This is a genomic window from Nocardioides sp. (genome assembly GCF_030019515.1).
Lineage (GTDB): Bacteria > Actinomycetota > Actinomycetes > Propionibacteriales > Nocardioidaceae > Nocardioides.
Genome location: NZ_JASEEQ010000006.1, coordinates 114,345 through 171,191, shown reverse-complemented (window position 1 = coordinate 171,191; position 56,847 = coordinate 114,345). Strand labels below are relative to the sequence as shown.

Annotated in this window: 51 protein-coding genes and 2 riboswitches (2 of these 53 running past the window's edge); of the genes, 14 read left to right on the top strand and 37 right to left on the bottom strand. The window is 72.8% G+C overall.

What is annotated here, in order from left to right; translation table 11 throughout:
* Window positions 1-83, top strand: partial view of a hypothetical protein gene (locus QMC84_RS10670; protein WP_300374666.1) — the 3' end only. Its footprint begins 262 nt before the window's first position; 83 of the gene's 345 nt are visible here — the last part of the coding sequence; its start codon lies off the left edge, out of view; it ends in the stop codon at window positions 81-83.
* Between the two features lie 8 nt (window positions 84-91).
* On the opposite strand, the gene QMC84_RS10665 is transcribed toward QMC84_RS10670, so the two are convergent.
* The 6 genes from QMC84_RS10665 to QMC84_RS10640 all read right to left on the bottom strand — a co-directional run bounded on the left by QMC84_RS10665 (window position 92) and on the right by QMC84_RS10640 (window position 5,392).
* On the bottom strand, window positions 92-562 hold the full coding sequence (locus tag QMC84_RS10665; RefSeq protein WP_300374664.1) for a hypothetical protein: 471 nt from the start codon (window positions 560-562) through the stop codon (window positions 92-94).
* A gap of 111 nt (window positions 563-673) precedes the next feature.
* Window positions 674-1,702 (bottom strand): ketol-acid reductoisomerase, encoded by a 1,029-nt coding sequence (gene ilvC / locus QMC84_RS10660; RefSeq protein ID WP_300374662.1) that lies wholly within the window; start codon window positions 1,700-1,702, stop codon window positions 674-676.
* A gap of 44 nt (window positions 1,703-1,746) precedes the next feature.
* On the bottom strand, window positions 1,747-2,301 hold the full coding sequence (gene ilvN, locus QMC84_RS10655; RefSeq protein WP_300374660.1) for an acetolactate synthase small subunit: 555 nt from the start codon (window positions 2,299-2,301) through the stop codon (window positions 1,747-1,749).
* Entirely contained in the window at window positions 2,298-4,055 is a 1,758-nt protein-coding gene (locus QMC84_RS10650; protein ID WP_300374658.1) for an acetolactate synthase large subunit, read from the bottom strand. Before QMC84_RS10650 ends, ilvN begins: the two co-directional genes overlap by 4 nt.
* 234 nt (window positions 4,056-4,289) lie before the next feature.
* Window positions 4,290-4,979 carry a VOC family protein gene (locus QMC84_RS10645; RefSeq protein WP_300374656.1) on the bottom strand — a complete coding sequence of 230 codons (690 nt, stop codon included), beginning with the start codon at window positions 4,977-4,979 and terminating at the stop codon, window positions 4,290-4,292.
* Window positions 4,976-5,392 (bottom strand): VOC family protein, encoded by a 417-nt coding sequence (locus QMC84_RS10640; protein ID WP_300374654.1) that lies wholly within the window; start codon window positions 5,390-5,392, stop codon window positions 4,976-4,978. Before QMC84_RS10640 ends, QMC84_RS10645 begins: the two co-directional genes overlap by 4 nt.
* A 151-nt stretch (window positions 5,393-5,543) precedes the next feature.
* Between QMC84_RS10640 and QMC84_RS10635 the strand changes: the two genes are divergently transcribed.
* On the top strand, window positions 5,544-6,257 hold the full coding sequence (locus QMC84_RS10635) for a hypothetical protein (RefSeq protein WP_300374652.1): 714 nt from the start codon (window positions 5,544-5,546) through the stop codon (window positions 6,255-6,257).
* Window positions 6,258-6,409: 152 nt separating this feature from the next.
* Here QMC84_RS10635 and QMC84_RS10630 read toward each other — a convergent pair whose 3' ends face one another.
* Window positions 6,410-7,627, bottom strand: coding sequence for an aminotransferase class V-fold PLP-dependent enzyme (locus QMC84_RS10630; RefSeq protein ID WP_300374650.1), 1,218 nt, complete (start codon window positions 7,625-7,627; stop codon window positions 6,410-6,412).
* Window positions 7,624-9,051 carry a xylulokinase gene (xylB, locus tag QMC84_RS10625; protein ID WP_300374648.1) on the bottom strand — a complete coding sequence of 476 codons (1,428 nt, stop codon included), beginning with the start codon at window positions 9,049-9,051 and terminating at the stop codon, window positions 7,624-7,626. The genes QMC84_RS10630 and xylB overlap by 4 nt, the downstream gene beginning before the upstream one ends.
* Window positions 9,052-9,112: 61 nt before the next feature.
* Here xylB and QMC84_RS10620 point away from each other — a divergent pair, with 61 nt between their 5' ends.
* Window positions 9,113-10,012 carry an aldose 1-epimerase family protein gene (locus QMC84_RS10620; RefSeq protein WP_300374646.1) on the top strand — a complete coding sequence of 300 codons (900 nt, stop codon included), beginning with the start codon at window positions 9,113-9,115 and terminating at the stop codon, window positions 10,010-10,012.
* On the opposite strand, the gene ilvD is transcribed toward QMC84_RS10620, so the two are convergent.
* On the bottom strand, window positions 10,002-11,696 hold the full coding sequence (ilvD, locus tag QMC84_RS10615) for a dihydroxy-acid dehydratase (RefSeq protein ID WP_300374644.1): 1,695 nt from the start codon (window positions 11,694-11,696) through the stop codon (window positions 10,002-10,004). The two genes, QMC84_RS10620 and ilvD, sit on opposite strands and share 11 nt — an antisense overlap.
* An 81-nt stretch (window positions 11,697-11,777) precedes the next feature.
* On the opposite strand from ilvD, the gene QMC84_RS10610 reads away from it, so the two are divergent.
* Window positions 11,778-12,518 carry a beta-phosphoglucomutase family hydrolase gene (locus QMC84_RS10610; protein ID WP_300374873.1) on the top strand — a complete coding sequence of 247 codons (741 nt, stop codon included), beginning with the start codon at window positions 11,778-11,780 and terminating at the stop codon, window positions 12,516-12,518.
* Window positions 12,515-15,094: a glycosyl hydrolase family 65 protein gene (locus tag QMC84_RS10605; RefSeq protein WP_300374642.1), complete on the top strand. Its 2,580-nt coding sequence runs from the start codon at window positions 12,515-12,517 to the stop codon at window positions 15,092-15,094. The genes QMC84_RS10610 and QMC84_RS10605 overlap by 4 nt, the downstream gene beginning before the upstream one ends.
* A gap of 75 nt (window positions 15,095-15,169) precedes the next feature.
* On the opposite strand, the gene QMC84_RS10600 is transcribed toward QMC84_RS10605, so the two are convergent.
* Window positions 15,170-16,258, bottom strand: a complete 1,089-nt coding sequence (locus QMC84_RS10600) for an exo-alpha-sialidase (RefSeq protein ID WP_300374640.1) — start codon at window positions 16,256-16,258, stop codon at window positions 15,170-15,172.
* A 77-nt stretch (window positions 16,259-16,335) separates the two neighbouring features.
* On the opposite strand from QMC84_RS10600, the gene QMC84_RS10595 reads away from it, so the two are divergent.
* The 4 genes from QMC84_RS10595 (at window position 16,336) to QMC84_RS10580 (ending at window position 19,684) form a co-directional block, all read left to right on the top strand.
* The gene (locus QMC84_RS10595) at window positions 16,336-17,214 is read left to right on the top strand and encodes an EamA family transporter (protein WP_300374638.1); all 879 of its coding nucleotides are present in this window, start codon (window positions 16,336-16,338) and stop codon (window positions 17,212-17,214) included.
* A 119-nt stretch (window positions 17,215-17,333) separates the two neighbouring features.
* Window positions 17,334-17,567, top strand: a complete 234-nt coding sequence (locus tag QMC84_RS10590; RefSeq protein WP_300374636.1) for a hypothetical protein — start codon at window positions 17,334-17,336, stop codon at window positions 17,565-17,567.
* 37 nt (window positions 17,568-17,604) lie between these two features.
* Entirely contained in the window at window positions 17,605-18,519 is a 915-nt protein-coding gene (locus QMC84_RS10585) for an alpha/beta hydrolase (RefSeq protein ID WP_300374634.1), read from the top strand.
* Window position 18,520: 1 nt separating this feature from the next.
* The gene (locus tag QMC84_RS10580) at window positions 18,521-19,684 is read left to right on the top strand and encodes a PQQ-dependent sugar dehydrogenase (RefSeq protein WP_300374632.1); all 1,164 of its coding nucleotides are present in this window, start codon (window positions 18,521-18,523) and stop codon (window positions 19,682-19,684) included.
* Here the strand turns inward: QMC84_RS10580 and QMC84_RS10575 are convergent.
* The 8 genes from QMC84_RS10575 to gatC form a co-directional block, all read right to left on the bottom strand.
* Window positions 19,671-20,492, bottom strand: a complete 822-nt coding sequence (locus QMC84_RS10575) for an ECF transporter S component (RefSeq protein WP_300374630.1) — start codon at window positions 20,490-20,492, stop codon at window positions 19,671-19,673. The genes QMC84_RS10580 and QMC84_RS10575 overlap by 14 nt on opposite strands.
* Window positions 20,489-22,081, bottom strand: a complete 1,593-nt coding sequence (locus tag QMC84_RS10570; protein ID WP_300374627.1) for an ABC transporter ATP-binding protein — start codon at window positions 22,079-22,081, stop codon at window positions 20,489-20,491. The genes QMC84_RS10575 and QMC84_RS10570 overlap by 4 nt, the downstream gene beginning before the upstream one ends.
* On the bottom strand, window positions 22,078-23,202 hold the full coding sequence (locus QMC84_RS10565; protein ID WP_300374625.1) for an energy-coupling factor transporter transmembrane component T: 1,125 nt from the start codon (window positions 23,200-23,202) through the stop codon (window positions 22,078-22,080). Before QMC84_RS10565 ends, QMC84_RS10570 begins: the two co-directional genes overlap by 4 nt.
* On the bottom strand, window positions 23,199-24,092 hold the full coding sequence (locus QMC84_RS10560) for a hypothetical protein (RefSeq protein WP_300374623.1): 894 nt from the start codon (window positions 24,090-24,092) through the stop codon (window positions 23,199-23,201). The genes QMC84_RS10565 and QMC84_RS10560 overlap by 4 nt, the downstream gene beginning before the upstream one ends.
* A 1-nt stretch (window position 24,093) precedes the next feature.
* Complete coding sequence (locus QMC84_RS10555) at window positions 24,094-25,737, bottom strand: hypothetical protein (RefSeq protein ID WP_300374621.1); 1,644 nt, start codon at window positions 25,735-25,737, stop codon at window positions 24,094-24,096.
* 80 nt (window positions 25,738-25,817) lie between these two features.
* Window positions 25,818-25,954, bottom strand: a riboswitch (cobalamin riboswitch).
* A gap of 266 nt (window positions 25,955-26,220) precedes the next feature.
* Window positions 26,221-27,729 (bottom strand): Asp-tRNA(Asn)/Glu-tRNA(Gln) amidotransferase subunit GatB, encoded by a 1,509-nt coding sequence (gatB, locus tag QMC84_RS10550; protein ID WP_300374619.1) that lies wholly within the window; start codon window positions 27,727-27,729, stop codon window positions 26,221-26,223.
* The gene (gene gatA, locus QMC84_RS10545; RefSeq protein ID WP_300374617.1) at window positions 27,726-29,246 is read right to left on the bottom strand and encodes an Asp-tRNA(Asn)/Glu-tRNA(Gln) amidotransferase subunit GatA; all 1,521 of its coding nucleotides are present in this window, start codon (window positions 29,244-29,246) and stop codon (window positions 27,726-27,728) included. Before gatA ends, gatB begins: the two co-directional genes overlap by 4 nt.
* Complete coding sequence (gatC, locus tag QMC84_RS10540) at window positions 29,246-29,545, bottom strand: Asp-tRNA(Asn)/Glu-tRNA(Gln) amidotransferase subunit GatC (protein WP_300374615.1); 300 nt, start codon at window positions 29,543-29,545, stop codon at window positions 29,246-29,248. Before gatC ends, gatA begins: the two co-directional genes overlap by 1 nt.
* 58 nt (window positions 29,546-29,603) lie before the next feature.
* Window positions 29,604-29,717: riboswitch (SAM riboswitch) on the top strand.
* Window positions 29,718-29,753: 36 nt separating this feature from the next.
* Between gatC and QMC84_RS10535 the strand changes: the two genes are divergently transcribed.
* Window positions 29,754-31,145 carry an aminotransferase class V-fold PLP-dependent enzyme gene (locus QMC84_RS10535; RefSeq protein WP_300374613.1) on the top strand — a complete coding sequence of 464 codons (1,392 nt, stop codon included), beginning with the start codon at window positions 29,754-29,756 and terminating at the stop codon, window positions 31,143-31,145.
* Between the two features lie 93 nt (window positions 31,146-31,238).
* Here QMC84_RS10535 and QMC84_RS10530 read toward each other — a convergent pair whose 3' ends face one another.
* Entirely contained in the window at window positions 31,239-31,541 is a 303-nt protein-coding gene (locus QMC84_RS10530; protein ID WP_300374611.1) for a hypothetical protein, read from the bottom strand.
* Window positions 31,542-31,673: 132 nt separating this feature from the next.
* The gene (gene ligA, locus QMC84_RS10525; protein ID WP_300374609.1) at window positions 31,674-33,800 is read right to left on the bottom strand and encodes an NAD-dependent DNA ligase LigA; all 2,127 of its coding nucleotides are present in this window, start codon (window positions 33,798-33,800) and stop codon (window positions 31,674-31,676) included.
* Between the two features lie 193 nt (window positions 33,801-33,993).
* Here ligA and QMC84_RS10520 point away from each other — a divergent pair, with 193 nt between their 5' ends.
* Together QMC84_RS10520 and QMC84_RS10515 are read left to right on the top strand one after the other, a co-directional pair.
* On the top strand, window positions 33,994-34,641 hold the full coding sequence (locus tag QMC84_RS10520) for a TetR/AcrR family transcriptional regulator (RefSeq protein ID WP_300374607.1): 648 nt from the start codon (window positions 33,994-33,996) through the stop codon (window positions 34,639-34,641).
* A complete protein-coding gene (locus tag QMC84_RS10515; RefSeq protein WP_300374605.1) occupies window positions 34,641-36,233 on the top strand; it encodes an MFS transporter in 1,593 nt (530 codons plus the stop codon). The genes QMC84_RS10520 and QMC84_RS10515 overlap by 1 nt, the downstream gene beginning before the upstream one ends.
* Window positions 36,234-36,335: 102 nt before the next feature.
* Here QMC84_RS10515 and QMC84_RS10510 read toward each other — a convergent pair whose 3' ends face one another.
* The 11 genes from QMC84_RS10510 to QMC84_RS10460 form a co-directional block, all read right to left on the bottom strand.
* Window positions 36,336-36,872 (bottom strand): type 1 glutamine amidotransferase domain-containing protein, encoded by a 537-nt coding sequence (locus QMC84_RS10510; RefSeq protein ID WP_300374603.1) that lies wholly within the window; start codon window positions 36,870-36,872, stop codon window positions 36,336-36,338.
* 50 nt (window positions 36,873-36,922) lie between these two features.
* Window positions 36,923-37,942 carry a methionine synthase gene (locus QMC84_RS10505; RefSeq protein WP_300374601.1) on the bottom strand — a complete coding sequence of 340 codons (1,020 nt, stop codon included), beginning with the start codon at window positions 37,940-37,942 and terminating at the stop codon, window positions 36,923-36,925.
* Window positions 37,939-39,039, bottom strand: coding sequence for a tRNA 2-thiouridine(34) synthase MnmA (gene mnmA / locus QMC84_RS10500; RefSeq protein WP_300374599.1), 1,101 nt, complete (start codon window positions 39,037-39,039; stop codon window positions 37,939-37,941). The genes QMC84_RS10505 and mnmA overlap by 4 nt, the downstream gene beginning before the upstream one ends.
* A 7-nt stretch (window positions 39,040-39,046) precedes the next feature.
* On the bottom strand, window positions 39,047-40,243 hold the full coding sequence (locus QMC84_RS10495; RefSeq protein ID WP_300374597.1) for a cysteine desulfurase family protein: 1,197 nt from the start codon (window positions 40,241-40,243) through the stop codon (window positions 39,047-39,049).
* Window positions 40,244-40,315: 72 nt separating this feature from the next.
* Window positions 40,316-41,113 (bottom strand): DeoR/GlpR family DNA-binding transcription regulator, encoded by a 798-nt coding sequence (locus tag QMC84_RS10490; protein ID WP_300374595.1) that lies wholly within the window; start codon window positions 41,111-41,113, stop codon window positions 40,316-40,318.
* Window positions 41,110-42,045 (bottom strand): PfkB family carbohydrate kinase, encoded by a 936-nt coding sequence (locus QMC84_RS10485; protein ID WP_300374593.1) that lies wholly within the window; start codon window positions 42,043-42,045, stop codon window positions 41,110-41,112. The genes QMC84_RS10490 and QMC84_RS10485 overlap by 4 nt, the downstream gene beginning before the upstream one ends.
* Complete coding sequence (locus QMC84_RS10480) at window positions 42,042-42,986, bottom strand: carbohydrate kinase family protein (protein ID WP_300374591.1); 945 nt, start codon at window positions 42,984-42,986, stop codon at window positions 42,042-42,044. The genes QMC84_RS10485 and QMC84_RS10480 overlap by 4 nt, the downstream gene beginning before the upstream one ends.
* Window positions 42,983-43,963 (bottom strand): hypothetical protein, encoded by a 981-nt coding sequence (locus QMC84_RS10475; RefSeq protein WP_300374589.1) that lies wholly within the window; start codon window positions 43,961-43,963, stop codon window positions 42,983-42,985. Before QMC84_RS10475 ends, QMC84_RS10480 begins: the two co-directional genes overlap by 4 nt.
* 23 nt (window positions 43,964-43,986) lie before the next feature.
* Window positions 43,987-44,808 (bottom strand): carbohydrate ABC transporter permease, encoded by an 822-nt coding sequence (locus QMC84_RS10470; protein WP_300374587.1) that lies wholly within the window; start codon window positions 44,806-44,808, stop codon window positions 43,987-43,989.
* A complete protein-coding gene (locus tag QMC84_RS10465; RefSeq protein ID WP_300374585.1) occupies window positions 44,805-45,716 on the bottom strand; it encodes a sugar ABC transporter permease in 912 nt (303 codons plus the stop codon). The genes QMC84_RS10470 and QMC84_RS10465 overlap by 4 nt, the downstream gene beginning before the upstream one ends.
* Window positions 45,713-47,077, bottom strand: coding sequence for an ABC transporter substrate-binding protein (locus QMC84_RS10460; protein ID WP_300374583.1), 1,365 nt, complete (start codon window positions 47,075-47,077; stop codon window positions 45,713-45,715). Before QMC84_RS10460 ends, QMC84_RS10465 begins: the two co-directional genes overlap by 4 nt.
* Window positions 47,078-47,311: 234 nt before the next feature.
* Between QMC84_RS10460 and QMC84_RS10455 the strand changes: the two genes are divergently transcribed.
* Together QMC84_RS10455 and QMC84_RS10450 are read left to right on the top strand one after the other, a co-directional pair.
* Window positions 47,312-48,202, top strand: a complete 891-nt coding sequence (locus QMC84_RS10455) for an SIS domain-containing protein (protein WP_300374581.1) — start codon at window positions 47,312-47,314, stop codon at window positions 48,200-48,202.
* A gap of 11 nt (window positions 48,203-48,213) precedes the next feature.
* The gene (locus QMC84_RS10450) at window positions 48,214-49,062 is read left to right on the top strand and encodes a class II fructose-bisphosphate aldolase (protein WP_300374579.1); all 849 of its coding nucleotides are present in this window, start codon (window positions 48,214-48,216) and stop codon (window positions 49,060-49,062) included.
* An 18-nt stretch (window positions 49,063-49,080) separates the two neighbouring features.
* On the opposite strand, the gene QMC84_RS10445 is transcribed toward QMC84_RS10450, so the two are convergent.
* The 6 genes from QMC84_RS10445 to QMC84_RS10420 all read right to left on the bottom strand — a co-directional run.
* Entirely contained in the window at window positions 49,081-50,064 is a 984-nt protein-coding gene (locus tag QMC84_RS10445; protein WP_300374577.1) for an endonuclease/exonuclease/phosphatase family protein, read from the bottom strand.
* 43 nt (window positions 50,065-50,107) lie between these two features.
* The gene (gene proB, locus QMC84_RS10440) at window positions 50,108-51,223 is read right to left on the bottom strand and encodes a glutamate 5-kinase (protein WP_300374575.1); all 1,116 of its coding nucleotides are present in this window, start codon (window positions 51,221-51,223) and stop codon (window positions 50,108-50,110) included.
* A gap of 53 nt (window positions 51,224-51,276) precedes the next feature.
* Window positions 51,277-52,827, bottom strand: coding sequence for a GTPase ObgE (gene obgE / locus QMC84_RS10435; protein WP_300374573.1), 1,551 nt, complete (start codon window positions 52,825-52,827; stop codon window positions 51,277-51,279).
* Between the two features lie 98 nt (window positions 52,828-52,925).
* Entirely contained in the window at window positions 52,926-53,180 is a 255-nt protein-coding gene (gene rpmA, locus QMC84_RS10430; RefSeq protein WP_300374571.1) for a 50S ribosomal protein L27, read from the bottom strand.
* A 31-nt stretch (window positions 53,181-53,211) separates the two neighbouring features.
* Window positions 53,212-53,520 carry a 50S ribosomal protein L21 gene (rplU, locus tag QMC84_RS10425; protein ID WP_300374569.1) on the bottom strand — a complete coding sequence of 103 codons (309 nt, stop codon included), beginning with the start codon at window positions 53,518-53,520 and terminating at the stop codon, window positions 53,212-53,214.
* Window positions 53,521-53,685: 165 nt separating this feature from the next.
* Window positions 53,686-56,847, bottom strand: partial view of a ribonuclease E/G gene (locus QMC84_RS10420; protein WP_300374567.1) — the 3' portion only. The gene runs 39 nt beyond the window's last position; only the last 3,162 of its 3,201 coding nucleotides appear in the window; the start codon falls outside the window, past its right edge; it ends in the stop codon at window positions 53,686-53,688.

The window sequence follows — 56,847 nt, the reverse complement described above, 5'->3', positions numbered from 1 at the left end:
AGAGCGAGCGCGCGCGCACTCCTCTGGTGCTGAGCGAGGAGAGCGCGGCGCGCCTGCGCTCGGCACTGCCGGAGCCGACCTGAGCGAGCGGTCAGGCCAGGCCCGTCTCCACGGCCTCGCGCATCCGGACGCCGAACACCGTCGCCCCCCGCGGCAGACCGACGCTGCACAGGCCGAAGGCGCCCTCGACGGTGGCGACCAGCGGGAAGGGGAACGCGGGGTGCGCCAGGGCGATCTCGACGCGGACGAGCCGGCTCTTCTCGACCACGAGCGCCCCCTCGTCGGCCTGGAGCGCGCCACCCGGCCACGCCACCAGGATCGAGTCGGGCACCACCACGACCAGGCACTCGCGCCGCGGGCCCGGGCGCAGGACCTGGCTCGGGAAGGCCGCCAGCACGGCCCCCGCGGCCCGCACCACCTCGTCCACAGGGCGGCTCACCCGTCGGTAGACCCGCAGCCCCGCCTCGATCAGCTGCGCGTCGTGCGCGGCCACGGCCGCGTCGACCAACGCCCTGCCGACCACGTCGGCAGGGTCGAAGGCCTCGCCCCCCGAGGGTGCCACGCCTGCGAATCTACCATATCCAAATGGTCATCTATATATGAACCAGATACCGACAAATGACGTTGGCCCGCCCGAGAGTCTCGGGCGGGCCAACGTGCAGTTTCACGCGGGTCAGCGGGTGGCGGTGCCCTCGGTGTAGTCCGAGTCGTGCGACTTCACCCAGGCCATCAGCTTGCGCAGCTCGCGGCCGGTCTGCTCGATCGGGTGCTGCTCGCCCTTCTTGCGCAGCTCGTTGAACTCCGGCGAGCCGGCGTCCATGTCGTCGATGAAGCGCTTGGCGAAGGAGCCGTTCTTGATGTCGGCGAGGACGGCCTCCATGTTCTTCTTCACCTCGGGGGTGATCACGCGGGGGCCCGAGACGTAGTCGCCGTACTCGGCGGTGTCGGAGACCGACCAGCGCTGCTTGGCGATGCCGCCCTCGTACATCAGGTCGACGATCAGCTTGAGCTCGTGGAGGCACTCGAAGTAGGCGACCTCCGGCTGGTAGCCGGCCTCGGTGAGGACCTCGAAGCCGTACATGACCAGCTGCGAGGCGCCGCCGCAGAGCACGGCCTGCTCACCGAACAGGTCGGTCTCGGTCTCCTCGGTGAAGGTGGTCTTGATGCCGCCGGCGCGCAGGCCGCCGATCGCCTTCGCGTACGACAGCGCCAGGTCCCAGGTGCTGCCGGACGGGTCCTTCTCGACCGCGACGAGGACCGGGACGCCCCGGCCGTCGACGTACTCGCGGCGCACCAGGTGGCCGGGGCCCTTGGGAGCGACCATGAAGACGTTCACGCCCTCGGGCGGGGTGATGTAGCCGAACCGGATGTTGAAGCCGTGCCCGAACACGAGGGTGTCGCCCTCGGTGATGTTCGGCTCGATCTCCTCGGCGTACAGCTTCCGCTGGTGCTGGTCGGGGGCGAGGATGACGATGACGTCCGCCTCCTCCGCGGCCTCGGCGGGCGTGAGGACCCGCAGGCCCTCGGCCTCGGCCTTGGCGCGGCTCTTCGAGTCCGGCTGCAGGCCGACGCGGACGTCGACGCCCGAGTCACGCAGCGACAGCGCGTGGGCGTGGCCCTGGCTGCCGTAGCCGATGACCGCCACGTTCTTGCCCTGGATCAGGGCCAGGTCGGCGTCGTCGTCGTAGAACATCTCAGCCACGGGGGCTTCTCCTTCTTGTCGGTCCTTCGTAGGGGTGTGGTGCTTCAGCCCGCCGCGGGCGGAGCCGGGATCGGGACCGGGCGCAGGGTGCGCTCGGAGATGGAACGGGAGCCGCGCCCGATCGCGACCATGCCGGACTGCACGAGCTCGCGGATGCCGAACGGCTCGAGCACCCGGAGCAGGTCCGAGAGCTTGTCGGCGTTGCCGACCGCCTGGATCGTGATCGCGTCCGGGGCCACGTCGACCACCTTGGCGCGGAACAACTGGACGGCGTCGAGGACCTGGCTGCGGGCCTCCACGTCGGCCTTGACCTTGACCAGCAGCAGCTCGCGCTTGACCGAGGCGGCGCCGTCGAGCTCGACGATCTTGATCACCTCGACCAGCTTGTTCAGCTGCTTGGTGACCTGCTCGAGCGGTGAGCCCTCGACGTTGACCACGATGGTCATCCGGGAGACCTCGGGGTGCTCGGTCGGTCCGACCGCGAGCGAGTCGATGTTGAAGCCGCGCCGGCTGAACAGGCCCGCGATCCGGGCCAGCACGCCGGGCTTGTTCTCGACCAGGACGGACAGGGTGTGGCGGGTGTCCGCGGATGCGCTCATGGACGGAGCTCCAGATCTGCGTCGTCGTCGAACTTCGGGGCCAGGTCGCGGGCGTACTTGATCTCGTCGTTGCTGGTGCCGGCCGCGACCATCGGCCACACCATCGCGTCGCGGTGCACCCGGAAGTCCACCACGACCGGGACGTCGTCGATCTCCATCGCCTTGTGGATCGTGGCGTCCACGTCGTCGGGGCTCTCGCAGGCCAGGCCCACGCAGCCGTAGGCGTCGGCCAGCTTGACGAAGTCAGGGATCCGCTTGGAGTGCAGGTCGGTGTTGGAGTAGCGCTCGTTGTAGAACAGGGTCTGCCACTGCCGGACCATGCCGAGCGACTCGTTGTTGATGATCGCGACCTTGATCGGGATGTCGTTGATCGCGCAGGTCGCGAGCTCCTGGTTGGTCATCTGGAAGCACCCGTCGCCGTCGATCGACCAGACGGTGGCGTCGGGCCGGCCGACCTTGGCACCCATCGCGGCCGGCACCGAGAAGCCCATGGTGCCCAGGCCGCCGGAGTTGATCCAGGTGTTCGGGTTCTCGTAGCCGACGAAGTGGGCGGCCCACATCTGGTGCTGGCCGACCCCGGCGCAGTAGATGGCCTCCGGGCCGGCGATCGCGCCGAGCCGCTCGAGGACGTACTGGGGGGCCAGGCCGCCGTCCGCCGGGGTGTCGTACCCGAGCGGGTACTTCTTCTTCACCCCGGCCAGGAAGTCCACCCAGGCCTCGTAGTCGCCGGTGTGGCCGGCGTCGGCCTCGGCCTTGAGGGCGACGACCAGGTCGCTGATCACCTCGCGGCAGTCACCCACGATCGGGACGTCGACCGCACGGTTCTTGCCGATCTCGGCCGGGTCGATGTCGGCGTGGATGACCCGGGCGCCGGGGGCGAACGAGTCGAGCTTGCCGGTGACGCGGTCGTCGAAGCGGGCGCCGAGGCTGATGATCAGGTCGCTGCGCTGCAGGCCGGCCACGGCCGCGACGGTGCCGTGCATGCCGGGCATGCCCAGGTGCTGGGGGTGGCTGTCGGGGAACGCACCGCGGGCCATCAGGGTCGTGACGACCGGGATGCCGGTGAGCTCGGCGAGCACGCGCAGCTCGCGGAACGCACCCGCGCGGATGGTGCCGCCGCCGACGTAGAGCACCGGGCGGCGCGACTCCAGGATCAGCCTGGCGGCCTCGCGGATCTGCTTGGAGTGCGGCCGGGTGACGGGGCGGTACCCGGGGAGCGCGAGCTCGGTCGGCCAGACGAAGTCGGTCATCGACTGGAGCGCGGACTTGGCGACGTCGACGAGCACCGGGCCCGGCCGCCCGGTCGAGGCGATGTGGAACGCCTCGGCGATCGTGCGCGGGATCTCGGCCGGATCGGTGACCAGGAAGTTGTGCTTGGTGACCGGCATCGTGATGCCGCGGATGTCGGCCTCCTGGAAGGCATCGGTGCCGATCTGGGCGGCCCCGACCTGGCCGGTGACGGCCACCATCGGCACGGAGTCCATGTGCGCGTCGGCGAGCGGGGTGACGAGGTTGGTCGCGCCCGGCCCCGAGGTGGCCATGCAGACCCCGACCCGGCCGGTGGCCACGGCGTACCCCTGGGCGGCGTGGCCGGCCCCCTGCTCGTGGCGGACCAGGATGTGCCGGATCGAGGAGTCCATCAGCGGGTCGTACGCCGGGAGGATCGCGCCCCCCGGGATGCCGAAGATGTGCTCGGTGCCCACTGCCTCCAGCGACCTGACCAGGCTCTGGGCCCCTGTCATCTGCTCGCTCATCGTTGTGTTCCCGTCTCGCTACCTGGTGCCGTGCCCTGCCCAACAAAAAACCCCTCGGCCCGGGTGGGCGGCGAGGGGTGACGTGTGCGCTGCTGTCGAGTCGACTCAGCCCACACGTCGCGTGCGTACCAGAATGCCGTTGCGCATGGCCCCACGCTAGCGGCACCGGCCTCCCGCCCGCATCCGAGTGTGACACGCGTCCCAGCATGCGGGACAGCGGTCTCACTCCCCGGTTCATTCTTGGCCGGCCGGCTCCCGCCCATCGGCGGTGCAGACGCAGACCTTGTTGCCGTGGGGGTCGGCGAGCACCCAGAACGCCGGCACCTCGTCCTCGCTGACCAGCGTGCCGCCGGCCTCGACGGCCGCGACCACCCGCTCCTCGGCCACGTCGCGCGGCACCACGATGTCGAGGTGGAAGCGCTGCTGGACCTCGCCGGTCGCGCCGGGAGCCTCCTGGAACCACAGGGTGTTGTTGCGCCCGCCGGGGTCCCTGATCTCCGGCCAGTCCTGGTTGTCCTGGTAGCCGAGCACGGCCCGCCAGAACGGCTTGACCGCCGCGGCGTCCGGGACGTCGAGAGCGAGCTCGAGGGTGGAGACGTCGCGGGGCGCCGCCTCGATGCCGAGCTCGGCGGCGATCTCGGAGATCCGCCGGGCCAGGTCGACGTCGCGGCTGGTGACGCCGTGCACGTCGTGGCTCTGGAGGTCGACGTCGACCTGGGGGTAGGTCAGCACCACGTCGGGGTGGTGGTTGGCCGCCTCGGCCGCCTCGGTGATCCGGGTGACCAGCTCGAGCCCCTTGGTGAAGCTGCCGGTCCTGAACCGGGCGTGCAGCTTCATCAGGAAGAACCGCCAGTCGTCGAGGCCCTCGGCCTGCACCTGGGGGAACCTCAGCACCTGCTTCGGGTCGCTCGTGCTGTCGGTCATGGGAGCACCACCTCTCCGATCGGTCCGGGGTTGAAGGCGATCTCCCAGCGGTATCCGTCGGGGTCGCCGAAGTAACCGGTGTAGCCGCCCCAGTCGCGCTCGACCGCGTCGTGCACCGGGTCGGCGCCGGCCGCCCGCGCGGTCGCCAGCACGGCGTCGACCTCTTCGCGGGTGGCGACGTTGTGGGAGAGCGTCAGCGGGGCGACACCCGGTCCGCGAGTGATCGGGCCGACCTCCTGCTCGAAGGCGGTGTCGACCCAGAGCGAGAACACGACGTGCTCGCCGACCTGGAGCATCAGCACCTCGCCGGGGACGTCCAGCGCGGCGGTCCAGCCGAGGCCGTCGACGTAGAACCTGCGGCTCGCGTCCAGGTCGCGCGTGGCCAACGTGATGAAGCTGATCCTCTGGTCCACCCGGCCACCATGGCACAGCCCGCGGACGAAGCGTCCAGGTCGCGGCATCCCGACTGGTGAGACGGGAGCCATCCGGGGGCGCGGCAGCGTCGAACCTCCGGAGCAAGCACCCACCCACACGCTTCCTCGGGAGCGAGACAGGGAGAGCCCCATGAGACTCACCACCGGGAAGAAGGTCGCGGTCGCGGCCAGCGCGCTCATCACCACCGCCGGCATCGTCGGCGCCTCGGTCGTCGCCTCGGACGCGGCACCATCTGCTGCCGACGGCGGTACGACGACGCACGGCCGGCTCATCCCGCTGAACAACAGCGGGGTCACCGGTGACGCGCACGTCGTCGTGGACGGCCGCCGGCTCGCGGTCGACCTGGACGCACGGCACCTCCTCAAGGGGATGCCGCACGCGGAGCACATCCACTTCGGCGCCCAGGCCCGTCAGGAGTGCCCGAGCGTGCGCGACGACGACAACGCCGACCACCGGCTCAGCACCGCCGAGGGCCAGCCGGCCTACGGTCCGGTCAAGGTGTCGCTGACCACCAAGGGCGACACCTCGCCGAAGAGCACGCTGGCCGTCCAGCGCTACCCGCTGGCGAAGAAGGGCCAGATCCACTACAACCGCGACGGCATCGAGGTCTCCAAGCGAGTGGCCCGCGCGATCCGGCACGGCAAGGCGGTGCTCGTGATCCACGGCATCGACTACAACGGCAACGGCAAGTACGACTTCGGCGCCGGCCGCAGCGAGCTCGACCCGTCGCTGCCCGCCGAGGCCACCGACCCGGTGACCTGCGGCGTGCTCCAGGTCGTCGAGCCCGCGGCCCCGACGACCAGCCCGGAGAGCCCGACGCCCTCGCTCCCGCTCAAGCACTGAGCAGCGAGTCGGGCCGGCTCCACCGCCGCGGGACCGGCTGCGTGGAGTGCGAGCGGCCCGGCTGTCGGTTTCCCCGGGTACCCGGGGAAACCTGCACTGTTCGGCCGAAACTTCGGCCGAACAGTGCAGGCTTTGCCCGAACAGTCCGGCCCTCAGGCCTCGAGGACCTCGCGCACGGCCTCGAGGCCGGCCCGCACCTCGGCGAACGACGTGGACAAGGGCGACAGCCCGATACGCAGCCCGTGCGGGTCGCGGTAGTCGGGGATCACGTCGCGCTCCCACAGGGCCGCGGTGACCTCGCGCATCCGCGGGTGGTTGAGCGTCACGTGGCCGCCCCGCCGGTCCGGGTCGCGCGGCGAGGCGAGCACGACCCCGAGCGGGCCGGGCAGCGCGTCGGCGACCTCGACGGCGTACGACGTGAGCGCCACCGACTTGGCGCGCACCGCGTCCATGCCGGCCTCCTCGACGAGGCCGAGCATGTCCTGGATGGCCAGCATCCCGACGATGGGAGGGGTGCCGGAGAGGAACCGGCGCACGCCGGCCGCCGGGGCGTAGGACGGCCCCATGAGGAACGGGTCCGCGGCGCCCATCCACCCCTGGATCGGCTGGGTCAGCTCCTCGAGGTGCCGCTGCGCGACGTAGGCGAAGGCCGGCGAGCCGGGGCCGCCGTTGAGGTACTTGTAGGTGCAGCCGACCGCCAGGTCCGCGCCGGCCTCGTCGAGCGCGATCGGCACCGAGGCCACGGAATGGCACAGGTCCCACAGCACCAGCGCGCCGGCGTCCTGGGCGATCCGGGTCAGCTCCGGCAGGTCGGCGAGCCAGGCCGAGCGGTAGGCGACGTGCGAGAGCACCACCAGCGCCGTCGCCGGTCCGACCACGGCCTCCAGCAGCGACGCCGTGACCCCGGCGGCCGGGTCGACCTCGATCCAGCGCAGCGTCAGCCCGCACTCCTGAGCAACCCCGGCCGCGACGTACCGGTCGGTCGGGAAGTTGTCGCGGTCGATCACGATCTCGGTGCGCCCCGGGCGGGCCGCGACCGCCGCGCGCATCAGCTTGTAGAGCAGCACTGTGGTCGAGTCGCCGACGACCGTCTGGCCGGGCGCCGCGCCGAGCACCACCCGGCCCAGGTCGTCGCCGAGCACCTGCGGCAGCTCGAACCACCGCTCGTCCCAGCCGCGGATCAGGCGGCCACCCCACTCCTGCTCCACGAACGCCGCGAGCCGCGGGCCGGTCACCGCCAGCGGCCGGCCCAGCGAGTTGCCGTCGAAGTAGACGAGCGGCTGGTCGGCGCCGACGAAGCGGTCGCGGTACGACGCCAGCGGGTCGACGGCGTCGAGCCGCTCGGCGTGCTGGGTGGCCCGACCGGTCACGGGCGGGTCGCCGTCAGGTCGCGGACCTCGGCGTACCGGGCCCGCACCTGCGGGGTCGGCTCGACCTCGGTGGCGACCACGTCGGCCAGCGGCCACTGCGGCGGCTCCGCGCCGCCCGAGAGCACCCAGGCGGCCTGACGGGCCGCGCCACGGGCGACGTACTCCCCCGGCTGCGGGACCGTGACCGGGAGCCCGAGCACGGCCGAGGCGATCTCGCGGACCGCCCGGGAGCGGGCCGCGCCGCCGACCAGGATGATCCGCTCGACCGGGGTGCCGAGGGCCCGGACGGCGTCCACCGCGTCCGCCAGGCCGCACAACATGCCCTCGACCGCGGCGCGGGCAAGATGCGCCGGGTCAGTGGTCTCCAGCCGCATGCCGTGCAGGGCACCGGTGGCGTCGGGCCGGTTCGGGGTGCGCTCGCCCTCGAGGTAGGGCACCAGCACCATCCCGCCGGCGCCGGCGGGCGCGGACAGCGCGAGCTCGGAGAACTCGTCGTGGTCGACGCCGAGGATCCGCTCGGCGGCCGCGAGCACGCGCGCGGCGTTCATGGTCGCGACCAGCGGCAGGAACCGGCCGGTGGCGTCGGCGAACCCGGCGACGGCGCCGGAGACGTCGCCGACCGGCTGGTCCGCGACCGCGCACGCCACCCCGGACGTGCCGATCGAGACGATCACGTCGCCCGAGACGGCGCCGAGGCCCAGCGCGCTGGCGGCGTTGTCACCGGTGCCGGGGCCGAGCAGCTGGCCGGCGGGCGTCCGGCCGGCGGCCTCCGCGGGGCCGAGCACCCGCGGCAGCACCGCGTCGTGACCCAGGCCGAGCTCGAGCAGGTCGCGGCGGTACTCCCCCAGATTTCCTTGGCCGGTCGTGGGCGACCAGTAGCCGGTGCCGCTCGCGTCGCCGCGGTCGGTGGCGAGGGCGTCGAGGCCCCGCCCGTCCGGTCCGGGGTGGCCGGCGAGCCTCCAGGTGAGCCAGTCGTGGGGCAGGCAGACCGCCGCCGTCCGAGCGGCGTTCTCGGGCTCGTGGCGCGCCAGCCAGCGCAGCTTGGTGACCGTGAACGACGCGACCGGGACCAGCCCGACGGCGTCGACCCAGGCGGCCGGGCCGCCGAGCTCGTCGATCAGGTCGCGCGCGGCCTGCGCGGAGCGGGTGTCGTTCCACAGCAGCGCCGGACGGACGACGGCGCCCCGCTCGTCGAGGCAGACCATGCCGTGCTGCTGCCCGCCGACGGCGATCGCCTCGACGTCGTCGAGCCCGCCGGCGGCCGCCCGCGCCTGCTGGAAGGCGTCCCACCAGGCGTCCGGGTGCACCTCGGTGCCGTCCGGATGGGGGGCGGCGCCGCTGCGGACGAGCTCGCCGCTCTCCGCGTCACAGACGACGATCTTGCAGGACTGGGTGGAGGTGTCTACCCCCGCGACGAGTGCCACGAGCCGAGGGTAGTCGGAGCGCCGTGGGAGCGTGTGCGAAGGGCGGCTCTAGGGTTGACGTGTGCGTGATCCGGCCGGCCAGAACCTCGTCCTCGCCCACGGCCCCTACCGCGCCGAGGTCGTCACCGTCGGCGCCGGCCTCCGGTCGCTGTCGTACGACGGGCGCCCGCTGCTGGCCGGCTACCCGGCGGGTCAGGTGTGCCCGGACTACCGCGGCTGGGTGCTGATGCCGTGGCCGAACCGGGTCGGCGACGGGGCCTACGAGTTCGGCGGCCGGCGGCTCCGGCTGCCGCTGACCGAGCCCGAGCGCGGTAACGCCCTGCACGGCCTCGCGGGCTGGGTGGAGTGGACGCTCGCCCACCACGACGACACGCACGCCTCCCTGCGGCTCGCCCTGGTCCCGCAGGCCGGGTACCCGTTCCCGCTCGACCTGGCGGTCGACTACGAGCTCACCGACACCGGCCTGCGGGTCACCCTCGCGGCCACCAACGCCGGCCCCACGGCCGCGCCGTACGGCACCGGGCACCACCCGTACTTCACCTTCGACCGGCCGGTCGACGAGCTGACCCTGCAGATCCCGGCGACCACGTGGTGCCCGATGGACGAGCGCGGCCTCGCCCGACCGGCGCAGCCGGTGGCCGGGACGGCGTACGACTTCCGCGAGGGCCGGCTCGTCGGCGACGCGGTCATCGACCACCCGTTCGGCGGGCTGACCGACCGCGTCGTGACGATCACCGACCCGGAGGGGCGCGCCGTGACGCTCACCCTCGACGACGGCTTCGGCTGGGTACACGTGTTCACCTCCGACACCCACGACCCGCCGCGCCGCTCGCTGGCGGTCGAGCCGACGACCTGCCCGCCGGACGCGTTCCGCACCGGCGTCGACCTGGTCGTGCTCGAGCCGGGCGAGACCCATCGGGCCTCGTTCACCGTCGCGGGAGGCTGCGTCCTCAGCCGGTGATGGCGCCGTGGGCGGCCGACTGGACGATCTTGGCGTACTTGCCGAGCACGCCCCGGGTGTACTTGGGCGGGTTGGGCTCCCAGCCGACCTTGCGCTGCTCCCACTCCGCCTGATCGCCGATCTCGACCTCGAGCAGCCGATTGGCGACGTCGAGGGTGATCTGGTCGCCGTCGCGCACGAACGCGATCGGCCCGCCGTCGACGGCCTCCGGCGCGATGTGGCCGACGCACAGACCCGTGGTACCGCCCGAGAAGCGGCCGTCGGTGATCAGCAGCACGTCCTTGCCGAGGCCGGCGCCCTTGATCGCGCCGGTGATCGCGAGCATCTCGCGCATCCCGGGCCCGCCCTTGGGTCCCTCGTAGCGGATCACCACGACGTCGCGGGCCTTGATCTCGCCGGCCTCGAGCGCGTCCATCGCGGCGCGCTCGCCGTCGAAGACCCGGGCGGTGCCGGTGAAGACCGAGTCGTCGAAGCCGGCGGTCTTGACCACGGCACCCTCGGGGGCGAGCGAGCCCTTGAGGATCGTGAGGCCGCCGGTCTTGTGGATCGGCCGGTCCAGGCTGCGGATGACCTCGTCGTCGAGGGCCGGCGGCGCGAGGTCCTCGAGGTTCTCGGCGAGGGTCTTGCCGGTGACCGTGAGCGCGTCGCCGTGCATGAGGCCGGCGTCGAGCAGCGCCTTCATCACCACGGGGATGCCGCCGATCTTGTCGACGTCGTTCATGACGTACTTGCCGAACGGCTTCAGGTCGCCCAGGTGCGGGACCTTGTCGCCGACGCGGTTGAAGTCGTCGATGGTGAGGTCGACGTCGGCCTCGCGGGCCATGGCCAGCAGGTGGAGCACGGCGTTGGTCGAGCCGCCGAGCGCCATCACGACGGTGATCGCGTTCTCGAACGCCTCGCGGGTCATGATCTGGCGGGCGGTGATGCCCTGGCGCAGCAGGTCGACCACGGCCTCGCCCGAGCGGTGGGCGAACCCGTCGCGGCGTCGGTCGACGGCCGGCGGGGCCGCCGAGCCGGGCAGGGACATGCCGATCGCCTCGGCGACCGAGGCCATCGTGTTCGCGGTGTACATGCCGCCGCAGGCGCCCTCCCCCGGACAGATCGCGCGCTCGATGCGGTCGACCTCGGCACGGGTGATCTTGCCGGCCAGGCACGCCCCGACGGCCTCGAACGCGTCGATGATCGTCACGTCGTTGCCGTCGACCTGGCCGGGCATCGTGGAGCCGGCGTACAGGAAGACGCTGGCGAGGTCGAGGCGCGCGGCGGCCATCATCATGCCGGGCAGCGACTTGTCGCAGCCGGCGAGCAGCACCGAGCCGTCGAGCCGCTCGGCCATCATCACCGTCTCCACGGAGTCGGCGATCACCTCGCGCGAGACCAGTGAGAAGTGCATGCCCTCGTGGCCCATCGAGATGCCGTCGGAGACCGAGATGGTGCCGAACTCGAGCGGGTAGCCGCCGGCCGCGTGCACACCGTTCTTGACGGCCTTGGCGAGCCGGTCCAGCGACAGGTTGCACGGGGTGATCTCGTTCCAGCTCGAGCCCACGCCGATCTGCGGCTTCGCGAAGTCCTCGTCGCCCATGCCTACCGCCCGCAGCATGCCGCGCGCGGCGGCCTTCTCCAGGCCGTCGGTGACGTCGCGGGAGCGGGGCTTGATGTCGGGGCGGGAGGTGGGCTCGGTCATGCGCCCAGGATATTGGTCGGCACACCTGGGGGCTCGGTGGGCTCGACCACCGAGAAGCCCTAGCCTTTCGGGGTGACTTCGGTGAGCTGGCGCAGGTACGACGCAGTGCTCTTCGACCTGGACGGTGTGGTCACCCCCACCGCCGAGGTCCACATGCGCGCCTGGTCGGACATGTTCAACGCGTTCCTGGCGGCCTACGAGGGTCCGGGCGACGCCTCGCCGTACACCGAGGTCGACTACTTCGCCCAGGTCGACGGCAAGCCGCGGTACGACGGGGTCCGCGACTTCCTGTCCTCGCGGGGCATCGCGCTGCCCGAGGGGACCCCGGACGACCCGCCGTCGGCCGACACCGTGTGCGGGCTCGGCAACCGCAAGAACGACGCGTTCAACGTGGTGCTCGAGCGCGACGGGGTCGCGGCGTACCCGGGCTCGGTGCTGCTGCTGGACCACCTCGAGCAGCTCCGCCTGCCCCTCGGTGTCGTGTCGTCCTCGGCGAACGCCCCCGCGGTCCTGGAGGCGGCCGGCCTCGCCGGCCGGTTCCGCACCGTGATGAGCGGCGCCGTCGCCACCGAGCGCGGCTTGCCCGGCAAGCCCGCGCCCGACACCTTCCTCGCAGCCGCTCAGGACCTGGGCGCAGCGGCCGATCGGACCGTGGTGCTGGAGGATGCGGTGTCGGGGGTGCGCGCGGGTGCAGCCGGGGGCTTCGGGCTGGTGATCGGCGTCGACCGGGGCGCCGGTCCCGAGACGCTGGCCGCGGCCGGCGCCGACACGGTCGTGTCCGACCTGGCCGAGCTGGTGCCGGGCGCGGGTGACCCCGCGTGACGACGCACCACCGCCGGGTGGATCCCGACCCGCTCGACCGGGGCCGGTTCCCCGCCGATCCGTGGGCGCTGGTCGAGACCGGCTACCGCCCCGACGACCTGGGCGTGACCGAGACGCTGTTCGCGGTCGGCAACGGCTACCTCGGCATGCGCGGCAACCCCGAGGAGGGCCGCCCGGCGTACGCCCACGGCACCTTCGTGAACGGGTTCCACGAGACCTGGCCGATCCGGCATGCCGAGTCGGCGTTCGGCTTCGCGCGCACCGGCCAGACGATCGTGAACGCGCCGGACACCAAGGTCCTCAAGATCTACGTCGACGACGAGCCGCTCACGTTCGGGACCGCGGACCTGGAGTACTACGAGCGGCGGCTCGACTTCCGCGACGGCATCCTGCGGCGGCACCTGATCTGGCGCACGCCGTCCGGCAAGCGGGTCCGCATCGACTCCACCCGGATGGTCTCGATGTCGCAGCGGCACCTGGCGGTGATGACCCTCGAGGTCGAGATGCTCAGCGGCGACGCGCCCGTGGTGGTCTCCTCGCAGATCCTGAACCGGCAGGACGGCCTGGACGAGTACCGCGCCGTGCACCCGGTGCCGGGCGACGTGGTCGACCCACGCCGCGCGGCGGCGTTCGGCGAGCGGGTGCTGCTGCCCCGGGCCAGCTACGCCACCGACGACCGGATGGGCCTGGGCTACCAGTGCGCCCACTCGGGGATGACGATCGCGGTCGCCGCCGACCACGTGCTGCGGACGACCGACGTGCACGAGGCGCTGCCGCGGTGCACGGACGACCAGGCCAAGACGGTGATCCGGATCGACGCGACCCAGGGCACCACCATGCGGCTGGAGAAGACGGTCGCCTACCACACCTCCCGGGTCGCGCCGGTCCGCGAGCTCTCCGACCGCTGCGACCGCACGCTCGACCGGGCCCGGCGGCACGGGGTGGAGTACTACCTGGCCGACCAGCGCGCCTGGTTCACCGACTTCTGGGACACCGCCGACGTCGAGATCGCCGGCAGCACCCCCGAGCACCGCGCGGTCCAGCAGGCGATCCGCTTCAACCTGTTCGGCCTCGCCCAGGCCACCGGGCGCATCGACGGGCTCGGCGTACCGGCCAAGGGCGTGACCGGGTCCGGCTACGAGGGCCACTACTTCTGGGACACCGAGATCTACGTGATCCCGTTCCTCAGCTACACCCGGCCCGCGGTGGCGCTCAACGCGCTGCACTTCCGCTCGGTGATGCTGCCGGCGGCCCGGGAGCGGGCCCGCGAGATGGCGCAGAGCGGCGCGATGTACCCGTGGCGCACGATCAACGGCGAGGAGGCCTCGGCGTACTACGCCGCCGGGTCGGCGCAGGTGCACATCGACGCGGACATCGCCTACGCGCTCGTCAAGTACGTCCGGGCGACCGGCGACCACGGCTTCCTGATCCGCGAGGGCATCGACATCCTGGTCGAGACCGCCCGGATGTGGGCCGACCTCGGGTTCTGGCGCAGCAACGGCGGGCCGACGTTCCACATCCACGGCGTCACCGGGCCCGACGAGTACACGACCGTCGTCAACAACAACCTGTTCACGAACGTGATGGCGCGCTTCAACCTCGAGCAGGCCGTGGAGTCGCTGGAGTGGATCCGCGCGCACCACCCCGACGACTACGGGCGCGTGGTCGCGCGGCTGCGCGTGGACCCCGACGAGGTCGCGGAGTGGCGGGCCTGCGCGAAGGGCATGACGATCCCGTACGACGAGGGGCTCGGCATCCACCCGCAGGACGACTACTTCCTCGACCGCGAGGTGTGGGACCTGTCGCGCACCCCGGCCGAGCTGCGTCCGCTGCTGCTGCACTACCACCCGCTGGTGATCTACCGGTTCCAGGTGCTCAAGCAGGCCGACGTCGTGCTGGCGCTGCTGCTGCAGGGCGACCGCTTCACCCTCGAGGAGAAGCGCGCCGACTTCGAGTACTACGACCCGATCACCACCGGCGACTCGACGCTCTCGGCGGTGGTGCAGTCGGTGATCGCCGCAGAGGTCGGCTACCACGAGGCGGCGCTGCACTACTTCCACGAGTCGCTCTACGTCGACCTCGCGAACCTGCACGGCAACACCCTCGACGGGCTGCACATCGCCTCGACCGGCGGCGTGTGGACCGCGCTGGTCTTCGGGTTCGGCGGCATGCGCGACCACGGCGGTCGGCTCAGCTTCGACCCGCGCCTGCCGGCCACCTGGCCGGGGCTGACGTTCCGGATCTGCTGGCACGGCTCGCGGCTCCTCGTCGAGCTCACCGAGGAGCGGATCACGTTCACGGTCGTGGCCGCCGGCGAGGACGAGGTGTCGCTGACGGTGCGCGGCACGGAGTACGTCCTGACCAAGGACGCCCCGCTGGTCGTCGACCTGCCCGACCAGGGCGACCGGATCGACGGGCTGCTCGGCGAGCACCCGATCACCGGCGGCACCCGCGCCGACGGCAGCACGATCACCGCGGGCGTCCCCGACCCGATCCTGCCGCCCGAGGAGAGCGACGCGACCGGCGAGCTGCCGGCGTACGTCGACCCGCCCCCGCCGCTCGCAGCCCAGGGCTGACCCGGGCGCAGCCACGCACCTGGCGTATCTGTCGGAGTTCCGCGCGGGCGGCAGCAGTTCTGTCAGGTACGTCGCTCAGATCGCGGCGGCGCGCACCACCATCACGTCGGGCAGGTTGTCGACCACCGGGCGCCAGGTCCCGCCCTCGTCGGTCGAGCCCCACACCGAGCCGTTGCGGGCACCGAAGTAGAGGCCGGTGCGGTCGTGGCCGTCGACGCACATCGCGTCGCGCATCACCGCGACGTAGAACCTATCCGGCAGGCCGGCGCCGAGCTCCTCCCAGGTCTCGCCGGCATCGGACGAGCGCCACACGCGCGCCTTGCCGCCGGGCGGGTAGCGGCCGTCGCCGCTGCCGTTCGGGAAGACAAAGACCGTGTCCGGCTCGTGGGGGTGCACGACGATCGCGAACCCGAAGTCGGAGGGCAGGCCGTCGCCGATGTAGGTCCAGGTGCCACCGTGGTCGTCCGAGCGGTAGACGCCGCCGTGGTTCTGGAGGAACAGCCGCTCCGGGCGCGAGGGGTGCCGGGTGATCTTGTGGACGCACTGGCCGAACTCCGGGTACTGCTGGCCCTCGGGGAGGAACTCGGCGCGGATGCCCTGGTTGCGCGGCTCCCAGGACCGGCCGCCGTCGTTGGTCTGGTAGACCCCGCCGGTGGAGATGGCCGCGGTCACCGAGAGCGGGTCGGTCGGGTGCGGCAGCACCGTGTGGAAGGCCTGGCCGCCGAAGCCGGCGTTCCACTGCGGCCGGTGGGGGTGGTCCCAGAGCCCCTGCTCGAGGGCGAACGTCTCGCCGCGGTCGGTCGAGCGCCAGACCGCGCCGGGCTCGGTGCCGGCGTACACGACCCCGTCCTCGGGCCCGGGCACCAGCTGCCAGACCCGCTCGACGGTCGTGTCGCTGCCGTCGGGGAAGCGGATCGCACCGCCGGGGGTCTCCTGCCAGCTCGCGCCGAGGTCGTCGGACCGGCGCACCTGCGGGCCCAGCCAGCTCGAGGAGGCGCCGGCGAGCAGCCGGGGCGGATCGGACCGGGTGTCGACCAGGCAGGAGTAGACCTCCTCCATGTCACAGTGCGGCCCGGTGAACTCCCAGTCCGTGCGCGCCTCGTCCGAGGTGCCGAGCCACAGGCCCTTGCGGGTCCCGACCATCAACAGCGTCCGGTCAGCCATGTCCACTTCCTCTCCTGTTCCGACCCCTCGTGAGCCCAGGGTGCACCAACCCGGGGACAACCTTCTAGATTGACCGGGTGATCGACCCGAACTCATCGCGCGGGCCGGTCTCCCCCGTCTCTCCCGTCTGGCTGGTGCTCATCGGCATCCTCTCGGTGCAGTTCGGCGCCGGGGTCGCCAAGAGCCTGTTCGACGAGGTCGCGCCCACGACGATCGTGTGGCTGCGGCTGGTGACCAGCGCGATCGTGCTGCTCGCGCTGGCGCGGCCGGTGCTGCGCGGCCGGTCCCGCTCGGACTGGCTGGTGGTGCTCGGGTTCGGCGCGAGCCTCGGGGTGATGAACTGGGCGATCTACCAGGCGTTCGCGCGGATCCCGCTGGGGGTCGCGGTGACCCTGGAGTTCGTCGGGCCGCTCACGCTCGCGGTGCTCGGGTCCCGCCGGGCCCGCGACCTGGTGTGGGTGCTGCTCGCGGCGACCGGCGTCGCGCTGCTCGGCCTGGGTGGCGGCGACCTGACCCTCGCGGGCGTGCTGTTCGCGCTGCTCGCCGGCGCCATGTGGGCGTCGTACATCCTGCTGAGCGCGCAGACCGGGCGCCGGTGGCCGGGCTTCGACGGGCTCGCCCTGGCGTCGGTGGTCGCGACCGCGCTGCTCACGCCGTTCGCGATCGGCGTCGGCGGGTCGGACCTGCTCGACCCCCGGATCCTGGTGCTCGGCGCGGCCGTCGGCCTGCTCAGCTCCGTGGTGCCCTACAGCTGCGAGCTGGTCGCGCTCCGCTCGCTGCGGCCCTCGGTGTTCTCCGTGCTGATGAGCCTCGAGCCGGCCGCCGCCGCGCTGGCCGGCATCGTGGTGCTCGGCGAGCTGCTCAGCGCCGAGCAGTGGATCGCCCTGGTGTGCGTGGTCGTCGCCTCGGTCGGCGCCACCCGCTCCGCACCGACCGCCGCGCCGGCACCCGACTGATCACGGTGCGATTCCCTCGGCGAGTTCACACAACCGTCATCCGACGTTGACCTCGGCGAATCGCCCGCTGTCTAGCATCGAGCGAACCACCCGCTCGGGAGTGCCTCACGGGAGCCGCCATGAACATCGCCGCACACCTGCTCCAGCCCGCGATCCGCCCCGCGATCGGCCCCGCGATCGGCAAGGCGCGGCGCTGGCCGGTGGAGTCGCAGCTCCGGGCCCGCCGCAACGCCATGGTCGCCGCCACCGCGCTCGCCCAGCAGCGCGCGGAGCGCGACGAGGTCGACGAGTTCCTGGCGGCCCGGCACCAGGCTCCGGTGCCCGCGGCCCGGGGCCGCGCCGCCCACGGCTGAGGGAGCGCCCCGGACCCGACGGTGCACAATCGGGTCCATGTCCGCGACCCCCGCCAGCGCCGTCCCGGGGCCGACCCTCGCGTTCCACCAGGTGCTCTCCGACGACGGGACCCGCCTGCGCGCCTGGACCAACGACCCGGACGGCACCATGACCGGCCCCACGGTCGTGCTGTGCAACGGCCTCGGCACCAGCGCCTGGGCGTGGCCCGCGTTCCTCGACGCCGGCTGCGGCGTCCGCGTCGTCTCGTGGAACCATCGCGGGACCGGCGGGTCCGAGCGCCCGGCCGACCCCGAGCACGTCGGCATCGAGGCGTTCGCCGAGGACGGCCTCTCGGTCATGGACCACTTCGGCATCGACCGCGCGGTGCTGGTCGGCTGGTCGATGGGCGTGAACACGATGTACGAGCTGGCCGTGCGCCACCCCGAGCGGGTCAGCGGCCTGTTCGCGGTCGCGGGGGTGCCGGGCGACACGTTCGCGACGATGCTGCGCCCGCTGCGGGTGCCGCGGTTCGCCGCGAAGGCGCTCGCGGTCAACATCTCGCGGGTCCTCAAGTACGGCGGGCACCTGGTCACCCCGCTGTCCACCCGGCTGCCGGTGGGCCGGCGCACGATCGACGTGCTCAGCCACAGCGGCTTCATGTTCCCCGTCGCCGACCCCGAGCTCGCGCGGCGCGCGATCGCGTCGTTCCTCGAGACGCCGGTCGAGTGGTACTTCCACGTCGCCCTGCACACCTCCAGGCACCCGCGGGTGCCGCTGAGCGGGATCCGGGTGCCGGCAGCGTTCGTCGCCGGCACCTTCGACCTGCTCGCCGGCACGCACGCGATCGCCAGCGCGGCAGCCCGGATCGACGGCGCGACCTACACCGAGCTGCGCGGCAGCCACTTCGTGCAGATGGAGCACCCCGACCGCGTGCACGCCCTGCTCCTGGAGTTCCTGCGTAGGGTCGGGTGACATGCGACGCACCGCGGCGCTGGCCGGGGCCGCCGCCCTCACCGCAGCGCTGCTGACCGCCTGCGGCGGCGACGAGGAGCCTGGCGACCCCGACCCCGGGGACACGGTGACCGCGACCCCGCAGTCGGGCCCGACGACCGAGTCGTCCAAGCCGACCGGCGACAACACCCCGGCGACCGACGACGGCCCCGCCGAGGTCGTCGGCACGATCGCGACCGGGCTCGCCGCGCCCTGGGGCGTGGCGTTCCTGCCGGGCGGCGACGCGGTCGTCACCGAGCGCGACACCCGGCGGGTGCTGCTGCTCGAGGCGCCGTCGTACGACGTGCGGGAGGTCGGCGTCATCGACGCGGCGGTGTCCAACGGCGACACGGGCGGCGAGGCCGGCCTGCTCGGCGTGGCGTCGTCACCGGACTTCGCGCGCGACCGGACCCTGTTCTTCTACCTGAGCACGGCCTCGGACAACCGGATCGTCAAGGCGCGGCTGGAGCGCGGCAGGCTCGGCCCGCTCACCGTGATCCTGGACGGGATCCCGGTCGGAGGGATCCACGACGGCGGGCGGCTGGCGTTCGGGCCGGACGGCTACCTGTACGCCTCGACCGGCGAGACCGGCGAGCGCGACCTCGCGCAGGACCGGAGCACGCTCGCGGGCAAGATCCTGCGGATCACCACCGACGGGGACCCGGCGCCCGGCAACCCGTTCCCGGGCTCGGCGATCTGGTCCTTCGGGCACCGCAACGTCCAGGGCCTGGCGTTCGACGACCACGACCGGCTGTGGGCCTCCGAGTTCGGCGACCAGACCTACGACGAGCTGAACCTGATCCGGCCGGGCCGCAACTACGGCTGGCCGATCGTCGAGGGGCGCGGCGGCCGCGACGGCCTGGTGGACCCGCAGGTCGTGTGGGAGACCGACGTGGCGTCGCCGTCCGGCCTGGCCTGGCTCGACGGGCGGCTCTGGCTCGCGTCGCTGCGCGGCGAGCGGCTGTGGCGGGTCGACGTGCACGGCGACCATGCGAGCCACCCGGTCGACTTCTTCGTCGGCGAGTACGGCCGGATGCGCACCGTGGTGGTCACCCCGGAGGGCCGGCTGTGGGTGACGACCAGCAACCGGGACGGCCGCGGCGACCCCGGGCCGCAGGACGACCGGATCCTGCTCATCGAGCCGTGACGGTGACCGAGCCGGTCACGGTCGCCCGCCGGGCCGCGCGGCGCAGCGTGGTGAGCACCGCCGGGCCGAGCACCACGATCGCGACCGCGTTCGTGACGGCCCGGACGGTGTCCCAGCTGCCGGTCGAGGTCAGCAGCGTGTAGACGACGAACCGGTGCAGGTTGTCCAGGACCGGGGCGCCGGCCACGTAGGACAGCGAGCCGGCGTGGCCCGCGACCTCGATGCCGGTCAGGAACGGCCAGCCGGACAGGTTCATGAACAGCCCGAACAGGTACGCCGCGGCCACGCCGTACGCCGCCAGCATCGCGATCTCGGCCCGGCCGGTCACCCGCCGCGGCAGCAGGCCGGCCCCCATCCCGACCCAGGCCGCGCACAGCATCTGGTACGGCAGCCACGGCCCCACCCCGGCGGTCATCAGCGCCGAGGCGAACAGCGACGTGCAGCCCAGCACGAACCCGAAGCCGGCGCCGAAGACCCGCCCGGCCAGGATCAGCAGGAAGAACGTCAGCTCAACGCCGGCGGTGCCCGGCGAGATCCCGCGGAGGATGGCGTTCACCGCGCTGAGCACGCCCAGCACGGCGAGCACCCGCGGGTCCAGGCCGCCCTCGTTGAGCTCGGCGAGCACCACCGCGAGCACCACGGGCAGCAGCGCGACGAACACGAACGGCGGGTCGACCCGGCTGCCCTCGGGGACCCGCAGCAGCAGCGGCCAGCACAGCATCATCAGTCCCGCGACCGAGGCGACCGCGAGCACGGCGCCCGAGCGCGGCGCGATCCGCACCGCGGGCGCGGCGACCGGCCCGGTCACGAGGCGCTCGCCTGCTCGGCCAGCCGACGGACCACCTCGTCGACCCGCAGCCACGGTGGGCCGAGCACCTTGGTCACCTGCGGCGCGAACGAGGGCGACTCCGCGACCACCCGGCGCACCGGCCCCGACGAGACGACCTCGCCCTCGGCGAGCACGAGCACGTCGTCGGCCACCTGCGCGACGAACTCGACGTCGTGAGTGGCGACCAGGACCGTGCGGTCCTCGGCCGCGAGCCCGCGCAGCACCCGCGCGAGCACCCGCTTGGCGGCGTAGTCCAACCCACGGGTGGGCTCGTCGAGCAGCAGCACCCGGGGTCGCGCGCTGAGCACGATGGCGAGCACCAGCGCGAGTCGCTGGCCCTCGGAGAGGTCGCGCGGGTGCTGGGTCGCGGGGATGCCGGGGACGAGCCGCTCGAGCAGCTGCCGGCAGACCCCGGTGCCGCCGTCGGCGGCGGCACACTCCTCGGCGACCGTCTCGAGGTACAGCAGGTCGGCGGCGTTCTGCGGGACCAGCCCGACCAGCTCGCGCCGCCCGGCGGCGCTCAGCCGCGCCGGGTCGGTGCCGTCGATGCTCACCTGGCCGCCCGAGCGGCGGCCGCTGCCCTGCAGCGCCCAGATCAGCGAGGACTTCCCGGACCCGTTGCGACCCATCAGCGCGGTGACCCGGCCGCCGCCGAGCGCGAGGTCGACGTCGCGCACGGCGACCGTCTCGCCGTGCACGACCGCGAGCCGGCGTACGGCGACGGCCGGCTCCGCCTCGGGCTCCTCGACGTCCGGCAGACTGCCGAGCCGCTGGGCCAGGCCGCGGGCCAGGCGGCGCGCGTCGCGGACGTTCAGCGGCAACGGCCGCCAGCCCGCGGCCCGGCCGAGCTCGACGATCGGCGGCGCCACCGGCGAGGTCACCAGCAGCTCGCCGGGCTTGCCCACGTGGACCCGGCCGGCCCCGGTGAGCAGGCACATCCGGTCCGCGAACGGGACCACCCGCTCCAGGCGGTGCTCGGCCACCAGCACCGAGACGCCGAGGTCGTGGACGAGCCGGGTGAGGGTCGCCAGCACCTCCTCGGCCGCGGTCGGGTCGAGCGCCGAGGTCGGCTCGTCGAGCACCAGGAGCTGCGGGTGCATGGTGAGCACCGAGCCGATCGCGACCCGCTGCTGCTGGCCGCCGGAGAGGGTGCGCAGGTCGCGGCCGCGCAGGTCCGCGATGCCGAGCAGGTCGAGGGTCTCCTCCACCCGGCGGCGCATCGTGTCGGGCGGCAGCCCGAGCTGCTCCATGCCGTAGGCGAGCTCCTCCTCGACCGTGTCGGTGACGAATCCCGCGGCCGGGTTCTGGCCGACGTAGCCGATCCGGTGCGCGCGCTCGCGCGGCGGCGTGCGCACGATGCTCACGCCGTCGAGCAGCACGTCGCCGCTCAGGGTGCCGCCGGTGAAGCGCGGCACCAGCCCGGTGACCACGCCGAGCAGCGTCGACTTGCCGGCGCCGGTCGGCCCGGAGACGAGGACCAGCTCGCCCTCGTCGATGTCCAGGTCCACGCCGGCGAGCACCGGCGGGCCGTCGCCGTAGGCGAAGCGGATGTCGCGCAGCTCGATCACGCCGCCGCCTCCTGCCGCTCGCCGAGGCGCACCGGGGCCGACGCGACGGGGCGGGCCGGCGGTGGTGAGCAGAGGGCGCCGCCGAGCGCGACCGCGGCGGCCAGCAGCGCGGCCGCGCTCACCGGCGGCACCGCATCCAGCGCGGGGTAGGCGACCTCGAGCTGGTGGTGGCCGATCCACCACCCGGCGGCAGCGACGGCGACGCCGGAGGCGGCGACGGCCAGCTCGGGCCGGCGCCACCGGTCCGCGCGGTAGCGGGTGCGCTCGACCCGTCGGCCGGCGCTGACCAGGCCGGCGCCCGCCGTCAGCGCACCGAGCGCGAGCATCGGCAGCGCCAGGTAGCGGGGCGCGGTGGTGTCGAGCACCGCGTAGGTGCCCACGCAGATGCCGCCGAGGCCGACCAGCATCAGCGCTCCCGTGGTACGTCGTTGGGCTCGGGTCAGGCCGGTGGCCCGGCCGTAGCCGCGGGTGTCCATGCCCGCGGCGAGCGCGAGCGACCGCTCGAGGGCGTCCTCGAGCACCGGCACCAGGAACCGGCGCAGCCGGGCGATCCGGGCGGTCTCCCCCGCGCGCAGGCTCTGGGCGGCGCGCACCCGGCGGACGCTGTCGGCGAACTGCGGCAGCACGCTGACCGCGACCACGAGGGCGGTGCCGATCTCGTAGAGGGCGGGCGGCACCGAACGGAGCAGTCGCTTGGGGTTGGCCAGCGAGTTCGCGGCGCCGACGCAGATCACGATGGTGGCCAGCCGGAGCCCGTCGTACGCCGCGGCGAGCAGCGCGTCGGCGTGCACCGGGCCGAGCAGGGTGATCCCGGCGACCCAGTCCGGCAGCGGGATCTCGGGCAGGTCGAGCAGCACGGTCCCGCTGGCCCAGCCACCGAAGACCACCCGGAACGCCACCCGGATCACCACGATCGCGATGCCCAGCCAGACGTAGAGCACGAACGAGCGGGCCCACGGCTGGTCGGAGCGGCGCAGCGAAACCGCGATCGCCGCGACGCCCACGAGCAGCAGCAGGACCAGCGGGTTGGTGGTGAACGACGCCGACACCGCGAGCCCGACCGCCCACAGCCACCAGGCCACGGGGTGCAGGTCGCGGTGCCGGCGCACGTTCGGGCTCACGGCTGTCCGGCTCCCCTGCGCCGGCGGACCAGGGCGGTGCCGCCGGCCGCTCCGAAGAGCAGCACGATCACCGCCGGCGCGACCCAGGTGGGCAGTCCGCCGTCGCCCGGGTCGGCCGGGTCCGAGGTCGCCGCGGTGAGCCCGGGCGACTCGCTAGGGGACCCGGGGGCCTCCGCGGTCGCCGACCCGCTCGTCGTTGCCGACGGCGACTCGGCCGGCTTCCGCTTCCGCTTCCCGGGCTCCGACGTCGTCGCGCTCGGCGACGCCTCCGTGGTGGCCATCGTGGACGCGCCCGCCTGGCCCGATGGCGTCGCGTGCGCCGAGGGTGGCGGTCCGGACGAGCTCGCGTGCCCCGGTCCTTGGGTCGAGCCCTGGGTGGGCGTGGCGCTGGCGGTCGGGTGCGGCGCCGGGCTGGCGCCCGGCGGTGCACTGTCGTCGCTCCCCTGCCAGGAGAACCCGACGTACCCGCCGTCCGGCACGTGCTGGCCGCCCGCGCCGCTGGTGGCGTAGTTCCACCGTCCCGACTTGCCGTCGGACCAGTACAGAGCCCAGTAGGCATCGGCGGGCGGCGTGTTCACGCACGGGTTGTCGGCCGGCTTGCCGGACACCCGGCACACGAAGCCGGGCTGGCGCTGGACGTAGTCCAGCGGGAAGCCGGCCGCGGGGAACAGCTGCGATGCGGTCTGCCCGCCGCCGTCGGCGACACAGGCGGTCTGCACGCCGCCACCGAGCTCGTGGAAGTCCACCACCACGGTGACGCCGTCCGCGGAGGCGCAGCCGGCCGCGCTCGCCGGTGCGGCGGGGAGGCCGGCGTACGCCGCCGCGACCAGCGTGGCCGCGACGGCGATCCGAGCCCCGATCCGGGCCCCGGCCCGAGACAGGGCGCCCATGTCAGCGGGTGACGGTGAAGGAGGTGCGGCCGTTGCGGTTCTTGAACTGGCCCCGGGCCTTCACGGTCGCGGTGCCCACGTGCTTCCGCGGCACGCGGAACGCGACTCGGAGCACGCCGTTGTCGTTGGCCTGGCCGGCCGTCGCCGCGCCGGACCCGCCGTTGTTGCCGGACGGCCACGCGATCGCGACCCGGCCCAGCTCGCCGGGGGCGAGGCCGCGGACCTTGACCACCTGCCGGTCACCCGTCGCGACCCGCTTGCTCCGGAGCGCGACCTTGAGGGTCTTCGCGCCCAGTGCGTGGATCCGGGCGTCGCCGATCTCGCCGTCGGCGTTGGCCACGGTGACGGTGCTCCTGCCGGCCTGCGCGGGGACCCGGACCTTCAGCAGACCCTCGCCGAGCGGGTTCGCCCACCCGATGACCGACTGCTCGCCGAGCATCGCGCAGAGAGCCTCACCGGGCGCCGCGTCGTTCACGCCGACCGCGGTGGTGCCGCCGGCCTTGACGTAGCCGGGCGCGTAGAGGACGTTCGGCGAGCCCGGGCCGGCCTGGGCGGCGACCAGGCCGGTCAGCGCCTGGGTGGTCGCGCGCAGCGACTGGTCGCCGAGCGCGGCGTCCATCGGGCCGCCCTGTGCGGCCTTGCGGGCGGCGTTGTCGTACAGGACGGCGCCGGCGTCGGCGGCGTCGTAGAAGATGCAGTTCGCGACGTTCGTCGCCTGGTGCGCGCGCAGCCAGGCCGCGGCCTCCGCGGCCGCGTCGCTCTCGCCGGAGACCAGCAGCGCGCTCGCCGCACCGCCCGTGCTGTTGGCGTTGACGGTCGAGATGTCGGCGGTCGAGCCGAAGCCACCGTTCGCCTTCTGGCGCGCCACGAGCCACGCGACGGCGTCGGCGACGTGCGCGGCCACGTCCGTGTCGTCGAGCTGGCCCTGGAGCGCCTGGATCGCGAGCGCCGTGGCGTCGACGCTCGGCTTCCCGTCGCCGCCGTCGCACGACTGGTCGGCGGCGCCGACGGCGGCGAAGTCCTGGCGGAAATAGCCCGCGGAGCACTGCTGGGCGAGCAGGAAGTCGGTGACCGCGTCGGTCTTCGCGCTGCCCGCAGCGTCCAGGCCCTCGGCGGCGAAGGCCTGGCCGAGCACGTTCGCGTAGTCGGCGGCGTACTGCGCGCTCGGGTCCCAGTCGTCCTGGATCCGGCCGGCGTTCGCGCCGTCGGCCGACACCCGGCCCTCGAGGTCCGTGACGAGGTCCCGGCCGCCGTACGACGCCGGGTCGTCGCCCGCCGCCTGGGCGAGGACCAGCGCCTTGGCGGTGCCGCCGGCCGAGAGGTTCGTCCCGTACCCGGGCGCGACGTAGGCGTCGATGTGGCCGGCGACGGCGTCGCTGATGTTCTCCACGACCGAGGCAGGGGCGCCGACGGTGTCGAGCGCCAGCCCGGCGTCGATGGTGAGGCCGTAGTCGTCGAAGTCGTACTGCTGGTTGTGGGCGATCCAGCCGGTCGCCTGGAGCTTCCCGACCAGCCAGGTGCCGGCGTCGGCCGCCGGGCCTTCGTCGGCCGCGGCGTGCGCCGGCGACGAGAGCGCCGTCAGCGCGGTGAGTGAGAGTGCCGGGACCGCCAGGGCGGCAGCCGCCCGACGCAAGAGGTGCTGCATGGTGTTCCTTCCCGCTGCGGCAGGCGGGAGGCGGTCGGGTACATCACCCGGGGGCCACCCGCTGCTTTCCTCGACAGCGTGTGATCAGGACGCGTCGCATCAGGTGCTCCGGCTCGCCCCCGACCCTTGACTGGTCGGGAGGCCTACGGTTGCGGGTCAGCGCCGGACTCGGACCGGCTTCCCCCGCTGCGGGCGTGATGAATATGTGGAGTTGTGCGAGCGCAGCATATCCCTCTCCGGCCCCACCCCGATCCGGGGTCCAGCGCCCCCTCCGGGCCCACCGGCGACTCGGCGCAACATGCCCACGCTCTCCACCACCACGGCCGGCGAAGCGGGCAAGACGCGCCGACTCGACCCACCTGAGCGGGCAAGATGCGCCGACTCGCGCCACCCGGGCGGGCAAGACGCGCCGACTCGCGCCGCCTGAGCGGGCAAGACGCGCCGACTCGACCCACCTGAGCGGGCAAGATGCGCCGACTCGCGCTAGTTGAGCTTCTCGAGGATCAGCTCGCGGACCCGGGCGGCGTCGGCCTGGCCGCGCATCTCCTTCATCACCGCGCCGATCAGGGCGCCGGCGGCGGCGACCTTGCCGTCGCGGATCTTGTCGGCCACGTCCGGGTTGGCGGCGATCGCGTTGTCCACGGCCGCGGACAGCGCGCCCTCGTCGGAGACGATCGCCAGGCCGCGGGCGGCCACGATCTCGTCGGGGCTGCCCTCGCCCGCGAGCAGACCGTCGAGGACCTGGCGCGCGAGCTTGTCGTTGAGCTTGCCCTCGTCGACCAGCACCTGGACCCGAGCTACGTCGACCGGCGTGACGCCGAGCTCGCCGACCTCGACGCCGGCCTCGTTGGCGCGGCGCGCCATCTCGCCGAGCCACCACTTGCGGGCGGCCTGGGGCGACGCGCCCGCGGAGATCGTCTCCTCGACGATCAGCAGGGCACCGGCACCGACGGTGTCGCGCATCTCGAGGTCGGAGAACCCCCACTCGGCCTGCAGCCGGGCGCGCTTCTGGGTCGGGTTCTCGGGCAGCGTCGTGCGCAGCTCCTCCACCCAGGCCCGGGTCGGTGCGACCGGCACCAGGTCGGGCTCGGGGAAGTAGCGGTAGTCCTCGGCGTCGGACTTCTCCCGGCCGCTGGTGGTCACGCCGGTGTCCTCGTGCCAGTGCCGGGTCTCCTGGAGGATGGACCGCCCCGCATCCAGGACGCCGGCGTGGCGGGACATCTCGTAGCGGACCGCCCGCTCGACCGACCGCAGCGAGTTGACGTTCTTGGTCTCGGTGCGGGTGCCGAGCGTCCCCGAGCCCTTGGGCGAGAGCGAGAGGTTCACATCGGCGCGGATCGACCCCTGGTCCATGCGCGCGTCGGAGACGCCCAGGGCGATGATCAGGTCGCGCAGCTGGGCGACGTACGCACGGGCCACCAGCGGCGCCTTCTCCCCCGCCCCGACGATCGGCTTGGTGACGATCTCGATCAGCGGGATGCCGGCCCGGTTGTAGTCGACCAGCGAGTGGTCGGCGCCGTGGATGCGACCGGTCGCGCCGCCGACGTGCAGGGACTTGCCGGTGTCCTCCTCCATGTGGGCGCGCTCGATCTCGACCCGGAACGTCTCGCCGTCGCCCTCCTCGGTCGGCACTGTCACGTCCATGTAGCCCTCGAAAGCAATGGGCTCGTCGTACTGCGAGGTCTGGAAGTTCTTCGGCATGTCCGGGTAGAAGTAGTTCTTCCGCGCGAACCGGCACCACTCCGCGATCTCGCAGTTCAGCGCCAGGCCGATCCGGATCGCCGCCTCCACGGCCTTGCCGTTGACCACCGGCATCGCGCCGGGCAGGCCCAGGCAGGTCGGGCAGACCTGGGTGTTCGGCTCGGCGCCGAACTCCGTCGGGCAGCCGCAGAACATCTTCGACCTGGTGTTGAGCTCGACGTGGACCTCCAGGCCCATCGCCGGGTCGTAGGACGCCAGGACGTCGTCGAAGGCGACGAGGGTCTCGGTCACGGACGTGCTCCTTCCAGAGCGGGAGCCTTGTCGAGCAGGGATCCGCCCCACTGGTCGTGCAACAGCGCCTCGAGGGCGGCGCCGACCCGGTAGCAGCGGTCGTCGGCCAGCGCCGGCGCCAGGATCTGGAAGCCCGCGGGCAGCCCGTCCTCGTCGGCGAGGCCGCTGGGCACCGAGATGCCGGGCACGCCGGCGAGGTTGGCCGGGATCGTCGCGAGGTCGTTGAGGTACATCGCGATCGGGTCGTCGAGCTTCTCGCCGAGGCGGAACGCCGTCGTCGGGGCGGTCGGCGAGACCAGGACGTCGGCCTTCGCGAACGCCGCGTCGAAGTCGCGCGAGATCAGCGTGCGCACCTTCTGCGCCTGGCCGTAGTACGCGTCGTAGTAGCCGCTGGACAGCGCGTAGGTGCCGAGGATGATCCGGCGCTTCACCTCGTCACCGAATCCGGCGTCGCGGGTCGCGCGCATCACCTCCTCGGCGCTCGCGTCGGGGCGGCCCTCGGGCCAGACCCGCAGGCCGTAGCGCATCGCGTCGAACTTCGCGAGGTTGCTCGAGGCCTCGGCCGGCAGGATCAGGTAGTAGGTCGCCAGGGCGTGCACGAACGTCGGGCAGGACACCTCGACGACCTCGGCGCCGGCCTTGACCAGCAGGTCGACCGACTCCTGGAACCGTGCCATCACGCCGGGCTGCCAGCCGTCTCCCGAGAGCTCGGTGATCACGCCGACCCGCAGACCGGTGAGGTCACCGGAGGCACCGCGCCGAGCCGCCTCGACCAGCGACGGGAGCGGCTGGTCGACGCTCGTGGAGTCGAGCGGGTCGTGGCCGCCGATCACCTCGTGCAGCAGCGCCGAGTCGAGGACGGTCCGAGTGACCGGGCCGACCTGGTCGAGCGAGTTGGCCAGCGCGACGAGGCCGTAGCGGGACACGCCGCCGTACGTCGGCTTGTGCCCGACCGTGCCGGTGACGGCGCCGGGCTGGCGGATCGAGCCGCCGGTGTCGGTGCCGAGCGCGAGCGGCGCCTCGAACGCCGCGACGGCTGCCGCGGAGCCGCCGCCGGAGCCACCGGGGATCCGGTCGAGGTCCCACGGGTTGTGTGTGGGGCCGTACGCCGAGTGCTCGGTCGAGGAGCCCATCGCGAACTCGTCCATGTTGGTCTTGCCGAGGATCGGCAGCCCGGCCTCACGGAGCCGGCGCACCACGGTCGCGTCGTACGGCGGGACCCAGCCCTCGAGGATCTTGGAGCCGCAGGTGGTCGGCAGGCCCTCGGTGGCGAGCACGTCCTTGACCGCGATCGGGACGCCGTCGAGCGGGGAGAGCGTCCTGCCCTCCGCCCGCCGGGCGTCGGACGCGGCGGCCTGCTCGAGCGCCCCCGCGGCGTCGACGTGGAGGAACGCGTGCACGGCGCCGTCGACCTGGGCGATCCGGTCGATATGAGCCCGGGTGATCTCGACCGAGGTGGTCTCACCGGCGGCGAGCGCGTCGGCGATCTCGGCCGCGGTACGGCGGGTGATCGACATCAGGCCTCCTCCCCCAGGATCCGCGGCACGGAGAAGCGCTGCTGGTCGACGGCCGGCGCGCCGGCGAGGGCCTGCTCCGGGGTCAGGCACGGGGTGTTGACGTCCTCGCGGAACACGTTGGTCAGCGGCAGCGCGTGCGAGGTCGGCGGGACGTCGTCGCCCGCGACGCCGCTGATCGAGGCGACCGACTCGAGGATGACGCTCAGCTGCGGCGCGAGCTGGTCGAGCTCGGCATCGGACAGGTCGATCCGGGCGAGGTTCGCCAGGTGCGCGACCTCGTCTCGAGTGATCTCAGGCATGGTGTCCATCCTAGGAGAGACGCGCCGGCGGGCCGTCGTCGGCCGCTAGGCTCGGGCTCGTCACGAGTACTGGTGCGAAGCCCCGGCTGGCCAGTCGGCAACCCTCCTCCGCGGTGGGGTGCCCCGGGTGAGGACACGGTCGGCTGCGATGGGCAGCCGGCAAGCGCGGACTCGCCCAGCGGGTCCCTGACCCGACGGATGTGCCGACATGCCCAGCATCGACAACCCCAGCACCGACGACCCCAGCACCGACAACCCCACGACCGGCCGCACCGGCTCCCGCACCGACCCTCGCAGCGCAGCGCGACGCCGGCCGCTCGCGGCGCTGGTCGGGGCCGACGAGCAGGTGCCGCTGGTGACCGGCGGAGCAGTCCGCTACGCGAACCTCGACATCGCGGCCAGCGCGCCCGCGCTGCAGTCCGTGGCCGACCGCGTCGCGGAGTTCCTGCCGTACTACTCCAGCGTGCACCGCGGTGCCGGCTACGCGTCGGCGGTCAGCACCGCGGCGTACGAGACGGCTCGCCGCACCATCGGCGCGTTCGTCGGCGCCCGCGACGACGACGTCGTGCAGATCGTCCGCAACACCACCGACGCGCTGAACCTGCTCGCCACCGCCGTCCCCGGCGACGTCGTCCACCTCGACGTCGAGCACCACGCCAACCTGCTGCCGTGGCAGCGCCTGGGCGGGCGCGCCCGCGCGGTCACCGCCCGGGAGTCGGTCGCGGGCACGCTCGCGGCGGTCGAGGCCGAGCTGCACCGCGCGCCCACCGCGCTGCTCGCCGTCACCGGCGCCTCGAACGTGACCGGTGAGATCCTGCCGCTCGCGGACCTGGTCGAGATCGCCCACCGCCACGGCGCGCGGATCGCGGTCGACGGCGCCCAGCTGGTCCCCCACCACCGGGTGCACCTGGAGCGGCTGGGCATCGACTACCTCGCGTTCTCCGGGCACAAGCTCTACGCGCCGTACGGCGCCGGCGTGCTCGTCGGCCGCCGCGACTGGCTCGACGCGGCCCCGCCGTACCTGGCCGGCGGCGGCGCGGTCCGCGCGGTCACCCTGGGCGCGACGTCGTGGGCCGACACCCCGGCCCGGCACGAGGCCGGCACCCCCAACGTGGTCGGCGCGGTCGCCCTGGCCGCGGCCTGCGAGGCGATCGCCGCCCTCCCCGACAGCGAGCTCCGGATCCACGAGGAGCGCCTGCGCGACCGGCTGCTCTGCGCGCTCGGGTTCCTCGAGGTGCCCACCTTGCAGCTGTGGCGCGGCGAGGTCGAGGCGATCGGCGTGGTCACGTTCACGGTGCCGGGTCACACCGCGGAGCTGGTCGCCCAGTACCTCTCCGCCGAGCACGGCGTCGGGGTCCGCGACGGACGGTTCTGCGCCCACCCGCTGCTGGCACGGCTCAACGGCGGCCGGACCGCGGTCCGGGCGAGCCTGGGCCTGGGCTCCACCACCGCGGACGTCGACCGCCTGATCGGCGGGATCGCCCAGCTCGTCGCGGACGGACCGGCCTGGACGTACGACGCCGACGGCCGGCCGTGCCCGGACCCGCGCCCGCTGCCGGCGTGGGTCACCGAGACCGGCGCCGGGGCCGCCTGCGCGTAGTCTCCGCTCGGGCCGTCGGCCACCCGACCGATCGCCCCCTCACGGCGTCCTACCAGTCGACCGCTCGAGGAGCGGTCGATGGCGATGCCCCGGCTAGGGCTGGTACGCGTGGTCGAGCAGGTGCCGGGCCCGCTCGGCGTCGCCCGGGCGGGGGCAGCCGACCAGCAGCCGGTCCGGCGTCTCCTCGACGGCGACGAAGCCGGCGCCCCGCAGGATGCCCATCAGCACGGCCGGGTCGCGGCCCGGCGGGACCGGGAACGACTCGGAGTGCGAGCCGGGCTCGTGCAGCTCGGCCTCGGTGCGGCTGACCTCCAGGCCGAAGCCGCGGAGGAGGGCGAAGGCGGCGATGGTCGCCACCACGATCCCTCCGACCACCATGAACGCGATCACCACCATGACGACCTCCCCTGCCTGAGACCGAACGATCCGATGGCACCGAGCATGGGCCGATGAGACCTACGTCACGAGAGGCGTACGTCCCGACCCCAGGGTCATCTGTCACACGGCCGTCTGTCACAGGGCCGTCTGTCACAGGGCGTCGGGGCCACCGTCGAGCAGCGCCTTGAAGCCGGCCTCGTCGAGGACGGGGACGCCGAGCTGCTCGGCCTTGTCTGCCTTGGACCCGGCGTTGTCGCCGACCACGACGTAGTCGGTCTTCTTCGACACCGAGCCCGCGGCCTTGCCGCCGCGGGCCAGGATCGCCTCCTTGGCCGAGTCGCGGCTGAAGTCGACCAGGGAGCCGGTGACCACGACGGTCAGCCCCTCCAGGGTGCGCGGCGTGGACTCGTCGCGCTCGTCGGCCATGGTGACGCCGGCGCGCTCCCATCTGTCGACGATCTCGACGTGCCACGGCTCCTTGAACCACTCGATGACCGCCTCGGCGATGGTCGGGCCCACGCCCTCGGCGGCGGCGAGCTCGGCCTCGCTGGCGGCGCGGATCGCAGCCATCGATCCGAACTCCTGCGCCAGCGCCCGAGCCGCGGTCGGGCCGACGTGGCGGATCGAGAGGGCGACGAGCACCCGCCACAGCGGGACCTGCTTGGCCTTCGCGAGGTTGTCCAGCAGGCGCTGGCCGTTGGCGGAGAGAACGGGCCGGTCACCCTCGTCCTTCTTCGGCGCACGGGTGAACAGCGGCGCGCGGAGGAGCGCGGCGGCGTCGAGGTCGAACACGTCACCCTCGTTGGCGATCACCTCGGCGTCGAGCAGCGCCGCCGCGGCCTCGTAGCCCATGCCCTCGATGTCGAAGGCGCCGCGTCCGGCGACGTGGAAGACCCGCTCCCGCACCTGGGCGGGACAGAACCGGTGGTTGGGGCAGCGCCGGTCCTTGTCGCCCTCCTTCTGCTCCACGAGCGGGGTGCCGCACGCGGGGCACTCGGTCGGCCCGACCCAGGGCGCGAGCCCCTCGGGACGCAGGGGCAGGACCGGGCCGAGGATCTCGGGGATCACGTCGCCGGCCTTGCGCAGGATCACGGTGTCACCGGGGCGGACGTCCTTGCGCTCGACCTCGTAGAAGTTGTGCAGCGTCGCGTTCTCCACGGTCGAGCCGGCGACCTTGGTCGGCTCCATCACGCCGTACGGCGTGACCCGGCCGGTGCGGCCGACGTTGACCCGGATCTCCAGGAGCTTGGCGTTGACCTCCTCGGGCGGGTACTTGAACGCGATCGCCCAGCGCGGCGCCCGGCTGGTCGAGCCCAGGCGACGCTGGAGCGCCACGTCGTCGACCTTCACCACGACCCCGTCGATCTCGTAGGGGACGAGCGTGTGCCGGTGCTCACCGGCGTGGTCGATGTAGCCCTCGACGTCCTTCAGGGTCGGCACCACCCGCACCTGGTCGCTGGTCGGCAGGCCCCAGGCGGCCAGCGCGTCGTAGGCGTGCGACTGCGCGGTCGGCTCGAAGCCGCGGCGCTCGCCGATCCCGTGGCAGACCATCCCGAGCGCGCGGGAGGCCGTGACCCGGGGGTCCTTCTGGCGCAGCGAGCCGGCGGCGGAGTTGCGGGGGTTGGCGAACGGCGCCCTGCCCGCCTCGAGCAGCGACTCGTTGAGCCGCTCGAACGCCTCGACGGGCAGGAACACCTCGCCGCGCACCTCGATCAGCGCCGGCACCGGGAACTCGTCGGTGCCGGTCAGCCGGTGCGGGACCGAGGCGATCGTCCTCACGTTCGGGGTGACGTCCTCGCCGGTGGTGCCGTCGCCGCGGGTCAGCGCCCGCACCAGGCGACCGTCCTCGTAGAGCAGGTTGATCGCCAGGCCGTCGACCTTGAGCTCGCACAGCAGCGCCGGGTCCTCGATGCCGTCGCGGCACAGGCGGGCGTACCAGGCATGGAGCTCCTCGACCGAGAAGGCGTTGTCGAGGCTCTCCATCCGGCGCAGGTGATCGACGGCCGTGAACTCGGTCGCCACCGCACCACCGACCTTCTGGGTCGGCGAGTCGGGCGTGCGGAGCTCGGGGAACTCCTCCTCGAGCGCCTCGAGGCGCCGCATCCGCCGGTCGAAGTCGGCGTCGTCGATGGTCGGGCTGTCCAGGACGTAGTACCGCCAGCGGGCCTCCTCGACGTCCTCGGCCAGCCGCCGGTGCTCCTCGCGCGCCTGCGACGGGGCGGAGGCGACCTCGCCGGGGGCGGCGTCGACGTCAGGGTCCGCGGGAGGCGTGCTCATGGTCGCATTCTGCCGCGCGGCGCCGACGGCACGGCACACCCCCGCAGGCCACGCTCCGGTCCAGACCACCTCCCCGCCTGCGGAAGCGATCCTCGGAGATATCGGGTTGGAGGGAATGCCACGCCGACCTACGCTGTTCGATGGAACGAAACCGTTTCGTTTCATCCAGGTGAACGACAGCCGAAGGACCGCGATGACCCCGATCGAGCGCCCCCGGGTCGAGGGCGACCGCGAGCAGGAGATCCTCGACGCCACGCTCGAGGTGCTCGCCGACGTCGGCTACGACCGGCTCACGATGGATGCCGTCGCCGCTCGGGCGAAGGCGTCCAAGGCCACGCTGTACCGGCGGTGGAACAACAAGGTCAGCCTGGTGATCGAGGCGCTGCACTCCGCCAAGGGCCCGACCGAGCTCCCCGACACGGGGACCCTGCGCGGCGACCTGCAGGGCGTCTTCTGCGGGATGGGCGGTCTCGTCGACCCCCAGACCGTGGCGACGTTCGCGAGCGTGCTCACCGCGATCGCCCGTGACGCCGACTTCGCCGAGGCCTTCCGCCGCGAGGTGGTCGGCCCGAAGATCGCGGTCTCCCAGGAGATCTGGAGACGCGCCCGCGAGCGGGGGGAGGTCTGCGCCGACGCCGACCTCTCGCTCCTCGAGCCGGCCCTGGCCGGCATCGTCCTGCACCGCGTCTTCGTGATGGGCGAGCAGCCCGACGCGGACCTGATCACCCGGGTGATCGACCAGATCATCCTGCCGGCCGCGGCCTGCGGGTCGGCCCCGACCACGACGAACCCGTCCCCCTCCCCGTCCCACAAGGACTCCCACAAGGAACAGGAAGACTGATGACCGAAGTCACCAGCACCGAGAGCGCGGAGACCACCGCGCCGCCCGGAACGAACCGCCACCTGGGATGGGCCCTCGTGCTCATCTCGGTGGCGCAGCTGATGGTGGTGCTCGACGGCACCATCGTGAACATCGCCCTCCCCTACATCCAGGGTGACCTGGGCATCTCCGACGCGAACCTGCGCTGGGTGGTGACCGGCTACGCCCTCGCCTTCGGCAGCCTGCTGCTGCTGGGCGGCCGTCTCGGCGACCTCTACGGTCGGCGCCGGGTCTTCATGCTCGGCCTGATCGTCTTCGGGATCGCGTCCCTGCTCGGCGGCCTCGCCACCAACGAGCCGCTGCTGCTGGCCGCCCGTGGCCTGCAGGGCCTCGGCGCGGCGCTCGCCTCCCCGGCGGCCCTCGCGCTGATCGCCACCACGTTCCCGGCCGGCCCGGCACGCAACCGCGCCTTCGGCGTGTACGCCGCCATGTCCGGTGTCGGCGCGGCCGTGGGCCTGCTGCTCGGCGGCTGGCTGACCGGCATGGACAGCTTCCTCGGCATGGACGTCGAGGGCTGGCGCCTCACGCTGCTGATCAACGCCCCGATCGGCGTGGCCACGGCGATGCTGGCGCCGCGCTTCCTGCCCGAGTCCGAGATCCACCCCGGCGAGCTCGACCTGCCCGGCGCCGTCACCGGCACCCTCGGCGTGCTCGGCCTCGTCTACGGCATCAGCCGCGCGGGCACCGACGGCTGGGGCGACAGCATCACGGTCGCCACCCTGGTGGCCGGCGTCGCGCTGATCGGGATCTTCCTGACCCTGGAGCGCCGGGTGGAGCACCCGCTGCTCCCGGTGCGGGTGTTCACGAACCGCACCCGGGCGGCCAGCTTCGTCGCGATGTTCTTCGCGCCGGCGGCCATGTTCGCGATGTTCTTCTACCTCAGCCAGTACATCCAGACCGTGATGGGCTACAGCCCGATCAAGGCCGGTGTGGCGTTCCTGCCGTTCGTCTTCGGCCTGATGGCCGCCGCCGGCATCTCCTCGAACCTGATCAACCGGGTGGACCCGCGGTTCCTGGCCGGCGTCGGCACGTTGCTGTCGGCGGGCGCACTGCTCGGGTTCTCCCGGCTCCCGTACGACACGTCGTTCCCGGTGACCGACGTGCAGGGCAGCTACGCCACCGACCTGCTGCCGTTCATCTTGATGATGTCCTTCGGCATGGGACTGGTGTTCGTGCCGCTGACGCTGACGGCGGTGCACCACCTGCGGGTCGAGGACGCGGGGATCGGGTCCGGCGTGCTGAACACGATGCAGCAGGTGGGCGGTGCGCTCGGCCTCTCGCTGCTGGGCACCATCGCCACCCAGACCATGGACGACCGGTCGGTCGACCTGTTCCCGAAGATCGCGCAGGCGGCCGCCGGGCTCGACCCGGCCCAGGCGGGGATCCTCCAGCAGGTCGCCGGCGTCCAGATCTTCACCGAGGGCGCGACCGACGCGTTCCTGCTGGGCGCGGGCCTGATGCTGCTGGCCTCCCTGGTGACGTGGGCGTTCCTCAACGTCAAGCACCAGGAGCTCGCCACCGACGGACCCGAGGCCCCCGTGCACGTGGGCTGACGCGTCCCCTCTCCCAAGGAGTGGCGAAGACGGTGCCCCATCCCCGCAGGTCGGGGGTGGGGCACCGTCGCGTCGAGCGCCTGTCCGGCGGCCGTCAGCAGATCACGAGAGTGCGTCCTGCAGGGCCTTGACGAACGCCGGCAGGTCCTCGGGGCTGCGGCTGGTGATCAGGGTGCCGTCGACGACGACCTCCTCGTCGGTCCAGGTGCCACCCGCGTTGCGGACGTCGTCGGCGAGGCTGGGGTAGCTGGTCAGCCGCCGGCCGCGGGCCAGCCCGGCCGAGACCAGCAGCCACGGGCCGTGGCAGATCACCGCCAGTGGCAGCCGGTCCTCCATCGCCTGCCGGACGATGTCCTGGGCGCGCGGCTCGGTGCGGAGCCGGTCGGCGTTGACGGTGCCGCCGGGAACGACGACGGCGGCCACGGAGCCGACGTCCAGGTCGTCCAGCGTGCCGTCCACCTCGACCTTCCGGGTCGGCGTGGTGTCCCCCTCGACGCCCTGGATCGGGTCGGTGCCGGTGGAGTAGACGCGGACCGTCGCGCCCGCGTCGCGCAGCGCGTCCCGCGGCCCGACGAGCTCGGCCTCCTCGAAGAAGTCGGTCGCGATGATGGCCACGGTCTTGCCGGTCAGGTCGCTCATGACCCGCCGGTACCCGTCCCCGGAGGAGGTGATGCAGCGGTCGCAGCGGCTCAGCCGGACAGGCTGGTCGCGCTGGTGCGCAGCAGCCCGAGGGCGCGGCGTACCCATCCCGGGGTCGCGTCGGCGAACCCGCAGCCGGCGGTGACCACGAGCCGGTCGCCCACCTCGGCGGGGTCGAGGCCGACCATGTCGAGCCAGCGGAGCACCGACTCGGTGACCGCCGCGTCGGTGGGCGGGGTGGGCGGGTCCAGGGCCGGCAGGACGCCGAGCGCCACCGTCCCGCCCGCGTCGAGCACCTCGGCGAGGGCGTCGAGGTCGGCGGCCGTCGCAACGGCCAGGTCGACCGACAGCCCGCGGGCCCCGGCCCCGGTCAGCAACGACGCCGGGGCGTCCGGCGCGCAGGTGTGCACCCACGGCTCGGCACCCGCTGCGGCCACGGCGCCGAGCACCCACCCGAGCGCCTCGGAGGCCTCCGGCGGATGGACGGTGCGGTGCCGGCCGAACCCCGACGCGGTCGGGACCCTCCCGGCGAGGACCGCGGCGATGGCGGGCTCGTCGACCTGCACGACCAGGCGCTGTACGCCGGGCAGCCGGCGACGCACGTCGCGCACGTGGTCGCCGAGGCCCTCGGCCAGCGCCTGGGCGAGCTCGCGGCGGGCGCCGGCGTCGCTGAGGACCTTGTCGCCGCGGGGCTTCTCGACGGTCGCGGCCAGGGTCCACGGCCCGGCGACCTGGATCTTGAAGGAGCCACCCTCCGGGGGCAGCGCCCCCGCGGCCTGCTCCTCCAGCGTGTCCAGGTCCTGCGAGAGCAGACTGCGGGCCCGGCGGTGGTCGACGCCGTCGCCGCCACCCGTCAGCCGCCAGCCGGCGGGCTGGAGGTCGGCGCCGAGCTCGGCGACCACGGCCAGCCCACGACCGGTCAGCGTGGCGGTCGGCCCGCGGCCGGGGACCTCCGGCAGGTGCGGCAGGCCGGCGTCGCCGGCCAGCGCGCCGAGCACGGTGCGGACCGCCTCGTCGTACGCCGCCTGGTCGGCACCCGGGTAGGAGCCGACGCCGGTCGCGAGCGTCATCGCGCCGCCACGCGGTCCGTGGCGGCGATGGTGGCCGAGCCGACGACGCGACTGCCGTCGTACACGACCGCGGCCTGCCCGGGTGCGATGCCGTACGCCGGCTCCAGCAGCTCGATGTCCACCTGGTCGCCGTCGCGGGTGAGGACGGCCCGGTGCTCCTCGCCGTGCGCGCGCAGCTGCACGGTGCCGGCGAGGCGGTCCGGGATGCTGCCGCACCAGCGCGGGCGGGTGCCCCGCAGCCGGTGGACCGCGAGCCGCTCGCGCGGGCCGACGGTGACGGTGCCGGAGACCGGCTCGATGTCGAGCACGAACCGGGGGCTGCCGTCGGCGGCCGGGCGGCCGAGCCGCAGGCCCTTGCGCTGGCCGATCGTGAAGCCATAGGTGCCCTCGTGCCGGCCGAGCACCTCGCCGGTGTCGTCGTCGACGATCGCGCCGCCGTGGTTGGGCGCCCGATCGCCGAGCTTCTCGCGCAGCCAGCCCGCGTTGTCGCCGTCGGCGACGAAGCAGATGTCGTGGCTGTCCGGCTTCGCTGCCACCAGCAGCCCCCGCGCCGCAGCCTCGCGGCGGACGTCGTCCTTGGTGGACCCGCCGAGCGGGAACAGCGAGTGCCGCAGCTGGTCCTGGTCGAGGACGCCGAGCACGTAGGACTGGTCCTTCCCCTGGTCGACCGCCCGGTGCATCTCGACGAGGCCGTCCGCGCCGGTCACCAGCCGCGCGTAGTGGCCGGTCGCGACGGCGTCGAAACCGAGGCCGAGCGCCCGGTCGAGGACGGCGGCGAACTTGATCTTCTCGTTGCAGCGCAGGCACGGGTTGGGCGTGCGGCCGGCGGCGTACTCGGCCAGGAAGTCCTCGACCACGTCCTCGTGGAACCGCTCGGACAGGTCCCAGACGTAGAACGGGATGCCGATCACGTCGGCGGCGCGGCGGGCGTCGTTGCTGTCCTCGATCGTGCAGCAGCCGCGCGCGCCGGAGCGGTAGGACTGCGGGTTGCGCGACAGCGCGAGGTGGATGCCGGTGACGTCGTGCCCCGCCTCGGCCGCACGCGCCGCGGCCACCGCGGAGTCGACGCCGCCGGACATGGCGGCGAGGACCCTCATCGTCCGGTCACCTCCGGGCGGCCCGGGCTCGCTCGACGACCGGTCCGATCGCCTCGACGACCGCGTCGACGTCGGCCTGGGTGGTGGTGTGGCCGAGCGAGAACCGCAGCGAGTGCCGGGCCTGGTCCGCGTCACAGCCCATGGCGAGCAGCACGTGGGAGGGCTGGGGTACGCCGGCCGAGCAGGCCGAGCCCGTCGAGCACTCGATCCCGCGCGCGTCGAGCAGCATCAGCAGCGAGTCGCCCTCGCATCCGGGGAAGCCGAGGTGGGCGTTGCCGGGGAGCCGGTCGGTGCGGGGGGCCAGCGGGGCCCCGTGCAGGTGCGCGTCGGGCACCACCTCGACGACCCGGCGGACCAGCTCGTCGCGCAGCGCGCCGATGCGCGTGGCGTGCTCGGCCTGGTGCTTGACGGCGAGCTCGACGGCCGCGGCGAACCCGGCGATCGCCGGGGTGTCGAGCGTGCCGCTGCGGATGTCGCGCTCCTGGCCGCCGCCGTGGACCAGCGGCTGCACGGACACCTCCCGGCGCACGACGAGCGCGCCCACGCCGTACGGCCCGCCGAGCTTGTGCCCGGTCAGCGTCAGCGCGTCGACCCCGGAGGCCGCGAAGTCGACCGGCACGTGCCCCACGGCCTGCACCGCATCGGTGTGCACCGGGATGCCGTGCTCGGCCGCGAGCGCCACGACGTCGTGGATCGGCTGCAGCGTGCCGACCTCGTTGTTCGCCCACATCACCGAGACGACGGCCACCGAGCCGGGGTCGCGCTCGATCGTGGCGCGCAGTGCCTCGACGTCGAGCCGGGCGCGGTCGTCGACCGGCAGCAGCTCGACCTCGGCCTCCTCGGCGTCGCCCAGCCAGTGCACCGCGTCGAGCACCGCGTGGTGCTCGACCGCGGTCGTCAGCACCCGGATGCGGCGCGGGTCCCCGTCGCGGCGGGACCAGAAGATCCCCTTGACCGCCAGGTTGTCCGCCTCGGTGCCGCCGGAGGTGAACACGACCTCCCCCGGCCGGCAGTTCAGCGCCTGCGCGATCGTCTCGCGCGACTCCTCCACGACCCGGCGCGCGTGCCGTCCGGACGCGTGCAGCGAGCTGGCGTTGCCGACCCCGCGCAGGTGTGCGGTCATCGCCTCCAGCGCCGCGGGGACCATGGGGGTGGTCGCGGCGTGGTCGAGGTAGACGGTCCGGCTCGGGGCAGCTGCAGTCATCGCACCGACCAGCGTACGGCGCCGCACGGCACCCGCGCCGTGCAGCCCGTCGCTACCGCTCGCTGGGTACCGTCAGTCGAGCAGGTCGACCGTCGTCACCTGGAGCCCGGACGCCCGGAGTCGCGCGACGATCTCTGCGTCAGCGGCGGAGTCCGTGATGAGCTCGTCGACGGCCTCGATCCCACAGATGGGCGCGAAGGTGACCTTGCCCAGCTTGCTGGAGTCCGCCACCGCCACCACCTTGCGGGATCGAGCGAGGAGCACCGCGTTCGTGTGCGCCTCCATCTCCTGGTGTGTCGTGAACCCGGCGTCGGGCGAGACGCCGTCGACGCCGAGGAAGGTGACGTCGACGTTCACCCGCTCCAAGGTCGCTTCGGCGAGGGGGCCGACCAGCTCGTAGGACTCGCTGCGCGCAACTCCACCGATCACCACGAGCCGGATGTTCTTGCGCACCACGAGCTCGGACGCGATGTTGAGTGCATTGGTGACGACGGTCAGGTCAGCGTGGTCGAGCAGACTGCGAGCGACCTGCGTCGTCGTGGTGCCGCCGGTGAGCCCGATCGTGCCGCGGTTCTCAGGGACCCGAGTGGACGCGGTGGCAGCGATCGCCCGCTTCTCCTGAAGGTGCCGACTCGATCGGTAGCGCAGCGGCAGCTCGTAGTTCACCGTCTGTGCGACTGCGCCGCCGTGGGTGCGCACCAGCAGCTGCTGCTGCTCCAGCTGTTCGAGGTCGCGCCGGATGGAGGCCGTCGAGACCTTCAGCTCCTCGGCGATCGCCGCAACATCGACGGCTCCGTCTGCCCCCAGGATGGCGAGGATCCGCTCCATGCGCTCTTCGCGGCGCGGGCGTCGCGACGTACTGCTGGTCACGTTCGCACCTCCTCCATCTCAACGAGCGGGACGAGCTCTCGGACCCGCTGCGCCGCCACCACCCCGGCTCCGGGGGTCTCGGCGTTGGCAGCTGCCGCAGCGGTGGCGAGCCGAAGCGCATCCTCCCACGTCGAGTCCGACTGTCGTGCCGTGAGGAGACCGGCGAGGAAGGCGTCGCCGCTGCCCACCGCGAACCGGCCGGTCACGGGCGTCCGGGCCCAGACCGATGGCCCCTCTGGCGTGCTGAGAACGGCGCCCCGCTGTCCTCCTGTGACCACAGCGACCGTCGATCCACCCCACCGGTGTCGCAGCGCACGCGCGAGCTCAGGGAGGTCGTGGTCGTTCCGCACGGCTCCGCGTCCCAACAGCTCCACGGTCTCGGCGGTGTTGAGCTTCACGAGGTCCATCCCGCCGGTCGCGGCAGCCAGCGGCTCCCCGGAAACATCGACGGCGGTGCGGCCGGTAGTGGCCCGGAGCAGGTCGGAGAGCTCGGAGGCGCCCAGGTCGGGCGGGAACGAGCCGCTGACGACCAGCCATCCGCGCCGGCGGGCGGCGGATCCGACCAGGGCGGCGTACTCGTGCCACGCCTGCGCCGAGATGGTCGGACCCGACTCATAGAACTCGGTCAGCTCCACATCAGGGTCATCCTCGGCGATCGACGTGCAGGTCCGGGTCTCGCCGTCCGTCCAGATCCAGCGAGCCGGCACACCGGCCCGTTCGAGGGCGTCCGCCACCCACCGGCCCGCCCCGCCCGCGGCAATCCCGACGACCTGCACCTCGGCACCGAGCGCGTGGGCGACCCGCGCGACGTTGAGTCCCTTGCCGCCCGGAACGGAGACAGCCTCGAGAGGCCTATGGATGGTGCCGGGCCGCAGCCGGAGCACTCGCAGCAGCCGGTCGACCGAGGGGTTGATCGCCGCGACCGTGATCATGGCGCCGGCTTGCGCACGATCGACGCCACCTCGTCCACCGTCGGCTGGGCGCCGACGCCGCCGATGGCGCGGGTGGATAGGGCGCCGCACACGCAGGCCTGCCGGAGCCGCTCGTCGACCGAGAGGCCGGCAAGCAGACCGTGGACATACCCGGCGTCGAACGAGTCGCCGGCTCCAGTCGTGTCGCGCACGTCGACGGCGATCGCCGCTGCCTGGTGCCGCTCGCCGCGGAGCCACGTCTCGGCACCGCGAGCGCCCAGCTTCACCACGAGCTCGGGAACCGTCCGGCCGAGCTCCTCGGCGGCGGCCGCGACCGAGGTCGCCCCCGTGATCGCCAGGGCCTCGGCCTCGTTCGGCAAGAAGACGTCGACGTGCCGCAAGGCCTCGCGCAAGCCGTCCGTCCAACGCTCGTCCGGATCCCAGTTGGTGTCCATCGACACCGTCGACCCGTTGCGTCGCGCCTGCTCCAGTAGGCCCGGCAGTCCCGGCTGCAGGCCCCGTTGGAGGAAGTAGGAGGTCACATGGACGTGCCGGGCGCGAGCCAGGAGATCGGTGTCCACCTGGGCCGCAGTCATCTGCGCCATCGCGCCGAGGTGAGTGAGGATCGCGCGGTCCTCCCCCCGGTTGAGGATCACGGTGAGACCGGTCGCGACCGTGCTGTCGGTGACGATCCCGCTGGTCGCGACACCGAAGTCGCGCAGTTGCTCGCGCACGAACCGTCCGAAGGTGTCCTCACCCACGAGCCCGGCGATCGCGGTCCGCAGCCCGAGACGCGCGCAGCCGGCGGCGAAGATCGCGCCCGAGCTGCCGAGCGTGAGGGTCGAACCCGCGACGAGGCTCTCGACCTGACCGAATCGTGGGGTCAGGTCGCCTCCGGTGAGCACGAGGTCGGGATTGAGCTCTCCAAGCACCAAGACATCCAGCGGCTCAGCCCCACTCATGGCTGCACCGTGATCCGGACGACGCCCACCTGGGAGTGCAGGCCGTCACGGATGGAGCGGTCGCTGCCGGCGTACCACATCTCGTAGCCGTCGCCAGATGCCCGGATGACCGGCGAGGCCACCGACACCGAGTCGAAGTCCCCGGGCGTCCCGACAGCGAACACCGGATTCCCCGGGAGCTTCCGCCAGGTCACCAGGTCGTCGGAGTAGGCGAGGCCGATCCCGCTCGGGTCGTCGAGGCGTCGGGCGTCCCCTGCATACGACAGGCACCACCGGTCGCCGTCCCTGAAGACCTTGGGGGTCGTGACCGTGTGACCGTCCCAGCTGCCTGGCGGCCCGACGTCCAGCACGGGGTCGGCGACCTCACGGAATCGCACTCCGTCGTCGGAGAGCGCCACGTGGATGCGGTAGCCGCCCTCGGTGACCCTGACGTGGAACAGATGCACGGTGCCGTCGTGCACGACGACGAACGGACAGCGGGCCGCGAGTACGGGGCTGTCCGCGTGTCGAGTGAAGGTCACCCCGTCATCGGAGACTGCCAGGCCGATGTACTCATCCGCGGGCTGGCCCGAAGCCGAGCCACGCTCGAGCCGCTCGGCGAACTCGTGAGCGTCGCCCTCGGTGGCGCTGTAGTAGAGCAGCCAACGCTCCCCGAAGTGCACGACCGCCGGGTCGAAGACGCCTCCGGCGTCGAATCCGGAGCCGACGGCCAGGACCGGATTCGCAGGGTGCGGACGCCACTGCCGCGGGCCGGCCGAGTCGTCTGCTGTGGCCGTGAACAGGCCGATCTGCTCATGACCGCCTGTCGAGCCCTCCGCGTAGAGCCAGAGCTCACCATCTCTCTCCACGAGGCTGCAGGGAGCGATGAAGTCCTCGGCCCAGCCGGTGCCGTCCGACCGGATCGCCGGGTTGTGTGGTGGTCGCACCCACCGGCGCTGGTTGGCGACCGGGTCGGCGCCGAACAGGTCACTGAGCACGCGTGATCCTCCATTGTTGATCGTCATTTCACTGAGCCGGCCAGAAGCCCGCGCACCAAGTACCGCTGGCCGAACAGGTAGACCAGAAGCACGGGCACGGTCGCGATGGTCAGGCCGGCCATCAGGACTGGGACGTCCAGCGAGAACCGGCTCCGGAACACGGTCAGGCCGACGACGAGTGTCCGCGAACCCTCGGACTGCAAGAACACGAGCGCGATCAGCAGCTCGTTCCACGCGAAGACGAAGTTCACGATGACCGCGGTGATCAGCGCGGGACGGGAGATCGGGAGGACCACCCGGAGGAAGGACGTCATCGGGCTGCACCCGTCGAGCGCCGCGGCGTCGAGCAACTCGTCAGGGAAGCTCACGAAGAAGTTGCGGAGCAGGTAGATCGTGAACGGCAGCATCAGGCCGATGTAGATGATGATCACCGACGCCCGGTGGTTCACCAGGCCGGCGGAGCTCATCAGCTTGAACTGCGGTACCAGCAACACGATCGGTGGGATCACCATCAGCGGCAGCATTAGCCGGAAGAAGAGCTCCCGTCCGCGGAAGACCATCTTCGCGAGCGCGAACGCAGCCAGGGCACCGAAGCCGGTCGTCACGGCGACCGAAGTCACCGCGATCACCACGCTGTTCCAGAAGAGCTGCCCGAGATTCCGGTCCGAGGCGGCGTCCCCGTACGCACGAAGAGAAGGACGCGAAGGAAGGCCCAGCGAGGAGTCCAGGAAGGCGTCGTTGGTCTTGAGGGAGTTGACGACCATGAAGTAGAGCGGCACCAGGATGACGAACGCCATGACCAGCAGCGGCAGCTGGCGCGCGGTCTGCCCCACCACCCGCCTCACGACTCCATCCTCTCGATGCGACGCCGGACCAGGGACTGCGCCGAGAGCAGGACCGTGGCGAGGACCAGCAGGATCACGGAGACGGCGGCGGCCAGGTTCGGGAGGCCGTCACGGAACGCCTGCTGGTAGATCACGAGCTCGGTGACGTAGGTGCTGCGCGCCGGGCCACCGCCGGTCATCACGTAGACGTAGTTGAAGACCCAGCTGAGCATGTTGATCAGGCTCAGGGTCACGAAGAACTCAATGATGGGCGCCAGGTGCGGGAGCACCACATGACGGAACCGACGCCACCACCCGGCGCGGTCCACCATGGCGGCCTCGATGAGTCCCGGATCCAGGCTGGAGAGCCGGGCCAGGAAGAGAACGACGCCGAAGCCGACCTGCTGCCACACGATCACCACCCACACGGACCAGATGGCGAGCTGGCTACTGCCCAGCCAGTCGTGGACCAGGGGATCGAGACCCAGTGCGCCGAGTGACTGGTTGAGAAGCCCGTGACGCTGGAGGACGTAGGAGAAGATGATCCCGACGACCGGGATCGCCAGGACGTAGGGAACGAAGACGATCGACTGGTAGAACCGCCAGCCCGCGATGCGCTCGTGCAACAGGGTGGCCAGCAGCACCGCCACCACGGTCATCACCGGCACGGCCAGGAACAACCTCAGGTTGTTGAGCAGCGCCCGGCGCAGGATCGGGTCGTCGATGACCGAGCGGAAGTTGTCGAGGCCGTGACCCGTCTCCCCGAGGATGCCCGGCACCGTCACGCTCTCGACCAGCAGCCGCAGCACGGGGTAGCCGAAGACCACGACCAGGACGATCGTCGCCGGAGCGAGGTAGAGGTAGGGCCTCACCACCGCGCCCGACCGGCCGGCACCCGCCCGACGGGGGGTGCCGGCGGTCGCGGTCACGACAGGAGCTGCCACTGCTGGTAGGCCTTGACCTGTGCCGGCTGCTCGCGCCGCCACTTGTCGATCGCCTCCTGCATCGTGCTCACGGCGTTGGCCACCGTTCCTCCCGGCTGGAACAGCTGCTGAACGCCCGGGGTGACACCGTCACGCTCGAATGGGAACGGGTAGTAGTACTGGTACCAGAAGTTCGGCAGGCTGGACTTCCACTCCGCCATCTTCTTGTCCGCCTCGGTGTTCAGCCACGCGGGGTCGAAGCGCTTGTCCGGCGTGATCGCGCCGCAGGCCTCGTACATCGCCTTCATCACCTCGGGCTCGTGGAGGTACTCGAGGAACGTCCCGGCACGGTCCTGGCGCGGCGAGAAGCTGGTGATGGTGAGCACTTGGCTCGGGGCCGGGAAGAAGTCGGCGAGAGCACCAGTCCCGTAGACCGGAGTGCGCATCACGCCGACGGTGTCCGCCCCGAGCTTGCGCTCGAAGCCGACGATCTGCGGCTGAACGGAGTTCGTGATCGCAGCCTCCTGGCTCTCGAACATCTGCTGTCCCTGGTACAGGTCGATCGAGAGGACGTCGTCGTTGAACAGACCGCGGTCGATGAGCTCCTTGAGACGTTCGAGCCACTCCGTGTACTTCGTGCCTGAGTACTCGGCCTCACCGCGGAACACGGCGATCGCGTCGTCGATACTGTCGAAGTTCTGACCGCCCAGGTAGCTGATCAGCCACCCGCCCAGGTAGGCGTCCTTGAAGCCGGCGCCGAGCGGGACCACGCCGGACTTCTTCAGAGCCGTCAGTGCGGTGACGAACTCGTCCCACGTCGCGGGCGGGACCTCCGGGTCGAGGCCGGCCTTGGCGAACATCTGCTTGTTGTACGCCCAGGCCGTGCCGATCTGGTAGAAGGGCATGCCCCACTGCTTGCCGTCCCAGTACGTCTCGCGGCGTGCATCGGTGTCGAGCTGGTCCAGGAACTCGCTGGAGACATGGTCGGACAGCGGCTCGACGTGGCCCATCCAGACATCCTCGAGTGCCTGCGTGCCGCCCCAGAAGAACTGCACGTCCGGCCCCTTCTTGGCCTCCGCCGCGGTCCGGAACGCGGTGTAGAGCGTGTCGCTCTCCTGGAGCACTGCCTGCACCTTGCCGGCGGAGTCGGTCCCCGACGAGTTGTAGGCCTGAACCTGCGCCTCGAAGAACTTCTTGAGTCCTGCGGCTTCCTGCTCGCCCCAGTACCAGACCAGCAGGTCGCCCGAGGCGTTCGCACCTCCGTCGCCATCACTACCGCACGCGGCGAGCAGGCCGGGGAACGAGGCGAGCCCGGCGGTGACACCGAGTGCCCGCAGGAGCTGCCGGCGGTCGAGGCCCGGCGTCAATGGACGCCCGGGAGTCGAGGCACGGGGACCGAACGCTTGCATGGCTGACCTTTCGACGAAGCCGTGAGACCACACCCCACCCGGGGTCGCGTCACTCTGTCCTCGGAGCATGGCACTTGCGCCATACTTGTGCAATGATTCTGCAGGTTTGTGTTCGTTACTGTTAGATTCCTGCACATCCACCCAAACCAGCGGCCGATCATCGTCGGCCCGAACTATCGAAGGGCGTGCACCATGACCGCCGCGCTCGGCTCCCGGACCATCGAGGAGATCCAGACCCAACCGACCTGTTGGCGTCGTACCGCGCAGGTCGCGGGGGCGGCGAAGGGGGCGCTGCCTCGCCCCGGCGAACGCGTGCTCGTCCTGGGTTGCGGGACCTCCTACTTCATCGCGCAGGCGTACGCAGACCTGCGCGAGCAGGCCGGGCAGGGCGAGACCGACGCTCGTGTCGCCGGCGAGCTCGGGGCTCACCACCGGCGATACGACCGAGTGCTGATCATCAGCCGGTCAGGCACGTCTGCGGAGGTTGTGGAAGCGGGTGAGCAGCTGCACGGCGAGGCGCCCATCACCGCGCTGGTCGGAGTCACCGACAGCCCGGTGGCGAAGCTGGCCGACCACGTGGTCGATCTCGAGTTCGCCGACGAGAGCTCGGTGGTCCAGACCCGGTTCGCCACGACCGCGTTGACGACGTTGCGGGTCAGCCTCGGCGAGGAGCTCGACCCGCTGGTGGCACAGGGCGAGCAGGCGCTGCGCAGCGCACTCCCGGCTCCGCCGGCCAAGCAGCTGGTGGTACTGGGCACGGGGTGGGCTGCGAGCGTGGCGCAAGAGGCCGCTCTCAAGTGCCGCGAGTCCGCCGGGGTCTGGGTCGAGGCCTATCCAGCCGGCGAGTACCGGCACGGCCCGATCTCCGTGGCGGACGCGGGAACCCTCGTCTGGGCGATCAGTCCGCTCACCGATGCCCAGCGCGAGGCGGTTCTGGAGACCGGTGCCGCCCTCGAGCAGGGCGGGCTCGATCCGATGGCCGAGCTCGTGCGAATCCAACGTCTCGCCGTCGGCTGGGCCGCCGACCGAGGCCGCGACGCCGACGTGCCCACCAACCTGTCTCGGTCCGTCACCGAGGTCTGACGAGCCGACCGATGCCGCTCACCAGCACCGCGGACCTGGTCGACAGGGCCCGGTCCGACCGACACGCTCTAGGCGCGTTCAACGTGATCACGCTCGAGCACGCGGAGGCGATCGCGACCGCCGCCGAGCAGACCGGTCTGCCCGCGCTCCTCCAAGTCAGCGAGAACGCCGTTGCCTACCACGGCGGCCGCCTGGCGCCGCTGGCTCGCGCCTGCGTCGAGGTGTGCGAGGCCTCCAGAGCCGCTCTCGGACTCCACCTGGACCACGTCACGACCGAGGAGCTCCTCCATCAGGCTCCCGCGGCCGGATTCACCTCGGTGATGTTCGACGCGTCGCGGCTCGACTACCTCGCGAACGTCGCAGCGACCAGGTCGGCAGCCCGGTGGGCACACGATCACGGGCTCTGGTTCGAGGCCGAGCTCGGCGAGGTGGGCGGCAAGGACGGCGCTCATGCACCGGGGGTTCGCACCGATCCCAGCGAGGCCCGGTCGTTCGTCGAGGCGACGGAAGCCGACGGTCTCGCCGTCGCGGTCGGAAGTAGCCATGCGATGGTCCACCAGGACGCCGTCCTCGACCTGGAGCTGATCGAGGAGCTGGCTCGGGCCGTGCCGGTGCCACTGGTCCTCCACGGCTCCTCCGGCGTTCCCTACGGACAGCTCGCCCAGGCCGTGACCGCCGGCATCACCAAGGTGAACGTCGGAACCGCCCTCAACATCGCCTTCACCGGCGCGGTCCGCGAGTGCCTGACCGACGACGCCCTGGTCGATCCGCGGCGATACCTCGCGCTGGCCCGCACTGCGATGACCGAATCGGTCGCGGCGGTACTCACCACGCTGTCGCCCGGAACTGGCGCTGGCTGACCTGGCAGCGCACACCCCTCACCTGCGGGCGACCACCGCGATGACCGCCCGGTGGTCGCTGCCGGGCAGCACGGCGGTGTGCACCGAGACCGCCGCGAGCCGCGGCCCGACGAGCACGTGGTCGATCCGGGTGAGCGGCGGTACGACGAGCCCGAGGACCCGCCAGCGGCCGCCGGCGGGCCAGGTCGGCTGCCAGCCCTCGTCGGCCAGCTCGGCTGCGTCCCGCAGCCCGGCGTCGGCGAGGGCGCGCATCGGGGCGTGGTCGTCGGTGGCGTTGAAGTCGCCGAGCACGAGGTCCGGGTCGTGCTGGCGCACCGTGTCCAGGAGCGCCGCGTGGTCGGAGCGCCACAGCTCCGGCTCGGTCGGCGCCTGCGGGTGCGTCGCGACCACGACCAGGTCCCCCATCGACACGACCCAGCCGTCGTGCCACGTGGCGGTGCGCTCGGCCCGGCCCAGCTCGGTCGCGGCGAAGACCATGGTCCCGTGCCCGCCGCTGCGCGGCTCCCCCGTCCGGTAGGGCAGCAGGTCGCTCAACCCGGCGCGCTCCATGTCGGCCAGATCGGCCGGGGTGATCTCCTCGACGACCAGGAGCCTCACCCCCGCCTCGCTGGCGAGGCGCACCAGCTCGAACGGGTCGCCGTCGCCCTGGGCGATGTTCGCCGTCATCACCGTGAGCCGCTCCGCGCCCGGGGCGGGCGGCGGGTTCACGCCGGTCACCAGCGGGGCGAGCCACCAGCAGTGCAGGACCAGGCCGGCGACGGCCGCCACCGAGACGAGGCCCAGCGCGGCGGACGCCGGCGTACGCCACCGGCGCCGCACCAGCAGCCGGCCGGCGGCCACGAGCAGCGCACCGGCGTACAGCACGGTGCCGAACGGCGTGAACGCCTCCAGCTGGATCCACCACGCGGCCGGCGGCTCGACGGTCCGAGCGAGCGTCAGCAGCGCGGCGGGGACCAGCAGGACGGCCGATGCCACCCAGAAGACGACCGCACGTGCCCGCACGGGTGGAACCTATCTGTCGTCGTCGCCGCCGGCGGGCGGCAGCTCAGAGCAGGACCAGGTCGTCGCGGTGCACGATCTCGCGCTCGTAGCCCGCGCCGAGCTCGCGCTTGAGGTCGTGGGAGGAGCGGCCGAGCAGGTTCGGGAGCTCCTCGGCGTCGAAGTTGACCAGCCCGCGTGCGACCGGGGTGCCGTCGGGCGCGGCGATGTCGACCGGGTCACCGGCGTGGAAGGTCCCCTCGACTCCGGTGATCCCGGCGGCCAGCAACGACGCCCGGCGCTCGACCACGGCGCGGACGGCGCCCGCGTCGAGCAGCAGCGTCCCCATCGGCTCGGTCGCGTGGGCCAGCCACAGCAGCCGGGTCGGTCGGCGCCGGCCGGTGGCGTGGAACAGGGTGCCGACCGGTTCTCCGGCCAGCGCCGCCGCGGCCCGCCCCGCCGAGGTGAGCACGACCGGGATCCCGGCGCCGGTCGCGATCCGGGCCGCGTCGAGCTTGGTCTGCATGCCGCCGGTGCCGAGCCCGGCCGCACCGGCCTTCCCGATGCGTACGCCGGCGAGGTCGTCGACCGAGATCACGTCGGGCAGCATCGAGCTGCCCGGCGCTGACGGGTCGGCGTCGTACAGGCCGTCGACGTCGGAGAGCAGCACCAGCAGGTCGGCGTGCACCAGGTGCGCGACCAGGGCGGCGAGGCGGTCGTTGTCGCCGAAGCGGATCTCGCTGGTCGCGACCGTGTCGTTCTCGTTGACGATGGGCAGCACGCCGAACTCGAGCAGCTTGGCGAAGGTCTGGTAGGCGTTGCGGTAGTGCGAGCGGCGGGTGACGTCGTCGACGGTGAGCAGCACCTGGCCGGCGATCACGCCGTGCCGGGCCAGCTCCTCGTTGTAGCGGTGCACGAGCAGCCCCTGCCCCACGGACGCCGCCGCCTGCTGGGCGGGGAGCGACCGGGGCCGCCGCCGCAGCCCGAGCGGCGCCAGTCCGGCCGCGATCGCGCCCGAGGAGACCAGGACCACCTCGCCACCCCCGGCACGGAGCTTCGCCAGCACGTCGACCAGGTCGCGCACGCGGCCCGGGTCGATGCCACCGGCGGCCGTGGTGAGCGAGGAGGACCCCACCTTGACGACGACCCGCTTCGCCCCGGCGACCTCCGGGCGCAGGCTCATGGCTGCCTCATCTCCGGCTCATCTCCGGCTTCATCTCCGGCTTCATGTCCGGGTCACTTCCCCTCGTCGTCCTCGGCCCAGTCGGGATCGTCCTTGCCGCCGATCTCGTAGGACCGCGGACCGAACGCTGCGTCGTCCCCGCGGGCGGACCGGTCCAGGCGGCGCGCGACGTCCGCGCGGGTCTCGCCCTCGGCCCGGTCCCCCATCGCCTCGTCGATGGCCCGGCGGCGGTGGGCCGCCGGCCGCGACTCGTCGAAGCGCTGGTCCTCACCGCGCCGGCTGAGGATCTCGGCGGCCGAGTCGATGCCGGGCTTGAAGTCGAACACGACGGCGTTGTCGGGGTCGCCGATGAGGACGGCGTCGCCCTCCTCGGCACCCATGGCGGCGAGCCGGGTCTCGACGCCGAGCCGGTTGAGCCGGTCGGCGAGGAAGCCGACGGCCTCGTCGTTGCTGAAGTCGGTCTGCCGGACCCAGCGCTCCGGCTTCTCGCCCCGGACCCGCCACCCGTCGGCGGTCGCCGTCACGCTGAACGCGTCGGTGCCGTCCGCGGACGGTGGGCGCAGCACGATCCGCGTGGCCTCGGCGACCGGCTTGGCGGCCCGGGCCGCCTCGACGATGCCGGCCATCGCGAAGGTCAGCTCCCGCAGCCCCTCGCCGGAGGCCGCGGACACCTCGAAGACGCGCAGGCCGCGCCGGCGCAGCTCGTCGACCACGAAGCCGGCGATGTCCCGACCGTCGGGGACGTCGACCTTGTTCAGCGCCACCAGGCGCGGCCGGTCCTCGAGGCCGCCGTACCGGGTCAGCTCGTTCTCGATCACGTCGAGGTCGTCGCTCGGGTTGCGGCCCGGCTCGATGCTCGCGGTGTCGACGACGTGCACGATCGCTGCGCAGCGCTCGATGTGGCGCAGGAAGTCGTGGCCGAGGCCACGGCCCTCGCTGGCACCCTCGATCAGGCCGGGCACGTCCGCGACGGTGAACGTCGTGTCGCCGGCGGACACCACGCCGAGGTTCGGCACCAGCGTGGTGAACGGGTAGTCGGCGATCTTGGGCCGGGCGCGCGAGATCGCCGCGATCAGGCTGGACTTGCCGGCGCTCGGGAACCCGACCAGCCCGATGTCGGCCACCACCTTGAGCTCGAGCACGATCTCCAGCTCGTCGCCGGGCTCGCCGAGCAGCGCGAACCCGGGCGCCTTGCGCTTGGCCGAGGCCAGCGCGGCGTTGCCGAGTCCACCGCGGCCGCCCTGGGCGACGACGAGCTCGGTGCCGGGCCCGACCAGGTCGGCCAGCAGGTGTCCCCCCGGGTCGGTCACGACCGTGCCGTCGGGCACCGGCAGCACCAGGTCGGCACCGTGCCCGCCGTTGCGGTGCGCGCCCGCACCGTGGCCGCCGTGCTCGGCGCGTCGCTTGGGGCTGTGGTGGTAGTCGAGCAGCGTGGTCACGTCGGGGTCGACCCGCAGGATCACCGATCCGCCGGGCCCGCCGTTCCCGCCGTCGGGCCCACCGAGGGGCTTGAACTTCTCACGGTGCACCGAGGCGACGCCGTTGCCGCCGCGCCCGGCGCTGACGTGCAGCGTCACGCGGTCGACGAAGGTCGGGACTGCCATGGTGCCTACTCTCTCGGAAGAACTCTGCGGAAAATGCAGAACGGGCGTCCCGTCAGGGACGCCCGTTCGCAGCTGTTGCGTGGGATGCGAGCGTCAGGTCACTCGCCCGGGACGACGTTCACGACGCGGCGACCGCGACGCGTGCCGAACTCGACGGCACCCGCGACGAGCGCGAACAGGGTGTCGTCACCGCCGCGGCCGACGCCGCTGCCCGGGTGGAAGTGGGTGCCCCGCTGACGCACGATGATCTCGCCGGCGTTGACGACCTGGCCGCCGTACCGCTTGACGCCGAGTCGCTGCGAGTTGGAGTCGCGGCCGTTCTTGGTGGACGCCGCGCCCTTCTTGTGTGCCATTTCGTGTCCTTCTCGGGTGCTCGAGCAGTGCTCAGAGGGAGATGTCGGTGACCTTGACCTGGGTGTACTTCTGACGGTGTCCCTGGCGCTTCTTGTAGCCGGTCTTGTTCTTGTACTTCTGGATCACGATCTTCGGCCCCTTGGTGCCACCGAGGACCTCGGCCGTCACCGACGCCTTGTCGAGCTTCTTCGCGTCGGAGGTGACGGTCTCGCCGTCGACGACGAGGACGACCGGCAGCTTCACCTTCTCGCCCGTCGCCGTGGCGACCTGGTCGATCTCGATGACGTCGCCCACGGCAACCTTCTGCTGCTTGGCGCCTGCGCGCACGATCGCGTACACCGCGGTCTCCTTCGTCGGTCTGATGCGTCGGTCTGATGCGTTGAGTCGGGGTCTGGGGCACACACGCTCGGGCGCCGCACAGAAGAGGCGCGCCTGGACGCACCGAGGATCAATACTACGGACCGGGCACCGCTACGGCAAAACCGGAACCGGTCCGGTACGGCCTCAGCGCTTGCGCGAGCCCTTCTTCTTGATCGGCACGTGCTCGATGACCGGGGCCTCGCCGGGCTCGGCGTCGGCCGTGCCCGGCTCGACGGTGCCGTTCGCCGGCGGCTCGCCGACGCTGCCGATGACGCCCGGCGGGGGTGTCTGGGCCACCGGGCTGACCGGAGCCGGGGCCTCGGTGACCGGCGGCCCCGCGGGCCGGCTGGCGGCCCGTCGCCGGGTCCGGGTGACGACCTTGGGCGGCTCGGGCACCGAGTCCGCGACCGGTTCGGCGACGGGCTCCTGCGTGGGCTCCTGCGTGGGCTCCGGCGCGGACTGCTGCGTGGGCTCCGGGGTGGGCTCCGGGGCGGGTTCGGCGGCCATGACGGGCTCGACGGCCGGGGCCGGGGTCCCGGCGGGGCGGCTCGCGCTGCGTCGACGGGTCCGGGTCACGACCTTCGGCGGCTCCGGCTCGGCCGGCGTCTCGGGGTCCGCGGGCGTCGCCACGGGCGCGGCGGCCTCGACCGGCTCGTCCGTCGGTCGCTCGGGGGTCTCCTCGGCCGCCACCGGCGGCACCTCGCTCGCGTCCTCGGTCGCTGCGTCGGCGTTCTCGGGTCGCGCCATCGCGGCGACGTCCTTGGGCGAGGGGGGCTTCTGCGAAGGGGCTCCGGCGTCCTGGTCGGACCCACGGCCTCGGCCGCCGCGCCCGCGGCGCCCGCCGCCCCCGCCGCCGCCGCGTCGGGAGTCGTCCTCGGCGCGCTTGGGCTCGACCGGGGCCTCGTGCACGAGCACGCCGCGTCCCTGGCAGTGCTCGCAGGTCTCGCTGAACGCCTCGAGCAGGCCGGTGCCGATCCGCTTGCGGGTCATCTGCACCAGTCCGAGCGAGGTCACCTCGGCGACCTGGTGACGGGTCCGGTCGCGTCCGAGGCACTCCACCAGCCGGCGCAGCACCAGGTCGCGGTTGGACTCCAGGACCATGTCGATGAAGTCGACGACGATGATCCCGCCGATGTCGCGCAGCCGGAGCTGGCGGACGATCTCCTCGGCCGCCTCCAGGTTGTTCTTGGTGACGGTCTCCTCGAGGTTGCCCCCCGAGCCGGTGAACTTCCCGGTGTTGACGTCGACGACCGTCATCGCCTCGGTGCGGTCGATGATCAGCGAGCCGCCCGAGGGCAGCCAGACCTTGCGGTCCACGCCCTTGGCGATCTGCTCGTCGATCCGGTACTCCGCGAACACGTCGGCCTTGCCGCCCGAGCCGTCCGGGCCCGGGTCGTAGCGCTCGAGGCGCGGCTCCAGGTCGGGGGCCACGTGCTGGACGTAGCCCTGCACGGTGTCCCAGGCGTCCTGGCCCTGGATCACGAGCCGGGAGAAGTCCTCGGTGAACAGGTCGCGGACCACCTTGAGGGTCAGGTCCGGCTCGCCGTAGAGCAGCTGCGGGGCGCTGCCCTTGGCCTTGCCCTCGATGTCCTCCCAGCGGGCCTTGAGCCGCTCCACGTCCCGGGTGAGCTCGTCCTCGCTGGCGCCCTCGGCCGCCGTGCGGACGATGACGCCGGCGGTGTCGGGGACGATCTCCTTGAGCAGCGCCTTGAGCCGGTTGCGCTCGGTGTCGGGCAGCTTGCGCGAGATGCCACTGGTGGTGCCGTCGGGGACGTAGACGAGGAACCGGCCCGCGAGGCTGATCTGGCTGGTCAGGCGGGCGCCCTTGTGGCCGATCGGGTCCTTGGTGACCTGCACCAGCACCGACTGGCCCGACGAGAGCACCGACTCGATCTTGCGCTGCTGGCCGTCCTTGTGGCCCAGCGCCGACCAGTTCACCTCGCCGGCGTAGAGGACCGCGTTGCGGCCCTTGCCGATGTCGATGAACGCGGCCTCCATGGAGGGCAGCACGTTCTGCACGCGACCGAGGTAGACGTTGCCGATCAGCGAGGTCTGCGACTCGCGGGCGACGTAGTGCTCGACGAGCACCCGGTCCTCGAGCACGCCGATCTGGGTGAGCTCCTCGCGCTGGCGGATGACCATGACCCGGTCGACCGACTCGCGGCGGGCGAGGAACTCCGCCTCGCTGACGATCGGGGCGCGCCGGCGGCCGGCCTCGCGGCCCTCGCGGCGGCGCTGCTTCTTGGCCTCGAGGCGGGTCGAGCCGGAGACCGCGGTGATCTCGTCCTCAGCGGCCCGGCGGCTGCGGACCCGGGTGACGGTGCCCTCGGGGTCCTCGGCGGACGCGCCGCCGTCCTCGCCCGAGCGGCGGCGCCGGCGGCGCCGGCGCGAGCTGCTCTCGCCGCCCGACTCGCCGCCGGTGTCCTCGGCGGCCGCGGCATCGGAGCGGTCCGAGCCGTCCTCGTCCGCGTCGTCGCCCGTGGCTGCGTGGTCGTCGGCGCGGTCGTCGGCGTGGTCGTCGGCGCCGTCCCCCGAGCCGTTGCCGTCCCCGGCCTTGCGGCGGCGGCGGCCGCCCCGGCGGCGGCGACGACGCGCGGTGCCCTCGCCGGTGCCCTCGGCACCTGTCTCGGCACCCTCGGCCTCCTCGGCCTGGGTCGTCCCGGCGTCCTGGCCCTCGGCGGTGGTCTCGGGCCGGTCGGTGGAGCCGTCGGCCTTCCGGCCGCCGCCCTTCTTGGCGGTGGCCTTCTTGGCAGCGGCCTTCTTCGCCGGCTTGGCCGGCTGCTCCGGCTCCGTCGCGTCCTCGGCAGGCTCCGCTGCTGACTTCTTGGCGGTCGTCTTCTTGGCCGCGGTCTTCTTGGCGGCCTTCTTCGCGGGCTTCGCGGTCGCCTCGGGCGCCTGGAACAGCACCGCGGGGGCGCTCGCGCCGGCCTCACCGGCCTCACCGGTCGGGGGCTCGGACGGCTGGACCAGCGGGTCGCCGTGGGGCGGGGTGGGGGCGTCCTCGGCGGGCTTCGGCTCGACCGTGCTCGCGGTGCTCCTGGCCGCCGTCCGCTTGGTCGCGGCCTTCTTCGCGGGTGCCTTCTTCGCGGCGGTCCGCTTCGCGGCCGTCTTCTTCGCGGGAGCCTCGGCCGGCGCGTCGAGGACGGGCGGGTCGACGAGGGTGTCCGCCGGCTCCGCGGCCGCGGCCTTCTTGGCGGTCGTCTTGGCGGCGGTCTTGCGGGCGGTGGCCTTCTTGGCGGCCGCCTTCTTCGCCGGCTTCTCGGCGGGGGGCGCCTGGTCCGTGTCCGGAGCCTGCTGGGGCGCGTC

What these genes read in the sequence shown, in the direction of transcription:
- QMC84_RS10455 (WP_300374581.1), top strand. Translation starts at nt 47,312, where the DNA reads ATGACCGCCGCGCTCGGCTCCCGGACCATCGAGGAGATCCAGACCCAA.
- QMC84_RS10505 (WP_300374601.1), bottom strand. Translation starts at nt 37,942, where the DNA reads ATGACGCTCGCGACCGGCGTCGGCTCCTACCCGGGTGCCGACCAGGCG.
- QMC84_RS10485 (WP_300374593.1), bottom strand. Translation starts at nt 42,045, where the DNA reads ATGATCACGGTCGCGGCGATCAACCCCTCGGTCGACCGGCTGCTGCGA.
- QMC84_RS10585 (WP_300374634.1), top strand. Translation starts at nt 17,605, where the DNA reads ATGTCCGCGACCCCCGCCAGCGCCGTCCCGGGGCCGACCCTCGCGTTC.
- QMC84_RS10635 (WP_300374652.1), top strand. Translation starts at nt 5,544, where the DNA reads ATGAGACTCACCACCGGGAAGAAGGTCGCGGTCGCGGCCAGCGCGCTC.
- QMC84_RS10515 (WP_300374605.1), top strand. Translation starts at nt 34,641, where the DNA reads ATGACCGAAGTCACCAGCACCGAGAGCGCGGAGACCACCGCGCCGCCC.
- ilvD (WP_300374644.1), bottom strand. Translation starts at nt 11,696, where the DNA reads ATGACCGAGCCCACCTCCCGCCCCGACATCAAGCCCCGCTCCCGCGAC.
- QMC84_RS10650 (WP_300374658.1), bottom strand. Translation starts at nt 4,055, where the DNA reads ATGAGCGAGCAGATGACAGGGGCCCAGAGCCTGGTCAGGTCGCTGGAG.
- QMC84_RS10535 (WP_300374613.1), top strand. Translation starts at nt 29,754, where the DNA reads ATGCCCAGCATCGACAACCCCAGCACCGACGACCCCAGCACCGACAAC.
- QMC84_RS10495 (WP_300374597.1), bottom strand. Translation starts at nt 40,243, where the DNA reads ATGACTGCAGCTGCCCCGAGCCGGACCGTCTACCTCGACCACGCCGCG.
- ligA (WP_300374609.1), bottom strand. Translation starts at nt 33,800, where the DNA reads ATGAGCACGCCTCCCGCGGACCCTGACGTCGACGCCGCCCCCGGCGAG.
- QMC84_RS10580 (WP_300374632.1), top strand. Translation starts at nt 18,521, where the DNA reads ATGCGACGCACCGCGGCGCTGGCCGGGGCCGCCGCCCTCACCGCAGCG.
- QMC84_RS10450 (WP_300374579.1), top strand. Translation starts at nt 48,214, where the DNA reads ATGCCGCTCACCAGCACCGCGGACCTGGTCGACAGGGCCCGGTCCGAC.
- rpmA (WP_300374571.1), bottom strand. Translation starts at nt 53,180, where the DNA reads ATGGCACACAAGAAGGGCGCGGCGTCCACCAAGAACGGCCGCGACTCC.
- QMC84_RS10520 (WP_300374607.1), top strand. Translation starts at nt 33,994, where the DNA reads ATGACCCCGATCGAGCGCCCCCGGGTCGAGGGCGACCGCGAGCAGGAG.
- QMC84_RS10555 (WP_300374621.1), bottom strand. Translation starts at nt 25,737, where the DNA reads ATGCAGCACCTCTTGCGTCGGGCGGCTGCCGCCCTGGCGGTCCCGGCA.
- gatA (WP_300374617.1), bottom strand. Translation starts at nt 29,246, where the DNA reads ATGTCGATCACCCGCCGTACCGCGGCCGAGATCGCCGACGCGCTCGCC.
- QMC84_RS10645 (WP_300374656.1), bottom strand. Translation starts at nt 4,979, where the DNA reads ATGACCGACAGCACGAGCGACCCGAAGCAGGTGCTGAGGTTCCCCCAG.
- proB (WP_300374575.1), bottom strand. Translation starts at nt 51,223, where the DNA reads ATGAGCCTGCGCCCGGAGGTCGCCGGGGCGAAGCGGGTCGTCGTCAAG.
- QMC84_RS10480 (WP_300374591.1), bottom strand. Translation starts at nt 42,986, where the DNA reads ATGAGTGGGGCTGAGCCGCTGGATGTCTTGGTGCTTGGAGAGCTCAAT.
- obgE (WP_300374573.1), bottom strand. Translation starts at nt 52,827, where the DNA reads ATGGCAGTCCCGACCTTCGTCGACCGCGTGACGCTGCACGTCAGCGCC.
- QMC84_RS10560 (WP_300374623.1), bottom strand. Translation starts at nt 24,092, where the DNA reads ATGGGCGCCCTGTCTCGGGCCGGGGCCCGGATCGGGGCTCGGATCGCC.
- mnmA (WP_300374599.1), bottom strand. Translation starts at nt 39,039, where the DNA reads ATGAGGGTCCTCGCCGCCATGTCCGGCGGCGTCGACTCCGCGGTGGCC.
- QMC84_RS10510 (WP_300374603.1), bottom strand. Translation starts at nt 36,872, where the DNA reads ATGAGCGACCTGACCGGCAAGACCGTGGCCATCATCGCGACCGACTTC.
- QMC84_RS10590 (WP_300374636.1), top strand. Translation starts at nt 17,334, where the DNA reads ATGAACATCGCCGCACACCTGCTCCAGCCCGCGATCCGCCCCGCGATC.
- QMC84_RS10530 (WP_300374611.1), bottom strand. Translation starts at nt 31,541, where the DNA reads ATGGTGGTGATCGCGTTCATGGTGGTCGGAGGGATCGTGGTGGCGACC.
- QMC84_RS10600 (WP_300374640.1), bottom strand. Translation starts at nt 16,258, where the DNA reads ATGGCTGACCGGACGCTGTTGATGGTCGGGACCCGCAAGGGCCTGTGG.
- gatC (WP_300374615.1), bottom strand. Translation starts at nt 29,545, where the DNA reads ATGCCTGAGATCACTCGAGACGAGGTCGCGCACCTGGCGAACCTCGCC.
- ilvN (WP_300374660.1), bottom strand. Translation starts at nt 2,301, where the DNA reads ATGAGCGCATCCGCGGACACCCGCCACACCCTGTCCGTCCTGGTCGAG.